The organism is Micromonospora sp. MP36, from assembly GCF_008119785.1.
Lineage (GTDB): Bacteria > Actinomycetota > Actinomycetes > Mycobacteriales > Micromonosporaceae > Micromonospora.
The window spans coordinates 1-53,961 of the sequence record NZ_VSFA01000044.1; the positions used below are offsets into that span (position 1 = coordinate 1).

A 53,961-nucleotide genomic window follows, 5' to 3' on the forward strand; every position below is an offset into this window, starting at 1 on the left:
GCCGGGGCGGAACTGGCCCGGGGGGGGGGGCCGGCCGGGCCCCTCCGCCCGGCCCGGGGGGCGCCGGTGTGGGGGGGGGGGGGGCCGGGCCCCCCCCCCCCCCCGGGGCCCCCCCCCCCCCGCCGCGACGCCTCGGCACGGGCGGCGTCGAGGAACCTGCGCCACGCGACCGCGACGAGCCATGCCTTCGGGTCGCGCGGCGGATCGTCCGGCCAGGTTTCCAGGGCCCGGATCAGGGCCTCCTGCACGGCATCCTCGGCCGACGCGAAGTCGGCTCCGCGCCGGACGAGGACACCGATCACCGCGGGCACAAGCTCCCGTAGCAGTGACTCGTTCACTCGGTCACCGTGGGCAGCTCGGTGAGAAACGGTCGCACCTCCAGCCACTCGTGGATCGGCTTGCCGCCGGCCCCGGGAGCGGCGGACAGCTCCCCAGCCAGCTGGACCGCGCGATCCCAAGACTCCACGTCGATGACCATCCAGCCGGCGATGAGGTCCTTGGTCTCGGCGAACGGACCGTCGGTCACCGGTGGGCGCCCCTCGCCGTCATACCGCACGAACGCGCCCTCGGGCGCCAGCGCTTGGCCGTCGACGAACTCACCCGTCTCCTCCAAGCGGGCGGCGAAATCCTGCATGAACTGTACGTGCGCGTCGACCTCCTCCGGCGTCCACCGGTCCATCGGCACGTCGTTGACCGAAGCCGGCGCGCCCCGGTAGTGCTTCAGCAGCAGGTACTTCATGCTGGTTCTCCCTCTTCGTCACGCGGCTCGTCGTGGCCACTCCTGTCCCTGGGACGGAGCCGGTGCCACATTCTCGACACCCGGCACGACATCCGCGAGTGAACTCACCAAACCTGAACGCGACCGCACCTGCTTGCGGTGATCGGGCCGGCCATCGGCTGCATCACCGTCGGTCGGGATTTCGCGGGGCTCCGCGTCTCCAGCGGCGACCCGCCGCGACCAGCAGCGCGTACAGCGCCCAGGATGCGATGGCCCAGCTCGTCACCGGCACCCAGGCGGCCAGCCAGCCCGCCAGGCCCGCCTCGTGCAGTGGGGCGCTCGGCCGGTTCGCCCCGGCCAGCACCGCGTAGGCGACGGCCGCCAGCCCGCACAGCAGGGGCACCGCCACGCGGCGGAACAGCGCCGCCGAGAGCACCGCCGCCGCGAGCCACAACGACGCCCCGGACAGGACGGCGGCGGTGCTCGTGGCCAGGTCTCCCGGGGTGGGCGGTTCGCCGAACAGGGCCGCGGCGGCGATGCCGGCCACGAACATCGACCAGGCGGCACCGGGCAGGGCGAGGAGCAGCACCAGCCACGGCCAGGCCCAGTGGCTCCGGTCGCGGGGCCGGACGTCATCCGGCTGGAGGTCGGGGGAGCCGGTCACGCCCCGATCCTGGTCGGGGTCGGGTCACCCCGCCTGAGCCGTCGTACTCAGGTGGTCACCGGGGCCAGCAGCAGCGCTTCCGCCGTGCCCCGGACCTTCGGCCCGTCGCCACTGCTGTGGTCCAGGTCGGTGGCCGCGAACCGGCGCCGCTGCGGGCCGAAGGCCACCGACCGGCGGCTGACCAGGAAGTCGCGAGGCTCGGGCGTGGTCTGGGGCGAGCTGGTGTGGCAGGCCGAGCGGGCGGCGGCAACTGGTCGCGGCCCTCACGTCACGTCCACACGGGACGCGCGAGGGTGGCCTCGCCGCAGCGAGGCCACCCTCGACGCACCCTCACCGTTCGGTGCGGTCCTCGATTTCGGCGCCGGACTCCTCGGGAAGGGCGCCGATCGCCTGCTCGGCGGCCCGGCCGCCGGTGCTCTCGTCGCCCAGGGTGAGGTCGCTGCGGGGCATGCCCTCCACCCCGGTGGCGACGCCGGTGCCGTCGGGTGGGCCGGCGGTGCGGGAATCCCCGGTACGGCCCCGGGTCACACCGCGTTCGTCCAGGCGCTGGTGCGCGGTTTCGCCCCCCAGGTGATCGGCTCGGGACTTCGCCACGCGCTTGATGTCGTCGCTCATGTCGCCTCCCGTGTGCTGGCTGTCGAACTGGCCGGCGGTGCCGGTCAGCGGCCGATGCCCGGCCGGCCGGGCCTCGGCGTGCCCGGTCGTGGCGCCGCCGTCTGGGCAGCCGGACCACCCGAGGACTCGCGTCGGCCCACGCCCTGGCCGTGGTATATGCCCTCGTCCGTCCCCGGATCGCCGGGATCGGCCAGGCTGGTGTCGATGGGCCCGCCGCTCGGTTCGGACAGGCCGGCCCGGCGCAGCGCGGTGACGAGCTGGTCGTGCGACATCCGCTCGCAACCCGGGATTCCGGCGGCGTACGCGATGGCGCGCAGCGTCGCCAGGTCCTCATCCACGAAAGATTCGGCCATGCCGGTGCCTTCCCGGGGCTCGGGCCGGGAAACCCGGCGGCGGCGGTTTCTCGCCGTGTCCGCCGGTCGGGTCAGCGGGCCGGCGCGGGGCCGGTCGAGTCGCGGACGACCAGGGTGTGGCCGGTGGGCCGGCGGCGGGGTCGGGTCGACCGGGGTTTCAGGGCGAGGGTGAGGGCCATCCGTCCCATTTCGGGCATCGGCAGGCGTACCGTGGTGAGGCTCGGGGCGAGGTCGGCGGCGACCGACACGTCGTCGAAGCCGACCACCGACATCCGTTCGGGCACCGGGATGCCCCGGGCTCGCAGAATGGACAGCACGCCGATCGCCATCGCGTCGTTGAGCGCGATGATCGCGGTGCTGTCCGGGTGGTGGTGCAGGATCCGCTCGGCCGCCACCCGGCCGCCGTCGCGGGTGAAGTCGGAGTGCACGACGGGCAGCCCGTCGAGGGAGAGCCCGTGCCCGGACAGCGCGGCGGCGACGCCGGCGAGCCGGTCGGCCACGGTGGTCAGTCCGGGCGTGCCGGCGGCGACGGCGATCCGCCGGTGGCCGAGGCCCAGCAGGTGCGCGCCGATCGCCCGGCCGCCCGCCTCGTTGTCGGGCACGACGGCGTCGACGCCCAGCGCGTGCCGGCCGATGACGGCGACGCGGCCGCCGGCGCGCTGGAATGCGGCGAGTTCGCTGCGGGCCTCGCCCTCCACACGCTGGTCGTCGTAGCCGGACCCGGCGATCAGGATGATGCCCACCTGCTGGGCGATGAGGTGCCGCAGCTGGCGCAGCTCGTTCTCCGGGTCGCGGCCGGAGTGGGCGATCTGGACCAGCAGCCCCTCCTCGGCGGCGACCTCGATGACACCGCTGGCGATCTCGGAGAAGTAGGGGTCGTCGATCTGGTGGACGATCAGGCCGACGGTGGAGCTGGCGCCGCCGGCGAGGGTGCGGGCGTACGGGTTGGCGACGTAGCCCAGCTCGCGCGAGACCTGCCGGACCCGGTCGGCCACCTCCTCGCTGACGCCCTCGCGGCCGGCCAGGGCGCGGGAGGCGGTCGCCAGCGAGACGCCGGCGCGTTCCGCCACGTCGACGAGGCGCAGCCGGGCACCGGGTCTGGGCATCCACAAACTCCTGACGTCACATTGATCCGCGCCGCGCTCTTGCCTGTGGCGTAAGGCACAGCATAGAGTACGAAAGCGCTTTCGTAAGCGCTTTCGTACGCGCGGCACCGCCGCTGTCCGACCGCCGTCCGGCGTGCCTCGCCTGGGGCCGGCCGGCGACCGGACAGCCATCAGTCCTGTCCAGACGTACCTTCGACGCCCGGCGACCAGAACACGGTCCCGCACATCACGTAAGCGCTTTCGTCCGCGACTACCACCGCATCGACGAATGGAGCACCGTCACATGAGAAGAACCAGACGCGCGGCGGTTGCGGTCACCGCCCTGCTGGGGCTGGCCCTGACCGCCAGCGCGAGCCCCGCCCAGGCCGACCGGCCCGGCCCGCACGACGTCCACCCCGCACTGTGGTCGCACCTGGTCGCCTTCTACGACTTCGACCACCCGGTGCCTGGCGACGTCGCGCTCGAACGGGACCTGGGCCGCTCGGGCACCGAGATCGAGCTGGTCAACGGCGGCGCGGACATGCGGGTGCCCGACCAGGCGTACAAGGGCAGCGGCAACGCGTTGCAGACCCGGCAGGTCAACCCGGAGATCGCCGGCAACGACGACTGGAAGGCCGGGATCTGGTCGTCCAGCGGCGTGCGGACGCTGCGCGCGTTCAGCGGCGCCGAGGGTACGACGGTGATGGGCTGGTTCAAGCGGGACATGGACGGCCCGGCGCTGAACTCCACCACCGCCAACCCGACCGACCGGTTCAACGCCATCGGCCTGGCCGGCGTACTGACCGGCGACTCCGACGGCCACGGCGTGCGGGCCCTGCTCGAGCTCATCGACGTGAGCGGCGAGCTGCGCCTGGTCGCGCTCGGCCGGCGCCTCGACGGCGGCAGCTCGCAGACGTTCGCCGCGAGTGAGGACTGGCGCACCCTGCTGCCGAAGGGGGAGTGGGTGCACCTCGCCGCCACCTTCGACTTCACCACCGGAACCATGGCGCTCTACCGCAACGGCGAGCCGATCGACGGCTTCTACACCGTCGCCGGTGACCCGTGGAAGGTGTCCGGGCCCGGCCCGCACGTCACCAGCGCCACCGACTCGCGCGGCATCAAGATCGGCGGGAGCTTCCCGCAGAACACGCTGGAGCGCAACCCCTGCGACTGCCGCATGGACGGCCTCATGTTCCTCGACAGCGTGATCCCGGCGAGCGACATCGCCAAGCAGTACCGCTACATGGCCCGCTGACCGTTCCTCGGTCCGTCCCACCGAGAAGGAGAACCCGCGTGTTCATTCGCGCTGGCAGCACCGGCAGACTCCGCAGAGCCACCCTCACCGCCGGGGTCACTGCCGCCACCCTCGTCCTGTCCACCCTGGTCGCGGGGCCCGCCCGGGCCGCCGGGGCCGTCTACGACCCAATCCCCGAGACGCCGATCCAGTCCGAGCTGGGACTGGTCCTGCAGGAGTACGCCAACTTCCCGCAGTCGACCCCGAACCCGGCCCCGGTCGACCAGCGCCTGGTCCGCAAGGCCCGGATCAACACCATCAACGAGCTGCCCGACGGCTCCGGCCGCCGCGCCGTGCCGGACCTCAACGGCAACCTCTACTTCGTCGAGAACGGCGTGCCGCACGTCTACCTGGACGTCGCCGCCACGTTCGCGCCGCAGTTCTTCTCGGGCCGCGGCCTCGGCCAGGGCTTCGGGTACGTCGCGTTCCACCCGGACTTCGCGCACAACGGCCGCTTCTACACCATCCACACCGAACAGGCCTCGCTCGCCACCCGGACGCCGGACTACGCCCAGCCGAACACCATCTACCAGGGCGTCATCACCGAGTGGACGGCCACCGACCCGGCCGCCGACACGTTCTCCGGCACCCACCGCGAGCTGCTGCGCATCGGCTTCGGCGGCCAGATCCACGGCATCCAGGAGATCAACTTCAACCCGACCGCGAAGCCGGACGACGCGGACTACGGCATGCTCTACCTGGCCGTCGGTGACGGCGGGCAGGGCTACCGCAACGGCGACCCGCAGAACATGGGCATGCCGCACGGCAAGCTGCTGCGGATCGACCCGCGCGGCACCAACGCGCCCAACGGCCGGTACGGGATCCCGGCCGACAACCCGTTCGTCGGCAAGGACGGCGCGCTCGGCGAGATCTACGCGGTGGGCTTCCGTGACCCGCACCGGTTCAGCTGGGACCGGGCCACCGGCCGGATGTTCCTCGGCCACATCGGCGAGCACGCCATCGAGTCGATCTACGAGGTACGGGCCGGGGACAACTTCGGCTGGAGCGAGCGCGAGGGCTCCTGGGTCTTCGACAAGACGTCGACCAAGCCCTGCGACAAGCTCTACCCGCTGCCGGCCGACGACGCGAAGTACGGCTACACCTACCCGGTCGCCGCGTACGACCACGACCCGGCCCCGGGCTGGAACTGCACCTCCGACGTCGGCGTCGCGGTGGCCGGCGGGTTCGTCTACCGCGGCCACACCCTGCCGGCCCTGATCGGCAAGTACGTCTTCGGTGACCTCGTCGCCGGCACCGTCCTCTACACCGAGGCCAACGAGATGCGCCGCGGCGAGGGCCTCGCCCCGATCCACCGGCTCGCCCTCTACACCACCGCCGGCGACCTGGTACGCATGCAGGACCTGTCCGGCCCGGGCGCGCCCGGCGACCCGAACCGCGTCGACCTGCGCTTCGGCACCGACGCGGCCGGTGAGATCTACATCGTGGCCAAGGCCAACGGGAAGATCTGGAAGGTGGTCGGCACCAAGAAGGTGGCGGAGGGCGACGTGGGCCACACCAAGGTGGTAGACACCGGCGGCGCGCCGAACTGGACGCCGGTGACCCCGTCCAAGTGGCAGTTCGACGGCGACCAGGTGATCCTCGCCGAGGCCGGCGTCAGCCGCCCCGGCCCGCGCCGGCCGTTCGAGTACGCCCTGCTCAACAAGGGCCCGGCGGCGTGGTCGTCGGTGCAGATCGACGCCCGGGTACGCCTCGACACGCCGGTGGAGGTCACCAACCGGGATGTGATCATCGTCTTCGGCTGGCAGTCGGACACGCAGTACTACTACGCGCACCTGTCGACCGACAACACCATCTACCCGCACAACGGCATCTTCAAGGTCAACAACGCCGACCGGGAGCGCATCGACCACCAGTGGAACGGTCGGTCCCGCGGCGCGAACCCGGCGATCACCGACGCCGACTGGCACAAGGTGCGGGTCGTGCACCTGCCCGCCACCGGTGAGATCGCCGTCTATGTCGACAACGACAAGGCCCCGCTGCTGACCGCGAAGGACACCACCTTCGGCTCCGGTCGGGTGGGCTTCGGCTCGTTCGACAACATCGGCCGTACCCGCCTCTTCACGGTCACCGGTACGCCGGCGGCCTGACGAGCGGATGCGGTGGGGACGGTGGCCGGGTGCCGCCGTCCCCACCGGCGCTGCCAGGATTGAAGCTGACGTCCGCCGGGCCGGTGGGACGCGTGGATGCTCCGCTGTCAGCCGTGGTGAACCTGCGGCTCGGCGGTGCCGAACGGGTTGTCGATGACGTATCGCCAGAGACCGTCGGGACCGCGGCGGGCGACATCGGTGGCGGTGCCCTCGATGTGCACGGCCCGGCCGTCACGGTCGGTGCCCTCGATGACCCAGTCCACGATGAGCAGGGCGATGTCGTCGGCCACGTAGACGTGACGCGGCCGCACCTCGATGGGGAGCCCGAGATCGAGGAACCGCCGATTGGCCGCGATCCGGGCGGCGCCGGTGAGGGGCTGACCCGGGACGGTGACGAGCACACCTGCGGGTTCGTAGACCTGCTCGACCGCCGTCATATCGCCGGTGTTGAAGGCCCGGGCGAAGACCGACGGATGGTGGGCCGGGCTGTCGCTCAGGGGGATACTGTCGGAGTGGGTGTTGCGGTCGGGAGACATGCCGACAGTCAAGGCGCTGCCGGCGAAGGTAACCAAACGGTGAGCAGCGGCTGGGACCCTGACCTGGTGCCGGACCAGCGCGGCGCGACCCGTCGGCCGGAGTCGAGTTGCCCCGTCGAGGTCGCGCTGGCCGCCGTGAGCGGCCGGTGGACCACCCTGGTGCTGCGGGAACTGATACATGGGCCCAGATCCTTCGGCCAGCTGCAGTCCGCGCTGCCGGGCCTGAGTGCCAAGGTGCTCAGCGAACGGCTCGCGGCGTTGACGCGGCAGCGCCTGATCGTGTGCGAACGCTCCGCTACCTTTCCGCCGCGTACCTGCTACCAGCTCACCCACGCGGGCACGCAGCTGCGCCCGCTGCTGGTCGAGCTCTATCGGGCCGGGGACGCGCTGCTGCGCGAGCAGGCGTGAGGCCCGCGGCGGGTAGCGCTCCTGCGGATCATCCTCGGCATCCGGCGGGCTCAGCCAGTGGTCAGCCGGTCGGCCAGCACGTCACCGGCCTTGACCAGCCACCGCTTCGGATCGTGCAGCGCCGCGTCGACCGAGCCGGCGAGTTCCACCAGGGACACCGCCGCCGACACCGTGCCGGGCAGCTGCCCGGTGACCTGCCCGGCCGCCACCCCCACGGGCACGGCGGCGGACGCGGCCTGATCCAGCAGCGAGCCGACCACCTTGCCGGTCAGCGAGGTCTCGTCGAACCGCCCCTCACCGGTGAGCAGCAGGTCCGCGCCGGCGAGCGCGTCCGCCAGCCCGACCAGTGCGGCGATGGTCGTCGCGCCCGGCACGATCGTTGCCCCCCACAACGCGGCCAGACCGTAGGCGGTGCCGCCCGCCGCGCCGGCCCCCGGCTCGTCGGGTTGACCGCCGGCCAGCTCGGCGAGCCGGTGCAGCGCCGCGTCCAGCAGCGCCACGTCCGCCGGCTCCGCGCCTTTCTGCGGTCCGTACACGGCGGCGGCGCCGGCCGGGCCGGTCAGCGGGGCGGTCACGTCGACCAGCAGCTGCACGCCACCGGGCGGCGGGGGAAGCAGGTCGCTGGTGTCGACGTGGGCCAGATCGGCCAGCGCGGCGCCGCCCAGCGGCAGGTCCCGGCCCTGGGCGTCGCGCAGCCGCAGGCCGAGGGCGCGCAGCGCGCCGGTGCCGCCGTCGGTCGACGCCGACCCGCCGAGGCCGATGACCAGGCGGGTGGCGCCGGCATCGAGGGCGGCCCGGGCGACCGCGCCGAGCCCGTACGTGTGCGCGCCGAGCGGATCCGGGGCGCGCATCAGCGGCAGCCCGCTGGACTGGGCGAGTTCCAGCACGGCCGCCCCGTCGGGCAGCAGCAGCCAGGCGGCGGTCACCGCGCGGCCGTCGGGCCCGGGCACGGTCACTGTGCGGCGTTGCGCGTCCGGCAGGGCGGCGGCGAAGGCGTCGATCGTGCCTTCGCCGCCGTCGGCCAGGGGGAGCAGCCGTACGTCGTCATCCGGCCGGTGGGCGAGCCAGCCGCGGGCCAGCGCGCGGGCGGCGTCGTCGGCGGTGATGCTGCCCTTGAACGAGTCCGGCGCGACGACGACCCGCATCAGTCGGCCAGGACGAGGTGGAGGTAGCGGTCCTTCATGGTCGCGAGGACCTCGTCCGGGTCGGTCGCCCACACCTCGGCGTTGAAGATCTCCACCTCGGTGTCGCCGGTGTAGCCGGCCTGCTCGACGGCCCGCCGGAACGGCGGGAAGTCGATGTGGCCGTCGCCCATCATGCCCCGGCCGAGCAGCACGTCGGCCGGCAGCGGGGTGAGGAAGTCGCAGACCTGGAAGCTGGCGATCCGGTCGCCGGCCCGGGCGATCTGCCGCCACACGTCCGGGTCCCACCAGATGTGGAAGGTGTCGACCACGACGCCGACCTGCTCGACCGGGAACGGTTCGGCGAGGTCGAGCGCCTGCCCGAGGGTGGACAGGACGGCCCGGTCGGCGCAGTACATCGGGTGCAGCGGTTCCAGCGCGAGCCGTACGCCGCGTTCGCCCGCGTACGGGGCCAACTCGGCGAGCGCGTCGGCCACCCGCTGCCGGGCGCCGCGCAGGTCGCGGGAGCCGGGCGGTAGGCCGCCGACCACCATGACCAGGCAGTCGGTGCCCAGGCCGGCCGCCTCGTCGATGGCGCGCCGGTTGTCCTCCACCGCCGCCCGGCCGGCCTCGCCGGTGGCGGTGAGGAAGCCGCCGCGACACAGCGACGACACCCGCAGCCCGGCGTCGGCGACGAGCTTCGCGGCGGCGGCCACGCCGATCTCGGCCACCGGCTCGCGCCACAGACCGATGGCCGGGATGCCGGCGCGGACGCAGCCCTCGACGGCCTCGCGGACCGACCACCGTTCAATGGTGCGTTGGTTGAGCGACAACCGCGCCAGCCGCGGGTCCACGGCGTTCATACGCTCACCCCGGCGACCGAGAGGTAGCGGCGCATCCGCTCGACCGCCAGGTCGGGGTCGAGCAGCAGGCCGGCGGTGTCGGCGAGGCGGAACGCCCGCACCAGGTGCGGCACGCTGCGCCCGCTGTGCAGCCCGCCGACCATGGTGAAGCCGGGCTGGAAGCCGTTGAGCCAGGACAGGAACGCGATGCCGGTCTTGTAGTACTGGGTGGGCGGGGCGAAGACGTGCCGGGACAGCGGCACGGTCGGGTCGAGGATCTCCCGGAAGCCCGCGGTGTCGCCGGCGTCGAGGCGTTGCAGCGCCGCGGACGCGGCGGGGGCGATGGCCGCGAACGCGCCGAGCAGGGCGTGACTGAACTGTCGGCCGTCGCCGGCGATCAGCTCGGGGTAGTGGTAGTCGTCGCCGGTGTAGACCCGGACGGTCGGCGGCAGCAGTTCGCGCAGCCGGACCTCCCGCTCGGCATCGAGCAGGGACACCTTCACCCCGTCGATGACGTCGGCGTGGGCCTGCACCAGCGACACGAACGTCTTGGTCGCCTCGTCGAGGTCGGTCGAGCCCCAGTAGCCGGCGAGGGCCGGGTCGAACATGTCGCCGAGCCAGTGCAGCACGACCGGCGCCGTCGTGGCGGACAGCACCTGGTCGTAGACGCGCAGGTAGTCGTCGGGGCCGGTGGCCAGCGCGGCGAGCTGCCGGCTGGCCATCACCACGGCGGTGGCGCCGCACTCCTGGACGAAGGCGACCTGCTCGATGTACGCGGTGACGACCTCGTCGAGGGTCTCGGGGACGCCGGTGAGCTGGTCGGTGGCGGCCCCGGCGACGATGCGCCCACGGCAGGCGGCGGCCTCGGCGGCGCTGCGCCGGATCAGCTCGCGGGTGGCGGCCCAGTCCAGCCCCATGCCGCGCTGGGCGGTGTCCATCGCCTCGGCGACGCCGAGCCCCCAGGACCACAGGTTGCGCCGCACGCCCAGGGTGGCGTCCCAGTCCAGCCGGGCGGGCTGGCCGGGGGCGTTGTCGGCGTACGGGTCGGCGACCACGTGCGCCGCGGCGTACGCGATCCGGCTGGCCGGCGGGCCGGCCGGCCGCTGCCAGCCGGCCGGCTCGCGCAGGGTCAGCACCTCGGTCCCGCCCGCCGGGATGGGCAGGGTGATCCGGGCGGTCACAGGGTGATCTCCTCGATCTCGATCCGCCGCCCCTCCCGGGCCGAGCGCAGCCCGGCCTCGGCGAGCTGCACGCCGCGGGCGCCGGCCAGGAAGTCCCACGGGAACGGCTCGTTGTCGACGACGTGGCGCAGGAACGCCTCCCACTGGACCTTGAACCCGTTGTCGAAGTCCTCGTTGTCGGGGACGGTCTGCCACTGGCCGCGGAAGTTCTCGGTGACCGGCAGGTCCGGGTTCCACACCGGCATCGGGGTGGCGCCGCGGTGCTGGATGCGGCACTCGCGCAGCCCGGCCACGGCGCTGCCGTGGGTGCCGTCGACCTGGAACTCGACCAGCTCGTCGCGGTAGACCCGCACCGCCCAGGAGGAGTTGATCTGGGCGGTGATGCCGCCGGCCAGCTCGAAGATGCCGTACGCGGCGTCGTCGGCGGTGGCCCGGTAGGTCTGGCCGGTCTCATCGACCCGCTCGGGGAGGTGGGTGGCGATGTGCGCGGTCCCCGCGGTGACCGGGGCGAAGATCTGCTCCAGCACGTAGTGCCAGTGCGGGACCATGTCGACGACGATGCCGCCGCCGTCCTCGGCGCGGTAGTTCCAGCTCGGCCGCTGGGCGTCCTGCCAGTCGCCTTCGAACACCCAGTAGCCGAACTCGCCGCGTACCGACAGGATGCGGCCGAAGAACCCGCCGTCGACCAGCCGCTTGAGCTTGCGCAGGCCGGGCAGGAACAGTTTGTCCTGCACGACGCCGTTCTTGATGCCCTTGGCGGCGGCGAGACGGGCCAGTTCCAGGGAGCCGGTCAGGCCCTCGGCGAGCGGCTTCTCGGTGTAGACGTGCTTGCCCGCGTCGATCGCCGCCCGGATGGCCTTCTCCCGCTGGGCGGTGACCTGCGCGTCGAAGTAGATCTGGTGGGAGTCGTCGGCGAGCGCGGCGTCCAGGTCCGTCGTGTACGACGTCAGCCCGTGCCGGGCGGCGATCTCGGCGAGCTTGGCCTCGTTGCGGCCCACCAGGGTCAGCTCCGGCCAGATGCGGCTGCCGTCGCGGGCGGGCAGTCCGCCCTGCTCGCGGATGGCGAGCAGGGACCGAACGAGGTGCTGGCGATAGCCCATCCGTCCGGTCACGCCGTTGAGGATGATCCCGATAGACGTGCGCTCCACGTGTGTTTCCTTCCCAGGTCCGGTGGTTATTCGGCGGTCGTCGTCGCACCCAGGAGGTCCCGGATGCGTCCCGTGGCGCGCGCGAATTCGGGCTCCGACATCGTCTTGCCGTAGTCACGCTCGACGGGGAGGTCGACGTCGATGACCTCGGCGACGGTGCCGGGTCGAGGGGTCATGACGATCACCCGGTTGGCCAGGTAGACCGCCTCGGCGATGGAGTGGGTGACGAGCAGGACGGTGGTGCCGGTCTCCCGCCAGATCCGCCGCAGCTCGACGTTCATCTGCTCGCGGGTGAGGGCGTCCAGCGCCCCGAACGGCTCGTCCATGAGCAGGACCGGGGGGCGGTGCAGCAGCGCGCGGCACAGGGCCACCCGCTGCTGCATCCCGCCGGACAGTTCGTTCGGGTACGCGTCCTCGAAGCCGGTCAGGCCGGTCATCTCGATCAGCTCGTCGACGCGCTGGCGTACCTGCGCCTTGGGCAGGCGGCGCATCTCGGCCTGGAGCAGGATGTTCTTGCGGGCCGTGCGCCACTCGAGCAGGGCGGCGCGTTGGAAGACGTACCCGATGTCGCGCCGCGGCCCCCGCACGTCCTCGCCGTGCAGGCGGACCTGGCCGGACGAGGGCCGCAGCAGGCCGGACACCAGCTTCAGCAGCGTCGACTTGCCGCAGCCGGAGGCGCCGACGATCGAGACGAACTCGCCGGGCTCGATCCGCAGCGAGACGTCGCGCAGCGCGGTGACGTCCTTCTTCTTGGTACGGAAGCGGACCGCGACCTGGTCGATCTCGACCGCGGCGCCGGTCGCCGTGGCGTCGGCGGGCCGCTGCGTGGTGGTGTTGCCGACCGTCATCGGTTCATCCCTTCGGCGCGAAGCTCGCGTCCCAGTAGGTCGACGGGGACTCGGCCTTGGTGATCACGCCGGCCTCGGCGAACACGTTGATCGTCTTCGTCCAGTCGGCTTCGTCGTTGACGCCGGGGGCCTGGCCCTTGGTGGCGTCGGTGTGCAGCAACTGCAGGGTGGCGTTGAACTGGTCGGTGAGCACCTTCTCCGACGGCAGCTGCTGGGAGGCGCCCGCCATCGCCGCGACGGCGCCGGCCGCGTCCTTCTCGGCGGCGGACCAGGCCTCGCTGCTGGCCGCGACCATCCGCTTGACCAGGTCCTGCTTGTTCTTGATGGTGTCGGTGGAGGCGAGCAGGCCGTTGCTGTAGAAGGTCAGGCCGTGCTCGGCGAACTTGAGGTAGGAGACCGGCTTGCCGGCCTTCTCCTGCATGGTCGGGCCCTGGTCGGTGGCGAAGCCGAGCAGCGCGTCGGTCTTGCCCGACATGACGGCGGCCATCTTGCCGGCCGGGTCGGTGTTCTGCAGGGTCACGTCCGAGGCGGCGAGGCCGTTGGCCTTGAGGAAGGCCGGGAAGGTCTTGCTCAGCGCGTCGCCGGCCGTGGAGGCGATGGTCTTGCCCTTGAGGTCGGCGGGGGAGTTGATGTTCTTGTCGGCGAAGAACTGCACCGACGACGGGGTGGTCTGCAGGAAGACGCCGACGCTCTTGACCTCCATGCCCTGGCCGACGGCGGAGAGCAGGGCGGGGGTGTCCGCCCAGCCGAAGTCGGTTTGCCCGGCGGCGGTGGCCTGGACGGTCTTCTGCGAGCCCTGGCCGGCCTGGATGGTCAGGTCGATGCCGTGCTTGGCGAAGATGCCCTGCTTCTTGCCGAAGTAGAACGGCGCGTGCTCACCGTACGGGTACCAGTTGAGGGTCAGGGTGACCTTGTCGAGGCCCTGGGCGGTCTTGGCCTGCTCGTCGGAGGACGAGCCGCAGGCGGTGGTGGCGGTCAGTATCAGCGCCGGCACGAGCGCGGCGGCGAGGGTGCGCAACTTCATGGGGACGGGTCTCCTATTCAGAGCGACGTCGTAGCGGCGTCGGTACGGCGGCTGGCGTGCCATGGAAGGACGAAGTACTCGAGCAGTTCCACGACCACGAACAGGACCACGCCGAGCAGCGACATGATGAGCAGCCCGGCGAACAGCGTCGGGGTGTCGAGGTTGCCGTTGGCCTGCAGGATCACGTAGCCGAGGCCCTCGTTGGCGCCGACGAACTCGCCCACCACGGCGCCGGTGACGGCCATCGTGGCGGCGACCTTGAGGCCGGCGAACAGGTGCGGCAGGGCGGCCGGGAACCGGATCTTCCGGAAGGTCTGGCCGGGGCCCGCGCCCATGGTCGCCGACAGTTGCAGCATCTCCGGGTCGATGGACTTGAGGCCGGTGACCGTGGAGATGACGATCGGGAAGAAGGCCATCAGGACCGCGACGACGACCTTCGGGGTGAGCCCGAAGCCGAGCCACACGATGAACAGCGGCGCGATGGCGATCTTCGGGATGACCTGGGCGAACAGCAGCAGCGGGTAGAGGCTCTTCTCGACCGTCGGGGAGTACACCATCACGACGGCGGAGAGCACGCCGACCACGATGGCGATGGCGAAACCGAAGATCGTCTCGTAGGTGGTGATCCAGGTGTGGTGGGCGAAGTAGCCGATCTGGGCGAGGACGACGTCCAGCGTGGTGCCCGGCGAGGGCACCAGGTACGGCTTGACCAGGCCCGCCGCGGTGACCGCCCACCAGACGACGAAGATCGCCGCGAGGACCGCGGCGGGACGCCAGGTGTGCTGGACGAACCGGAGCAGGCCGCCGCCGGTCCGGCCCGGGCGGCGGGCGGCCGGCGCGGGGGTGCGGGCGGGAGCGGTCGGCTCCCGTTGCTCGATGGCGCTCTGCGCGGCCATGACCCTCCGTTCTCCCTGGCTGGCCGGCGGTTCCGGGTTCTCAGCCGCTGGGTAGGCGCGTGCCGTCGGCAGGGCCGTAGACGTCCGGAAACTCCAGGTCTCGGCCCTGAATGCGCTTTCAGTAAGCGCTTTCAGGGTGCTACGGTAACCACGCCGAAATAACCCGGTCAAGAACTTCCGCAGGGGGAAAAGTCCATGCAGCCACGGACGCACGTGACCCTGGAAGACGTGGCCAGAGCCGCCGATGTCTCGCTGGCCACGGCCTCCCGGGCACTCAACGGCATGCGGGTCACCCCGCAGCTGCGGGACCGGGTGCTGGCGGCGGCCGAACAACTGGCGTACACGCCGAACGCGCACGCCCGCGCCCTGGCCGGCGCCTCCCACCGCACGGTCGGCGTGATCTGCCACGACGTCAGCGACCCCTACTTCGCCGCGGTCGCCGGCGGCGTCATGCGCATCGCCGGCGACAACGACCTGCTGGTGATGCTGGCCAGCACGTTCCGGGACCCGGAACGGGAGATCGCGTACGTGTCGATGCTGCGCGCCGAGCGGGCCCCGGCCATCCTGCTCATCGGTTCCGGGTTCGAGGACGCCCGCTGGGAACGTGCCCTGGACGCCGAGCTGAAGCCCTACCTGGACGGCGGCGGCCGGGTCGCCGTGGTCAGCCGGCACCGCAGCCTGAAGGTCGACAGTGTGCTGCCGGAGAACCGGGCCGGGGCGGCCGCCATGGCCCGCGCCCTGCTCGACCTGGGCCACCGCCGGTTCGCCGTGCTCGCCGGACCGCCGGCGCTGACCACCGTCGCCGACCGGCTCGGCGGCTTCCGCGACGAGCTGACGAAGGCAGGCGTGTCGCTGGACCCGGCCGACATCATGGAGGGCCCGTTCACCCGCGACGGCGGCTACCGCGCGATGACCGAACTGCTGGCCCGCGGTCTGACCGCCACCTGCGTGTTCGCGCTGACCGACGTGATGGCCATCGGCGCCTGCGCGGCGCTGCGCGACCACGGCCTGTCCGTGCCGGACGACGTCTCCGTCGCCGGCTTCGACGACATACCGATCGTCCGCGACCTCACCCCGCCGCTGACCACCGTCGCGCTGCCGTTGCAGCAGCTCGGCGAGAAGGCGATGGAACTGGCGCTGACCGAGAACACCGGGCGACGCCGCCGGATCCTGCGGATGGGCGGCGAGGTCGTCGTCCGGGCCAGCACCGCCAAGCTGAACTGACCGAAAGGGACACCGTGACCCCGCTCGCCACCGCCCTGGCCGGACTGACCATCGACTCGGTCGAGACGTACGCCGTCGCGTTGCCCACCGTGCGCTCGTTCGGGGTGTCCGGCGGGTCGGTCGCCGTCGCCGGCAAGCCCAGCATCCGCGTCCTGGTCAAGGTCAGCGCCGACGGTGTCACCGGCTGGGGCGAGGCCACCCCGATCCCGGCCTGGACCTACGAGACGGCGGAATCCATCGTCACCACCGTCGACCGGTACCTCGCCCCGGCGATCCTCGGCCGCCCCGCCTGGGACCTCGACGGGGTGACCGCCGCGTTCGACCGGGCCGTCAACCGGGGCTTCACCATCGGCGCGCCGCTGGCCAAGTGCGCCGTCGACGTGGCGCTGCACGACCTGCTCGGCCGGGCGCTCGGCGTCTCCGTCGGGGTGCTGTGGGGGCAACGCCGCCGGGAGAGCATCGAGCTGGGCTGGATCGTCTCCGGGCAGACCGCCGGCGAGGTGGCCGACGCGGTGGCGGAGGGACACGCCCTCGGCTACCGGGCGTTCAAGGTGAAGGTCGGCCTGCACCGCGAGGCCGAGGACGCCGCCGTGGTGCGGGCGGTACGCGAGGCCGCGCCCGACGCCGCGCTGTGGGTGGACGCCAACCAGGCGTACACGGTGGACGCCGCGCTGCGGATGGCCCGCCGGCTGGCCGACCTCGACGTCACCGCGTTCGAGCAGCCGCTGCCCGCCAACGACGTCGCCGGGCTGCGCCGGCTGCGGGAGGCGTCGCCGGTGCCGGTCGCCCTCGACGAGAGCCTGCGCCACCCCAGCGACCTGGCCACCTTCGTCAAGCTCGACGCGGTGGACGTGGCCATCGCCAAGGTGCAGCGCAGCGGCGGGTTGACCCTGTCGCGGCGGCTGTGCGCCCTGGCCGAGGACGCCGGCGTGCGGCTGATGGGCTCCGGGCTCACCGACTCCGACCTGGGCCTGGCCGCCTCGGTGCACCTGTTCGCCGCGTACGGCATCGACACGCCGGTCGACCTCAACGGGCGGCAGTTCCTGGAGTCGTCGTACGCCACCGGGGCGACCGTGCAGGTGCGCGACGGCGTCGCGCAGGTGCCGACCGGGCCGGGCCTCGGCGTGGACGTCGACGAGTCGGTGGTGAAGGAACTCGCCGTGGACGTGCTCGCCGAGTAGCCACCCGGCGCCGGTCAGCCGCGGGCGGCCCCGAGACCGAGCAGGACGGCCAGGCCGAGCGCGCTGCGCGGGGCGTACGGCACCCGCCAGAGCCCGCCGTGCGCCGCCCCGTACGCCTCGTCCCGCCACGGGTGGTCCTGGGCCGGGCCACCGCCGGTGCGCAGGTCGTGCACGAGCAGCGCGGCCATCAGGGTGTTGCTGGTGGCCGGGTCGAACACCTCGATGCCGAACCGGTGCGCGCCCGCGTACGCGGCGGCGAGCGCCCGGTTGCGCAGCACCGAACGGGTGCGCGTCGGCGGGGCCACCGTGAACGAGACGGTCGTCCCGGCGTCGCGCACCACCGCCGCCCGCCACCGTTGCAGCCGCTTCGCGAGGGCGTAGTTCGGGCCCTGCTGCGGCACGAGGCTGTCGTTGACGCCCGGGTCGGCGTCGGGCGGGTAGTTGCGGTGCAGCAGCCGTCCGCCGGAGAGCACCCGCAGCGACCGGCGGGCCAGTCCGCGTGCGGCGTATCCCCGCTCGGCGTGCGCGACCGCCTCGGCGGGGACGGCGTACACGTCGGTGGGGGTGGCGAGGAAGGCCAGCGCCACGTCGTCGCGGCGCTGCTGCAGGTGGCGGGTGAGCGCGTCGACGGCCATGGCGACCCGGACGTTGGTGGCGCCGTCGGCGTAGACGTAGTTGCCGAGCACGAGCCGGCCGTCGACGCCGAGCAGCCACTGCGCGGCCTGCGGCAGCCGGTGCAGCAGGTCCGCCCCGGCGCCGGCGGCGAGGGCCTGGTCGTCGTCGCCGGTGCCGGGGCGCACCGGCAGGTGCAGCCGCCCGCCGTACCGGTGGGCGGTGTGCAGCAGCCGCCGCCAGATGTCCGGCCGCGGCAGGTCGACCGCGACGACGTCGCCGCCCCAGCGCAGCACCGACGGCAGCGGGCCCATCTCGGCGCCGGCGCCGAGCACCACCACGCGCTGGTCGCGCAGGTCGAGCCAGTCCGGGTTGGCCATGACCGCGCGGACCGCCTCGGCGCAGGACGGCTCGATCACCCCGGCGGTGACCCAGGCGTCGAGCCGACGGTGCAGCTCGTCGCCGCGCAGCCGCTGCCCGCGGTACGGCAGCGACAGCTCCCGTTCGGGCTCGCCGCTGCCGGTGACGGTGGCCGTGTCCAGCGGCGGCTGCCCGGCGGCGGTGGTGAACACCTCGTCCAGCGGAAGCTCCGCGCCGCCGTCGGCGACCACCCGCATTCGGGCGTGCAGGGCGGTGAGGCCGTCGCGGGCGATGGTGACCGCGGCGTCGCGGGAGAGCAGCCCCGCCTCGACCAGCCGGCGGAAGTGGACCAGGTAGCCGTGCCGCCAGTTGGTCTCGTGCTCGGCCGAGCGCGCACCGACCGGGTCGACCGCGCGCAGCGCGTCGGCGACGACGGCCCGACCGAGGGCGCTGGTGCTGCGCGTGCCGTCGGTCAGGGGGAACACCACCCCGGTCGGACCCTCCACCGGCCACCGCCCTTCTCGTACCGGCCGCACGCCGGCCGCTGGTGCCACTGTGCCGCATGCGCCAGCGGGCCGCAGCGGCGCGGCACCCGGGTGGACCGCCGCCGTGGAGCCCGGGCGGCGCCCTCAGCGGGACAGGATGGCCACCATCTCCTGGTATCCGCGGTCGCGTGCGTGTCGCAGCGCGTCGACGCCGTCCTTGTCGGGCAGGTGCACGTCCGCGCCGGCGGCCACCAGGATCTCCGCGATCTGCTGGTACGGCCTCGTGCCGTCGCCGAGGATGACGCACTCCAGCAGGGCGGTCCAGCCGAGGTTGTTGACGTGGTTGACGTTGATGCCGGTACGGACGACGCGGCGCACGTAGTCGACGTGGCCACGCTCGCTGGCCGGGATGACCGAGATGCCGCCGTACCGGTTCACGATCGTCATGTCCGGCCCCGCGGGCAGCAGCACCTCGAGCATCGCGACGCTGCCGGTCACGCCCGTCACCAGCCACGGGGTGTCGTGCTGGTCGTCGAGCGCGTTCGGGTCCGCGCCGGCGTCGACGAGCACGCGGGCGGCCTCGACATGGTCGTTCGCGGCGGCCAGCAGCAGCGGCGTGCGCCGCCGCGCGTCGCGGGTTTCCCGGTCGGCGCCGGCCGCCAGCGCGGCGCGTACGCCGGCCGGGTCGCCGGCGCTGGCCGCGGCGAGCAGAGCCTGGTCTGCGGGGGTGGTCATGCGGTCCTCCGAGGGTCGGGTCGTGCCGGGCGACGTGCAGCCGCCGGCGGCCACGGCGAGGGTGAGGGTGAGCAGGGCACGGCGTTTCACAGCCGGATCAGCTTCCGTTCGACGGCGGCGTGCACCGCCGCGGTACGGGAGTCGACGCCGAGCTTGGCGTAGATGTGCACCAGGTGGGTCTTGACGGTGGCCTCGCTGATGAACAGCCGCTGGCTGATCTCCTTGTTGGCGTGGCCCCGGGCGAGCAGCGTGAGGATCTCCACCTCGCGGGTGCTGAGCGTGGTGCGTGGCGCGCGCATCCGGTCCATCAGCCGGGCGGCGACCGGCGGGGAGAGGACGGTCTGTCCGGCCGCGGCGGCGTGCACGGCGCGGAAGAGTTCCTCGGGCGGGCAGTCCTTGAGCAGGTATCCGGTCGCGCCGGCCTCGATCGCGCGGATGATGTCGTCCTCGGTGTCGTAGGTGGTCAACACCAGGACGCGCGGCGGGTCCGGCAGGGCGAGGAGGCGCTCGGTGGCCGCGACCCCGTCGGCTCCGGTGCCGAGTTGCAGGTCCATCAGCACCACGTTGGGACGCAGGGCGGCGGCCTGCCGGACGGCGTCGTCGGCGGTGGCGGCGTCGGCCACCACCGCCATGTCCGGCCGGCCGCCGAGCAGTGCGCGGAGGCCGGCGCGGACCACCGGATGGTCGTCGACCAGGATCAGTCGCAGCGGGGTCGTCATCGCGCCTCCCGCAGCGGCAGGCTCACGGCGAGCGCCGTGCCTTCACCGGGGGCGCTCTCGATGGTGACCGTGCCGCCGAGGTGCGCTATCCGTTCCCGAATCCCGGTCAGCCCGAACCCGCTGGCGACCGCGGGGTCGAAGCCTGTTCCGTCGTCGTACACGTCGAGCATCACCTCCTCGTCGCCGTAGGTCAGCGTCACCGCGCTCCGGTGTGCGCGTGCGTGGCGGCGGACGTTGGCCAGGGCGCCCTGCGCGACCCGCAGCAGCGCGATCTCGTTGTCGACGCCGAGCGGCACGACCCTGCCCGCCACGGTGAATCGGACCGGGAGGCCGGTGTCGCGCTCGGCCGCGGCGCACAACCGGCGCAGGGCGTCGGTCAGCGAGGCGTTGTCTAGGGCCGGCGAGGCCAGCCCGCGGACGAAACGGCGCGCCTCGGCCAGGTTCTCCCGGGCGGTCGCCGCCGCCTGCCGCACGTGCCCGCGTGCCTGGGTGGGCGTGCTGTCCCATTCCTGGTCGGCCGCCTGCAGCAGTAGGTTCATGCTCGACAGGCCCTGGGCGAGGGTGTCGTGGATCTCCCGGGATAGCCGGGCCCGTTCCGCCAGCGCCCCGGCCTCGTGTTGGCTGCGGTTCAGCTCGTCACGGGTGGCCAGCAGGTCGTCGAGCGCGCGTTGCCGGGCCCGGTTCTGCCGGTCCAGTTCGAGGAAGACGGTGGTGGTGATGGCCGCGATGCCCACCGGCCCGAGCAGGAGGCTGGGGTCGAACCGGTCGGCCAGCCGGATCTGCGCGAGCACGACCGCGGCGGTCAGCAGCCCGACCAGTGGCCAGACCGCGCGTTGCGGCAGTTGGCGCAGGCCCAGGAAGAACAGCGGGATCGCGCACCAGGCGAAGCTGGGCGCGACGAGCACCAGCGCGAGGAACGCGATGATCACCGCCGCGAAGCGGACTCCCGGCGCGAACCGCCCCAGCTCGTTCACCGCGTACGCGGTCAGTAGCACCCCGGCCAGCGCCAGCACGCCGACGGTGGCGGCTCCGCCGCCGTGGTACGCCACATAGCGGGACGCGGAGGCGGCCAGCAGGAGCAGAAACCCCCACCGCATCACCGAACGCAGCCGGTCCTCCCGCATCGCGCACCTCCCTCACGCATCCCGCCTGATCTTGACAAAAACCCAGCGTACGGCAGGTCTGCGGAAGGCGAATCAACCATCTGATGTATCGCGGTTGGATCCGGCGGGCCATGCCCGTACCGCCGGGCGCGACCAGGCTGGGTGCGTCACCTCGACTCTCACCCGAACAAGAGGAGCACTGCGATGATCAACGTCCGCCGCCGGGCCACGCTCGGTCTGATCGCCGGCGCCGTAGGTGTGGCCGCCGTCACCGGCGTCACCGTCAACGCCAACGCCGCCGAGTCCGCGGCGCCCCGCGCCGCGGTCGCCAGCAAGGGCGACGTGGTCGCCAATCCGTCGCTCGACATCGACGCGGCACTGAGCGCGGCTGAGGCGACGCTCAAGGCGGCCGAGAAGGGCGGTCACCGCGTCACCGTCGTGGTCCTCGACCGATCGGGCGACGTCCAGGTGCAGCTCAAGGGCGACGGCGCCGGCCCGCAGACGGCCGAGTCCGCCACGCGCAAGGCGTTCACGGCCGTCTCCTTCGGCCAGCCGACCTCGGCGCTCTCCGCCCGGGTCACCGGCCCGGGGGCCACGCTGCGGGACATCCCGGGGACGCTGTTCCTGGCCGGTGGCGTGCCGGTGAGCGTCGACGGTCAGGTCGTCGGGGCCATCGGGGTCGGCGGCGCACCCTCGGGCGACCTCGACGAGCAGTACGCCAACGCCGGGGCGAACACCCTGCGCTGACGCCCCACCGGCCGGCGCAGGGTTGGGTTCCGGACCAGCCAGGCCCTGCGCCGGTCCGCCCGTCGGCATCGGGCGCGGCTGGCCGGGCAGGTCACGCCTTGCATACGGGACGGTCACGACGTTCACGCTTGCGTATCGGCTCGGCTACGACGGGATCCGCCGGACTGTCCAGCTGCGTCAATGACCGGGACGGATCCGACGCGCTGCGCCGGATCGCCCGCCCCAGCCTGCCCGGGAGGAACCGATGGTCCACATGCGACGATGGCTGCCGCTGGCGGCGCTCGCCCTCACGATGACGGTCACCGCCTGCTCCGCCGGAGGCGGGCAGCGCAGCGACTCCGCGCACGGGCCGGTCCGCCAGCACGACGGCACGCCCCGGTCGGGTGGGAACGAAACGGCGACGGAGGACGACCCGCGCTCCACCTTCGGCGTCGACGTCGACACCGCCTCCTACGGCTACGCCCGCCGGCTCATCATGGACGGGCAACTTCCCGAGCGCACCGCGGTGCGGCCCGAGGAGTTCGTGAACTCCTTCCGGCAGGACTACGTCGAGCCCGCGGGCGACGGCTTCGCCGTACACGTCGACGGCGCCCGACTGCCCGACACCCACGAGACGGCCGGGGAGGTCCGGTTGATGCGGGTCGGACTGCAGACCCGCGTGGAGGACGAGGAGAGCCGCCCGGACGCCGCCCTCACCTTCGTCGTCGACGTCTCCGGATCGATGGGCGAACCCGGCCGGCTCGATCTGGTGAAGGACGCGCTGCACACCCTCGTGGACCAGTTGCGTCGCACCGACTCCATCGCGATCGTCGAGTTCAGCGACGAGGCCCGGGTGATCCGGGAGATGACCCGGGTCTCCGACGCCGACGAGCTGCACGACGCCGTCGACTCGCTCCGTACGCGGGACAGCACGAACCTGGAGGCCGGCCTGGTGCTCGGTTACCGGGTGGCCCGCGACGGGTTCCGGTCCGGCGCGACGAACCGGGTGATCGTGCTCTCCGACGGGCTCGCCAACGCCGGCCGGACCGAAGCGGAGCCGATCCTGCGTCGGGTGCGCGACGAGGCGGCGAAGCAGATCGCCCTGCTCGGCGTGGGCGTCGGCAGCGAGTACGGCGACGAGTTGATGGAGCAGTTGGCCGACAAGGGCGACGGCTTCGTGGTGTACGCCAGCGAGCGCGCCCAGGCGCGGAAGGTGTTCGTCCGGCAGCTGCCGGCGACGTTGAGCGTCCGGGCCTTGGACGCGAAGGTGCAGGTGAGCTTCGAACCGAGCGTGGTGCGGTCCTACCGTCTCATCGGGTACGACAACCGGGCGATCGACGACGAGGACTTCCGCGACGACCGGGTCGACGGCGGCGAGGTCGGCCCCGGGCACAGCGTCACGGCGCTGTATGCGGTGCGGCTGGCCGACGAGGCGTCCCCGTCGGCGCGGGTCGCCCGGGTGCAGGTGCGCTGGACCGATCCGCACGACCGCAAGGCCGCCGAGACGTACGGGTCGGTGACCGTCGGCGACCTGAACCGGGCGTTCGGCGCGGCGTCGCCGCGGTTGCGGACCTGCTACGCGGCGGCCTACTTCGCCCAGGCGCTGCAGGGCGGCCCGTACGGCCGGGAGGTGCGCCTGGGTGACCTGGCGACGATCGCCGAGGAGGCGGCCGCCGCCAGCGAGGACGCGGAGGTGAAGGAGCTGGCGCGGGTGATCCGGCTCGCCGAGGAACTGCGCTGATGGGTGGCGAGGCACGCGGCAGCGCGGCCGGTGCCCGCCAGGGACGGGCCGGTCAGGCGTCGTGGACGGGGATCTGATGGACCAGTTCGGCAGCGATGACCGCCGGAACCAGGTGCGGCTCGCACGTGAGGTAGTAGGCGTCGTGCTTCAGTGCCGCCCACACGGCGTGGGCGCGGGCGAGGTCGCCCTTGGTCAGGCGCACCGTGGTGGCGGCCTGGGCCGCATCGGGGGCGGACAGCGGCAGCACCGTCACGCCGGGCAGGGTGGCCAGGACGCCGAGCCGGGCGGCGGCGGGCCGATCACTGGTCTGCGCGTACGCCTCGAGCAGCGCGACGGTGGGCAGGCCGACGTAGGCGCCCTCGTCCGCGATGTCGACCAGCAGCTCACCGACGTGCACGTGGCCGCGGGAGTAGGACAGCATGGCGGAGGTGTCCAGGATCGCCCGGATCTCGATGTCGCCGGCGGGCATCAGGCAGCGGTGGTGGAATCGGCGTCGGGCCAGGTGCCGTCCCGGAGCATGGCGCGACGCCGGGCGTTCTCCGCCCGCTGCTCAGCGGTGAGGGGAGAAAGCTTGCCGCGTACGCCTGCTACGCCGTCGTCCGTCACGTCGATGCCGACCGCCCGCAGCATCGCGGCGGTCGCGGCGGCCCGGTCCATGCGAGCGCGCAGCGCGTCGGTGACCGCTGCCGAGGCGTTCTCTTCCCGCTCCAGGTAGGCCGCGACGTCGTCCGGCAGGCTGACCGTCACCCGCTTCGTCATACTCAGATCATACTGCCGGGCGGGCGAGCCGGAAGACGTGCCGCGCGGTCCGGCCGTGGCGAGGGTCAGCGTGCGGTCTTCGCGTATTCCCGGGGTCGGGTGCGCTCGGGGTCGACCCCGACCAGCTCGGCGAAGCGGGGGTCGACGGCGAGCAGCGGGCGGGGCCCGAACACCGCCATCGCGGTCAGCAGGTCCTCGGTGCCCCGCTCGCTCCACGCGGGCCGCCGCTGCGGCGCCAGCTCGGCGTACGTGCGGCGGTGCCGGCGCAGCAGCCGGCGGGCGGCCGCCCCGGTCTCCGGCACCTCGCACAGCCACCAGCCGCCGAGCACGGTGGCCAGGCAGCACAGCAGCAGGCCCACCACGGAGGCCGGCCCGCCGGCCGTGCGCCCCTCGACCGCGCTGTCCACCAGCCGGGTCACCCCGACCGCGGCGACCGCGAACAGCGGCAGGGTGCCCAGCGCCAGGCGCCGCCGCTGCCCCGGGGTGAGTAGCCACCCGTCGCGGACCAGCCGGCCCACCAGCCGGCGCAGCGCGCGGGCCACGCCGGGGTCGGCGAGCACGGCGGCCCAGGTCTGCGGCCGGCGCAGCGCGGCGTGCAGGGCGCGCACCAGCGGGGCGGATCCGGACGGTGGCGGCCCGTCCACCGACAGGGTGGCCAGCTCGCCGAGGTGCACCACTCCGGCTCGGCGCAGCGCCGCCACGCCCACCTGGCAGGCCAGTCCCGCCCGGTCGGTGAGATAGGCCAGGTCGACGGCCGACAGCGGCTCGCCCCGGGTCCGCCACCCGACGAGCGCCCGCACGGACAGGGCGATCGCGAGGGCTCCAGCCACCCCCGCCACATAGTCGAGGAGGAAGATCGGACCGCTGACACCCCAGAGCATGCCGACAAGTATTCACCGCCGTCCCGGTCCGGCCTCGATCCCCCGGGCGGGCGGCGTCAGTCGGCCCGGAAGCTGTTCACCCTCGCCTCGGCGGCGAGGATGGCGGCGGCGAGCGGCCCGGTGCGGGGTCGCCGGAAGTGCAGGCTGCGCAGCAGATTCTTCGTGTTGGTCCGGGCCACCATTTGGGCGCGGCTGCTCGGCTGGTCGGCGCGGTCGGCCAGGCCGCCGAGCCACTCGGCGATCTCCTGCGCGGGCAGCAAGGACTGCTCGATGAGCGCGTCCACGACCGTGGCGATCCGCTCGTCCTCCTCGTCGGCGAAGATCGTCGCGCCGTTGTGCAGCAGGCCGCGCAGCGCGTCCAGCACGGCGCGGCAGGTGGCCGGGTCGGCCTCCGGGCAGCGGACCAGTTCGTCGAGGGCGTCCGCGCCGTGCGCGGCGGCGTGCGCCCAACCGCCCTCGTCGACGAGCCCGCGCAGGTCCTGTTCCTGGCCGTGGTAGCGCAGCAGGGCGTCGCGTACCCGGGCGAACTGGTCGGCGGCGAGGAATGGGCGACGGCGGTGCCGCTCCAGCACCAGCGCGACCACCAGCATGCTGAAGGTGCGGGTGAACACGCTCGGGTCACCCAAGCCGCCGATGCCGTGGAAGAGGTGCCGGTCGTCGATCAGCGTGTCGAGCAGGGTACGCAGCTCCTGCTCGGTGAGCCGGCCATCCGTGATGAAGGCGCGGAAGGTCGGGTACACGAGCTCGTCGCGCAGCTCCGGTGCGGGATCGCCGAGGTGGGCCAGCAGCGCCGGGACGAGGTCCGCCTCCTGCTCACCGGGGCGCAGCCGGTAGTCGTCGTCCTCGATCCGCCGCAGGTCCGTCAGCAGCCTGGTCCTGGTGTCGGTCAATCCCGGATCCCTCTCAGCATCGCCGGCCACGAGGTCGGGTTCGTCGTGGTGGATGTCGTGGCCGCTGCGTCGCCGGGATCGCCGAGCCCGGCGACGAACACCACGGTCGGGGAGCCGGCCCGGGTGAACCGGTGGGAGACGGGGGCGGCGGTCACGGGGCGCAACTGTAGCGATCATGCTCGGCGAGCGTGTCGGAATATGATCAGCCCGCGTGGCGTACCTCGGTGTCCCAGATCTGCGACCACGGCCGCCGCAGCCCCCGGCAGACATAGACGGGTAGGCCGTTCTCGTCGTTGTCGACGTCGACCCGCTGGTCGATCCGGCCGGTCTCGGTGACCTCGGTGAACCAGCGCCGGAGTTGGTCGGGGCGGGCCCAGCCGACCGCGATCACCACGTCGGCGTCCTCCGGTGGGCGGCCGAATCCGGCCATGCTGTTGTGCCCCGAGTAGGCCCGCGGCAGGCCGCGCTGCGGCCCGTACCGGGCCACCGCGCCCGCCTCGCCGTAGTTGGCGGTCAGGATCACCACCCGCGTCCGCTGCTCGGGTGGCAGGCCGCGGTGGACCGCGGCGAGCGAGTCGGCGAACGCCGGCCAGCCGATGGTCTCGCCGGCGTCGTAGTTGACGTCGACCACGAAGCCGGGCAGCCGGTCGGCCGGCAGGGTGGGCAGCAGCAGGACGGCGCTGCCGGTCACCGCCACGGCGGCGCCGGAGGCGAGCAGCGTCCGCCGGGCGGGCACGGCGCCGCGGCCGGCCCACTCGGCGGTGACGACCGCGCCGGCGGCGGTGACCACCAGCAGCAGCGGGGCGTCGTAGTAGCCCTTGCCGCCGGCGAGCAGCACGACGGCGAACACCACCAGCCAGGCCCAGCCGATCGCCCGGTACGCCCGCCAGGCCGGGCGGTGCAGCAGCGCCACCAGGCCGGCGATCCAGACCGGCACCGCGACCGGGCTGATGATGACCAGTTGCAACTGCAGCGCGTCGAGGCGGCCGCTGTAGGAACTGTCGCCGCCGGCGATCGAGGACGCCACGGACAGCTGGGGGAAACCGTGCGTGGCCTGCCAGAGCAGGTACGGCGCGGCGAGCACGACGACGATGCCGGCGGCGGCGTACACCCACCGGTCGCGCAGCAGCCGGCGCGGCCCGCCGACGGCCACCCCGGCCAGCAGACCCACGGCGAGCAGGGCGGGCAGCAGCTTGTTCAGCATGCCGACGCCGAGCGCCAGGCCGACGCCGAGCGCCCAACGGGTGTCGCCGGTGCGCAGCATGCGCACCGCACACCAGGCCGCGACGAGCCAGACCAGCAGGTCGACGGTGGTGGTGCTGAGCAGGTGCCCGGGGGCGAGCACGATGCCCGCCACCGCGGCGAGGAAGGCGGCGAACAGCTGCCCGGCCCGACCGCCGCCGAACTCCCGGGCGATCGCCGCGACCACCACGACCGCCGCGCCGGCGATCAGCGCCGACGGCGTACGCAGCAGCACCAGGTTGCCCGGCGCGACGGTGTCCATCAGCCGGGCCAGGGCCGGCACCAGCGGGCCCTGGTCGACGTATCCCCAGTCGAGGTGCCGGCCGCAGAGCAGGAAGTACAGCTCGTCGCGGTGGTAGCCGTAGCGGCCGGCGAGCAGCAGCAGCACGGCGCTGACGGCGCCGCCGACCAGCCACGGCCCGACGGTGCGGGGCCCGCGCGGCGGCGCGGGCGACACCAGGGGCGCGTCGCGGGAATCCAGGTCGGTGGCGGAATCGACCATGCGTCCATGATGGGCGCGGCCGGCGCCGCGCGGGGTCCCGCCCGGCTGGCCGGCGGGTCACAGTTCGGGTACGGGTGATGCCGGAAACCGGGTCGCCGCGGGGCGGACCGGCCGGTTAGCGTGCGCGGCATGCGGATCCGCGAGTTCACCGAGGCCGACTGGGCGCAGGTGTGGCCGATCGTCGAGGACGTCATCACCGCCGGGGAGACCTTCCCGTACGACCCGGCGTGGCCCGCGGAGGTCGCGTACGACGTGTGGGTGGAGCGGCCGCCCGGCCACACCGTCGTCGCCGAGGCGGACGGCGTGGTGCTCGGCACCGCGAAGATGGGCACCAACCGACCCGGGCCCGGCGCGCACGTGGCCACCGCCAGCTTCATGGTCGCCGCCCACGCGCGGGGCCGCGGCGTCGGCCGGGCCCTGGCCGAGTACGCCCTGGACTGGGCCCGCCACCAGGGCTACGCCGCGATGCAGTTCAACGCCGTGGTGGAGAGCAACGAGGCGGCCGTGCAGCTGTACCGGCGGCTCGGGTTCGCGGTGATCGGCACGGTGCCGGAGGCGTTCGCGCACCCGAGCCTGGGCCGGGTGGGACTGCACGTCATGCACCGTTCCCTGTGATCGGTGCGCGACGATGGACTGGGCGCCCCGCCAGTAGTAGCGGCGGATGCCGGGGAAGTCGCGGCGGAGGTAGTTGGAGGACACGCCCTCGATGGAGTTAACCAGTTTCGACAGTGCCACCTTGGGTGGGAAGTACACCAGGAGGTGGGCGTAGTTGTCTGCGCCGTTGAACTCGACCAGCACTCACACCTGCCGCATCACCTGTTCGAGGTAGTGCAGGCTATTCGTCGGTGAAGACCTTCGCCTGGTACTTCGTGACGAAACCAAACGGGCGTGAAGCAGGAAACCATTGTCTACCAGTGCGAAGCGGGTCATCGGTGGCCATGAAGCCATGCCTAGAATGAGGGGTGTGAAAGCGGACAGTGGCCGGCGATACCGGCTGTACCCCACCGAGGAACAGGCGCAGCGCCTGACCTCGTGGGGGCACACGTGCCGCTGGCTGTACAACACCGCTTTGGAGCAGCGCCAGTTCGCGTGGCACCAGCGCAAGATCACCCTCGGGGTAACCGCGCAGTGCGCCTCCTTGACGCAGGCGCGTAAGGACTTCGACTGGGTCGCGGACCTGCCGGCGCAGTCCGGTCAGCAGGTGTTGCGCCAACTGGATCAGGCGTACCGCAACTGGTGGGATCCGCAGCACCCCGCCGGGGCGCCGACACGCAAGCGTAGGTCGGCGCGGTTGTCGGTGCCGTTTCCGGGTCAGGCGATTGCGGTGCGGCGGGTCAACCGCCGGTGGGGCGTGGTCAGCCTGCCGAAGATCGGCGATGTCAAGTTCCGCTGGTCCCGCCCGTTGGGCGGCGCGGTCCGTAACGCGGTGGTGTCCTTCGACGGTGTTGCCTGGCACGTCAATTTCGGCGTCCATGCCGGCGTCACCACGCCCGAGGCGCACGCCCGGCCCGGCACAGTTGTGGGTGTCGACCGTGGCGTGAAGGTCGCCTTGGCTATGTCCGACGGGCGCATGTGGAACCGCACGTTCACCTCACCTGGTCAAGGGCGGGAGTTGGCCAGGCTGAAGTCGAAGGCTGGCCGGCAGGAGACGGCTCGCCGCCAGTGCGGCGCGAAGACCTCGAACCGTGCCCGTAAGGTCCGTGCGGAGATCGCCCGAGCCTCGGCGAAGGCCCGTAACCGGCGTCGAGACTTTGTGATGTGGGCGGCGAACCGGCTCTGCACCCAGCACGCGGTCGTCAAGCTTGAACGTCTCGGCATCAAGGCTATGACCGCCACCGCGAAGGGCACCATCGTCGAACCCGGCGTCAACGTGGCCGCGAAGGCCGGGCTGAACCGGGCGATCCTCGACAAGGGCTGGGGTCTGTTCGAGGTGGCCTTGGCCAATCGTGCACGTACCACTGGCACCCGGATCGTGAAGGTGCCAGCCGCGTTCACCTCCCAGCGGTGCAGCCGCTGCGGGAACACGCACCGGAACAATCGTGAAAGCCAAGCGATGTTCCGGTGCGGGTCCTGCGGACACCAGGCCAACGCCGACGTGAACGCCGCGATCAACGTCAGGGACGCCGCCGAGGCGGCGCCCCCACACACCGGGCGGGCAGTCCGGGACAGGGATCGAAAGGTGCCCTGTCGACCACCCACCCAGCGCCGCCGACGCACAGCGCTGGAAACGGGAATCTCCCGGCCCTAGGCGGGAGAGGATGTCAAGACGTCCGGATCGCGAAGATGGCCGGCGAGCACGTCTGGCACTCCCACGACCACGCCGACGAGTTCTTCCTGGTGCTGGACGGGGAGTTGCGCATCGCCCTGCGCGACGGCGCGGACGGTGCCGAGCGGGAGGTGGTGCTGCCGCGCGGCGCGGTGTTCGTGGTGCCGCGCGGGGTGGCGCACCGGCCGTCAGCGCCGGACGGCGCCTCGATCCTCATGTTCGAGCCGTCCGGCACGTCCAGTGTGGGGGACCGGCACGACGAGGTGCCCGGTCACGTGGACGCCACGACCGGGCACCGGCTCTGACCGCTCGGGTCAGCGCCCCGCCGGCACCTGCTCGACGGGCTCCGGCGGGGCGTCGACCGGCCAGCGCAGCCGGCGTACGCCGGGCACGGCGGCGGTGCCGGCGCAGGCGAGCAGCACCAGCACGCCGGCCACGGCGAGCGGTGTCGACGGGCCCCAGGCGCGGGCGGCGAGCGGGGCGAGGGCGTACCCGAGTGGCATGGCGCCCAGCGACATCAGCCAGTCGTACGAGGTGACCCGGGCGAGCACGTCGGGCCGGAACTGGCCCTGCACCACGGTCTCCCAGACCGGGTTGAGGAAGCCCAGCGCCACCAGCGCGAGGCAGTACGCGGCGATGCTCACCGGGGCGGGTGCGGCGACGGCGAGCAGGAGCAGCGGTGCCGCGTACGTGGCCAGGGCCAGGTTGCCCAGCAGCACCGGCCGGGCGGGGCGTACCCGGGCGGCGAGCAGCGACCCGAGCAGCAGGCCGACCGCGCCGCCCTGCTGCAGCAGCACCCAGACGCCCTCCCCGCCGAGGCGGTCCACGGCGACCACCGGGCCGACGGTGAGCAGCACGGCGGCGGCGCCGTTCCACACGCCGTGTGCGAGCAGGCTGCTCCAGTACCAGTCGCGGGAGCGGACCTCCTGCCAGCCGAGCAGCAGGTCGGCGCGGAGCGACCGGTGCGGGACGGCCACGTGCCGGACCCGGATGACCGACAGCACGGCGGCGCTGACCGCGAACGAGGCGGCGTCGAGGACGAAGGCCCAGCCCGGGCCCGCGGTCCAGATCAGCAGGCCGGCCAGGGCGGGCCCGGCGAGCCGGCTGGCGTTGGCGGTGACGCCCATCAGGGCGTTGGCCCGCTGCCGCCCCTCGGCGTCGACGGTGCCGGCGACGAGCGGGGACGCGGTGGGTATGGCGAAGGCCGAGGCCGCGCCGCCGACGGCGGAGGCGACCGCGAGGTGGGCCAGCGCGGGGGCGTCGCCGAGCAGTTCGACGCCGACGACCAGTTGGGCGGCGCAGCGCACCAGGTCGGTCACGATGGCCACCCGGCGGGCGTCGAACCGGTCGGCGACCACGCCGCCGAGGGGGAGCAGCAGCAGCCGGGGCACCATGGCGCAGCCGAGGACGACGGCGAGGGCGGCGGTTGAGCCGGTGGCGCGGAGCACGGCCAGGGCCAGGGCGGTGGGGACGACGGCGTCGCCGAGGGCCGAGACGGTACGGCCGAGGAAGAGCAGGCGGAAGGCGCGGAGCCGGAGGGGATGTGTCACTCCGGCAGGATACTTCGACGTCGAATCTTTCGACAACGAATATTTTGTTGACGGCGTACCGTGGACGGGTGATCGACCGCGACCGCACCGATGAGCACGTGGCGCGCTGGCTGCCCGTCCTGCCCGACCTGGATCCCGACGTGGAGGGCGCGGTCACCCGGATGTCGGTCCTCACCCGGCACCTGCGCGAGGTGAAGGACCGGGCCCTGGCCGAGATGGACCTGCAGGAGAAGGAGTACGGCACCCTGCACGCCCTGGCCGGGCGCGGCGGCCGGGCCACCCCCTCCGAGATCGCCAGCGACCTGCGCATGGCGCCCGCCTCGATCACCGCCCGGGTGGACGCGCTGGTCCGCCGCGACTTCGTCCGGCGGATCCCCTCCCCGGTGGACCGGCGGCGGGTCGACGTCGAGCTGACCGACGCCGGCCGGGCGGCCTGGCGGCGCGCCCTGGGGGTGGTCGGCGACGAGGAACACCGGGTGCTCGGCGCGCTGACGCCGCAGGAACGGCGGTTGCTGTCGGATCTGCTGCGCCGCGTCGCCCTCGCCGCCGAGGGCCCGCCGGCCCGGCCCTGATCCACGCCCCCTGTCGGTGGGGCTGTCTAGGGTGGCCCGCAGATCAGCACGCGCAGGCCCTGCGCATGTCCGGGAGGCCCCATGACCACGCTCAACGACCGACCGCACACCGCCCTGCTCGTCGTCGACGTGCAGAACGGCGTCGTGCGGCACGCGTACGACCGGAACCGGGTCGTCGCGAACATCGCCACGCTGGTCGACAAGGCGCGCGCCGCCGACGTCGACGTCGTCTGGGTGCAGCACAACAGCGAGCAGTTACCCACCGGCAGCAAGACGTGGCAGTACGTGCCGGAGCTCGTGCGGCGCGACTCCGAGCCGCTGGTGCAGAAGACGTACGGCGACTCCTTCGAAGACACCGACCTGGAGGCGGTGCTCGCCGAGCGCGGCATCGGCCGGCTCTTCGTGGCCGGGGCGCAGACCGACGCGTGCATCCGCTCGACGCTGCACGGCGGGCTCACCCGCGGCTACGACGTGACCCTGGTCGGCGACGCCCACACGACCGAGGACCTCTCGCCGTACGGCGCGCCCACGCCCGACAAGGTCATCGCCCACACGAACCTGTACTGGCAGTACCAGACGGCGCCCGGCCGGACCGCGGGCATCGTCGACACCGCCGACGTCGACTTCGCCGCCGCCGTGCCCGCCTGAGGCCGGCGCAAACTGCCGTCGTCGCGGGAGCTGGCGACGCCGCCCCAGCAGCGCAGGCAGACCAGCCCGACGACCCGACAAGCCTCGACCCGGGGCGGCGCTTCGACGTCCCGACCCGCTCCCCGCCGGTGCGCCGGCTCCGGCCCCGAAAAGCCGGTTGACGGCGCGGTGAGGATCGAGCGGTGACGACCTGGACGACCTGCCCCACCCCACCCGACATCCCCGAAGCCGCGACCGTGCTGCGCGAGTACATGGCGGAGATGGTGCGCCGCTGGCACGGCCGCCCGGAACGGCCGGCGGAGGTGACCGAGGCGCTGGCCGAGATGCCCAGCGACGACCTGGCCCCGCCCACCGGGCTGCTCCTGCTGGCCCGCCACGACGGGCAGCTCGCCGGGTGCGCCGGCCTGCGCTGGCGCCCCCGCTGGGCGGAACTCACCCGGGTCTACGTCCGCCCCGCGTACCGCGGCACCGGCGGCGGGGCCGCGCTGCTGGCCGCCGTGGAGGCGCACGCCCGGGCGGCCGGGGCGGACCGCATCCGGCTGGACACCCGCGCCGACCTGGTCGAGGCTCGCGCCCTCTATGCCCGGCACGGCTACGTCGAGATTCCCGCCTTCACCGGGGGCCCGTACGCCCAGCACTGGTTCGAGAAGCTCCTGCCGGCCCGGGTTGACGAGGCCGTCGCCCCGCGCTAAAACAAGAAATCGAGGACTTGAGTCAGCTCGACTCAACTTGAACATCTTCGGCTAGGAGAACCGAGGAGGCACGGCCATGTTGATGCGTACCGACCCGTTCCGTGAGATCGACCGGCTCGCCGAGCAGTTCTTCGGCACCACCGCCCGGCCGGCGGTCATGCACCTCGACGCGTACCGCGACGGCGATTACTTCTACGCCGCATTCGACCTGCCCGGCGTCGACCCGGACAGCATCGACTGCACGGTCGAGCGCAACGTGCTGACGGTCCGCGCCGAGCGACGCCGGCCTACCGGGGACAAGGTCGAGCTGATCGCCGCCGAGCGGCCGATGGGCACGTTCACCCGGCAGCTCTTCCTCAGCGACACTCTCGACACCGACAAGCTGGAGGCCGGCTACGACAACGGGGTGCTGACTCTGCGCATCCCGATCGCCGATCGGGCCAAGCCGCGTCGGATCAGCGTCACCACGACCGCCAACGGCAACGGCCGCAAGCAGATCAGCGCCTGACCAGGCCCCAGCAGAGGTCAGTGCTGGTCGTCGGCTCCGGTGGCTCTATCCGGGGCGGACACCCCCACCGGCGTCCGCCCCGGATAGAGCCGGGCCAGGGCGTGGGCGGTGGCGGTGAGCCGCTCCCGCAGCTCGGCCGGCGCCAACACCTCCACCTCCGCGCCGAGCTTGAGCATCTCGGTGTGGGCGTGCTTCACCGACTCGATCGGCACGGTGGTCTCCAGCCAGCCGTGCTCGTCCGGCTCGCCGGCCGCCGCCCGGGCCGCCCGGCTCATCTCGGGCGGGAAGACGTGCTGCGTGAACTCCAGCGCGGCCACCGTCATCCGCACCCGGGCCTGCCCGCGGTAGACGTCCCGCTCATAACGCGCGGTCCACTCCCGCCAGTAGTCGGCCAGGTCGAAGCCGGCCGGCCGCGCGTACCGCTCGTCCCGCACCACCACGTCGAGCACCGCGCCGACCCGGTAGGTGCGCAACTGCTCGCCGCACCGGGCCACCAGATACCAGCGGCCCGCCTTGAGCACCACCCCCAGCGGGGCCACCACCCGGGTCACCTCGCGCGGGGCCCGCCAGCGCCGGTAGCGGATCTCCACCAGCCGGTCCTCCCACACCGCCCCGGCCAGCGCGGCCAGGTGCGGGGTGGGTTCGGGCTGGCGGAACCACCCGGGCGCGTCCAGGTGGAACCGCTGCCGTACCCGACCGCTGCGGTCGGCCAGCTCGTCGGGGAGAGCGGCGAGCAGTTTCAGCTCGGCCGCGGCCATCACCGGCCCGAGGCCCAGCTCGGCGGCCGGGCCGGGCATCCCGGCCAGGAACAGCGCCTCCGCCTCCGGCGCGGTCAGCCCGGTCAGCCGGGTCCGGTAGCCCTCCAGCAGCCGGTACCCGCCGGCCGGGCCCCGGTCGGCGTACACCGGGACGCCGGCGGCGCCGAGCGACTCCACGTCCCGGTAGACGGTCCGGACGGAGACCTCCAGGGCGTCGGCGAGCTCCTGGGCGGTCATCCGCCCCCGGGTCTGCAGGAGCAGCAGCAGGGACACCAGGCGGCTGGCACGCACCCGCCGACGGTATCCCGGCCCGGAAAACCGCTGGTGGCCGGCCGGTGGGCGGGCACAGTCGGCCCGGTCGGCGACGCCGACCCGCAGGAGCCGGTGTGACGTTCGTCGGATCCTCGTCGGGCGCGCCTCGTCGCGATTCACCCCGTCGGCTGAGAGCCTTTCTCACATGTTGCGTCCCGAGGTGCTGCCCCGCGGGTCGGTGCTTTCCGCCCTGGACGGCGGGCCGGCCGACTTCACCGAGGCGTGGCTGCGCAACCGCCGGCTGTCGGAGCACACCCGCGACGCGTACCGGCGGGACGTGGCCGGCTGGCTGAGCTGGTGCGCCGGCCGTGGCCTCGACCCGCTGCGGGCCACCTTCCTCGACGTCAACGCCTACGGTCGCGAGCTGGAGGCGACGCTGGCCGTGCGCAGCGGCCGGCCGCTCACCCCGGCCACCGTCGCGCGCCGGCTGTCGGCCCTGTCCAGCTGGTACGACTTCCTGGTCAAGCTGCGCGCGGTCGACGCCAACCCGGTCGCCGCCGCCGACCGGCCCCGGGTCGACCGGGACCACTCCGCCACCGTCGGCCTGACCCCGGAGGAGGTCGACGCGCTGCTCGCGGCCGCCGAGGCGGACAGCGGTCCGACCGCCGCCCGCAGCCGGGCGGCCATCGCCCTGCTGGCCGACCTGGGCCTGCGGGTCGGCGAGCTGATCTCGCTGGACCTGACCGACCTGGGCGCGGAACGCGGGCACCGCAGCGTCCGGTTCGTCGGCAAGGGCGGCAAGGTCCGTCGCCGCGCGCTCACCCCCGGCACGGCGTACGCCCTGGACGCCTACCTGGCCGCCCGGGCCGCCGCGCAGGGGGTGACCGTGCCCGAGCTGACCGGCCCGCTGCTGGTCACCGCCACCGGCGCCCGGCTCGACCGGCACGCGGTGTTCCGCCTGGTGCGCCGGCTCGCCCGGGCCGCCGGGATCCCGGCCTGGGCGAAACTGTCCCCGCACTCGCTGCGGCACGCGTTCGCCACCACCGCCCGCGCGGAGGGGGTGCCGCTGGAGGACGTGCAGGACGCGATGGGGCACGCCGATCCGCGCACCACCCGCCGCTACGACCGGGACCGGCACAACCTCGACCGTGACCCGGCGTACGTCATCTGGGCCGCCCGGGCCCGCCGCCGCAGCTGACCCGCCACGGAGTCCTCGAAGTTCGCGCCGGCGCCGCTCTTGACGGAGTGAGTACTCACTCCGCAGACTGGGTGGCATGACCGATCCCGCCCCCCACCGGCGCCGCGCGCCCGGCATGAGCCCCGACCAGCGCCGGGCCATGATCGTGCGGGCCGCGTTGCCGCTGCTCGCCACCCACGGCGCGGCGGTCACCACCGCCCAGGTCGCCCGCGCCGCCGGCATCGGCGAGGCGACCGTCTTCCGCGCCTTCCCCGACAAGGACGCCCTGCTCGACGCCTGCGTCGCCGAGGCACTGCACCCCGGGGCCGCGCTCGCCGACCTGGCCGCGATCCCCCTGACGCAGCCCCTCGGCGACCGACTCACCGCCGCCGCCACGGCCCTGCGCGCGCACCTCGACCGGATCGGCGCGGTGCTCGCCGCCGCCCACGCCGCCGGCCGCCCCGGCCGCGGGCAGCGCGACGTCCCGCCGGTCCGCGACCGCGCTTCGGGCCGGGAGGAATCGGTCGACGCGGTCCGGGCCGCCGTCGCCGCGCTGTTCGCGCCCGAGGGGGACCGGCTGCGGCTGCCCGCCGACCAACTCGCCGTCCTGTTCCTGGCCGTCCTGGTGCCCAGCCGCACCCCACTGGCCGGCGCCGCGCCGACCCCGGCCGAACTGGTCGACCTGTTCCTGCACGGCGCGCTCGCGCCGGCCGGCCCGGAGGAAAACCGATGAGCGTCACCCTCAACCACACGATCGTCCCGGCTCGGGACCACCGGGCGGCGGCCCGGTTCTTCGCCGACGTCATGGGGCTGCCGGTGCTGCCGCCGGCCGGGCGCACCGGCCACTTCGCCCCGGTACGGGTCAACGACCAGCTCACCCTGGATTTCATGAGCGTGCCCGCGCCCGAGGGCCACCACCTGGCCTTCGACGTGGACCCGGACACCTTCGACGCGATCCTGGCCCGGCTGCGTCAGGGCGGGGTGCCGTACGGCAGCGAGCCCGGCGCACCGGACAACGGGCGAACCGACCATCCACTGTGCGCCCGGGGGCTGTTCTTCCGGGACGACTCCGGCAACCTCTACGAGGTGATGTCCCCGGCGTGACCGACGCCGGCGAAGGTCAGCGCCGGCCGGTGCCCCGCTGCCGGGCGTCGTAGTCGCGCCGGGCCCGGTCGACCAGGTCGAGGTTGGTGGCCGACCACTCGGCGAGGGTGGCGAACAGCGGCGCGAGGCTGCGGCCCAGCTCGCTGATCTCGTACTCGACGCGGGGCGGGACCTCCGCGTGGTAGGTGCGCACCACCAGGCCGTCGCGTTCCAGCTGCCGCAACCGTTGGGTGAGCACCTTGGGGGTGATGGTGGCCAGCCGGCGTTCCAGCTCGACGAACCGTTGCCGCCCGTACTCGTGCAGTGCCCAGAGGATCGGAGTGGTCCAGCGACTGAACACGATGTCGACCACGGGCGCGATCGGGCAGGCCAGCTCCGGGTCGAGCTCCGCCGGGGACATCGGCGCGGTGGTGCTGGTCACCTTCGCCTCCCAGGCCATTACTTTCCTCTAGGTACCTACTATACGCAGGCGATTAGCGTCTTCGGTGTCCAGACAAGACATCGAGAGGAACAGATCATGATCGTGGTGACGGGGGCGACGGGCAATGTCGGACGGCCGCTGGTGCGGGCGCTCGCGGCGGCCGGCGAGCAGGTGACCGCCGTGTCGCGGCAGGTCGCGCCGGCCGAGCAGCCGCCCGGCGTACGAGTCGTCCCGGCCGACCTGACCGACCCGGCCGGCCTGAAGCCGGCGTTCGACGGCGCCGACGCGCTGTTCCTGCTGCTCACCGGCGAGTTGCTGACGACCGACCCGGGTGACCTCCTCGCCGCCGCACGCGACGCCGGCGTGCGGCGGGTGGTTCTGCTGTCCTCCCAGGGCGTGGGCACCCGGCGCTACCCCCCGCACGTGGAGGAGGCGGTCCGGGCATCCGGGCTGGAGTGGACGGTGCTGCGGCCGAGCGGATTCCACACCAACACCCTCGCCTGGGCGGAGGCGGTACGCGGGGCCCGGATGGTGGCCGCGCCGTTCGGGGACGTCGGGCTGCCGTTCGTCGACCCGGCCGACGTCGCCGAGGTCGCCGCCGTCGCACTACGTGGGGACGGCCACGGCGCCGCCACGTACGAGTTGACCGGTCCGGCGCCGGTCACGCCCCGCCAGCAGGCGGCGGCGATCGGCGAGGCCCTCGGTGAACCGGTTCGGTTCGTGGAACTGAGCCACGCCGAGGCGCGTGAGCGGATGCTGCCGTTCATGCCCGAGCCCGTCGTGGCGACCACCCTCAGCATCCTGGGTACGCCGTCACCGGCCGAGCAGCGGGTCAGCCCGGACGTCGAGCGGTTGCTCGGCCGGGCGCCAGGTACCTTCGCCGACTGGGCGGCGCGGAACGTGGCCGCCTTCCGCTGACCGAGCGGCTCGCCGGGCGGTCCGCCGCCCGGCGAGCCGGCCCGTGGTCAGCCCTGCGGACGGGGGCAGACGCAGAACGGCTGGCCGATCGGGTCGAGCAGCACGGTCCACCGCTCACCGCCCGGCTGGAACTCCGGCTTCGTCGCCCCGGCCGCCACGAATTCCTTCTCGGCGACGGTCACGTCGTCGACGTACACGTCCAGGTGGTAGCGCTTGCCGGCGGTGGCGTCCGGCCAGGCCGGCGGCGCGTACCCGTCGACCAGGCCGAAGCCGATGGAGGTCCCGTCCTTGCTGATCATCGCGTATTCGGCCTGGCTGTGGGTGACCTCCCAGCCCAGGACACGGGAGTAGAACCCGGCGTGGGCGACCGGGTCGGAGCTGTCGAGGTTGACCATCGCGAGGTCGGCGTGCACTGTCATGCCAGCCATCCTGCCGACAGATCCTGACATCCTCTGGCAGGTACCGGACCGATCTTTCAACCCACCAGGTCGAGGCGCGCGTGTGCCACGAGCGGTGACCGACGCGATGTGCCTGCGCGGGGACGTACCGGGCGCATACGGTCGATCCCGATGGGCAAGGAGCAGCCATGGAGCCGACCGGCCCGGCCCCGCCGGCCGGTCCGCAACGGCCTGATACTGGGTGGGCTCGGGCTGGGCCTGTGCCTGATCGGCGTGGCCGGCCTAGGCGTCTGGAACGTGCAGATGATGATGCAGGCCAACGGCCCGGTGCGGGACACCGCCGACGCGTTCCTGCGGGAGGTGGCGAGCGGCGACACCGACAAGGCGTACGAGAAGCTGTGCCGCAACGCGCGCAGCCGGTGGAGCGCGGTCGGCTTCGGCAGCTGGGTACGCACCCCGCCGCAGGTCAGGGGCTACCAGATCACTGACGTGTCGGTGGCCACCCAGCGCGGCATCCCGCGCGCCACAGTGAAGGCGCGGCTGACCCGAGAGGGGGGCGCCAGTGAGGAGCGCACCCTGTCGGTGGTGCAGGAGGACGGCAAGTGGCGGGTGTGCGGGGACCCGTTCTGAGCTCAGCCGGGCGGGGACGACACGGTGGGCGGCGGTGTCCTATGGTGTCGACACCACGACTGGCGAGGGTGGGTCACCACCGGGGAGTGCGGGTCGGGGGCGTCGACCGCCTGGGTGCCCCTCATCGACGAGATGAGGAACCACATGTCCATCGCCCCGGCCGGTCGTCATCGGATCCTGCACCTGTCTGACACCCACGTCACCGCCAGCGGGGTGGACGAGGACGGCGTGGATGCCGTGGCGGCACTCGACCGCATCCTGCACGACGTGCGGTTCGTGCCGGGCATCGACCTGGTGGTCGTCAGCGGGGACATCGCCGACGACGGGTCAGTCGCCGGCTGCGCCGCCGTGCGGGCCAGGGTCGGCCGGTTCGCCCGGGACCGGGGGATCCCGCACGTCTACTGCCCCGGCAACCACGACACCCGCGAGTCGTTCGCCGCGGTGCTGGGCACCGGTCACCTGGCCGCTGACGGCGCCGACGTGGGCCAGCCGGCCGACCTCGGGTCCGGCCAGCGGGCGGCCGTGAGCGTGATCCGCGGGCTGCGGGTGGTGACGCTCGACAGCCTGGTGCCCGGGGCGGTGCACGGCGTGGTCGGTGACGAGCAGCTGCGGTGGCTGCGGTTGGTGCTGGCCCGGCCCGCCGAGGCCGGCACCGTCGTGGTGCTGCACCACCCGCCGATCGCGCTGCCCTTCTCGCCGCTGATGGGCTCGGTCAACCTGCGCGACGCCGAGCAGCTCGCCGCGGCCGTTGCCGGCGGCGACGTGCGGGCGGTCCTCTGCGGGCACTACCACCTGCAGCTGTCCGGGTCGCTGGCCGGCGTTCCGGTGTGGGTCACACCCGGCGTGGTCACCCGCATCGACCTCACCGCGCCACCGCGGCTGGAGCGGGCCGTCACGGGCGCCGGCGCGTCCGTCGTCGACCTCGGGGGTCCCGGGTCGCCGATGTTCCACACCCTGCACGCTCGCGACCCGCAGGCCGGCCGGCAGGTCTACCTGGTCGACGCGGTGTCGGGCGTGGACGTGCCGGGGGAGTGACGGCCGCGGGCGGTCAGCCGCGCGGGCCGAGGTCGCCGGAGCGGTAGTGCCGGCGGCAGAGGACCTGGTAGCGCACGTCGGCGTCGTCCACGGTGTCGCCGATGACGACCTGCTCGCCCTCGCGGACCACCCGCCCGTGGACGACCCGGGCGTTGAGCAGCCCCTCCCGGCCGCACCAGCAGAGCACCTCGACCTGGATGCGGGCCACCTCGTCGGCCAGCTCGAACAGCCGCTGGGCGGCCGGGAACAGGCAGGAGCGGAAGTCGGTGGCCAGGCCGAACGCGTACACGTCGACGTCGTAGTCGTCGACCAGCTCGGCCATCTGCTCCACGTGCTCGAGGTTGTAGAAGGACGCCTCGTCGCAGATCAGGTAGTCGACGCGTATCCCGTCGGCGAGCGCGTCGCGGACCAGGTCGCGCAGGTCGAGTGAGTCGGTGACCTCGATGGCGGCGTGCGCCAGGCCGATGCGGGTGGTGACCTGCGGGCCGAGCGACCGGTCGATGCGCGTGGTGACCAGGCCGCGGCGGCCCTGCCGGGCGTGGTTGTAGTTCATCTGCAGGGCCATCGTGGACTTGCCGCAGTCCATCGGCCCCCAGAAGAACTTCAGCGCGGCGGCGTGCAGCGGCCGCCCGTCGACGCCGCGCGCGGCGGCGCAGCCGCCGGCACGGTCGTCGCCGGAGCCGGAGAGGGGCCGGGCCAGGCAGATCGGGGCGGCGGCGTCGTCGGTCACGTCGGGGCAGCCTAGTCGATCGACCGTCCCCGATCAGGCCGGTGCGCCGCCGGCTTACAGCACCCGGGGCGGGGTGTTGCCGGCGGCGACGATGGCCCGGCGGATCGGCACCGCGGCGAGCAGCGCGAACCCGAGGACGAAGAAGATCAGCAGGGAGACCAGGCCCACCCGGTACGAGGCGGTGAGCTGGAACACCAGCCCGAAGGCGAGCGGCCCGAGCCAGCTGGTGCCCTTGTCGCTGATCTCGTAGAAGCCGTAGTACTCGCCTTCCTTTCCGGTGGGGATGAGCTGGCTGAACAGTGACCGGCTCAGCGCCTGGCTGCCGCCGAGCACCAGCCCGATGCAGCCGCCGAGCACCATGAACGGCAGTGGCGCCTCGGCGGGCAGCCGGAACGCGGCGATGATCACCGCGGTCCACAGCACCAGGGACAGCAGCACGGTCTTCCAGGCGCCGATGCGCCGGGCGAGGGCGCCGAGGGCGAGCGCCCCGCCGAAGGCGAGGAACTGCACCAGCAGGATCGTCACGATCAGGGTGCTCTGCTCGAGCTTCAGCTCCTCGGTGCCGTACTGGCTGGCCAGGGTGATGACGGTCTGGATGCCGTCGTTGTAGACCAGGAAGGCGAGCAGGAAGAACAGCGTCAGCGGGTACGCCTTGATCTCCCGCAGGGTGCGGCCGAGCTGCTTGAATCCGTCGGTGAGCACGTTGCCGCCGCCGTGCAGCGCCGCGGCGGTGGGGTGTTCGCGCAGCCAGCGCAGCGGCAGCAGGGTGAACGCGGCCCACCACACGCCGGCCGAGACGATGGACCAGCGGGCCAGGTCCAGGGTGCGCTGCGGGTTGCCCTCCTCGCTGAGCATGCTGACCGCGACCAGGTTCAGCGCGAGCAGCAGCCCGCCGCCGAGGTAGCCGATGGCCCAGCCGCGGCTGGAGATGGCGTCGCGGTCGTCGGGGCCGCCGAGTTGCGGCAGGAACGAGTTGTAGACCACGACGGCCGCGCCGAAGGAGATGTTGGCGATCAGGAACAGCGCCCCGCCGAGCAGGTACCGCTCGCCGGTGACGAAGGCGAACGCGATGGTCGCCCCGGCGCCGGTGAACGCCGCGGCGGCCAGCAGCCGCTTTTTGTGCGTCGACCGGTCGGCGATCGCGCCGATCACGGGCAGCACGAACACGGTGAGGAACACCGACAGCGAGATCAGGTATGGGTAGTAGGAGCCGGCGGCGACCCGGATGCCCAGCGGGTGCACGTACCCGTGGCAGCTGTCGGCGCCCAACTCGCAGCCGGCGGCCAGCTCGGTGACGGTGGTGAGGAACGGCCCGAGGAACACCGTGATCACGGTGGTCTGGAAGGCGGAGTTCGCCCAGTCGTAGAAGTACCAGCCGGTGCGTTCGCGGCGGGTGCTGCCCGGGCGGGCGGGCTCGGCGACGGCGGGGGCGACCGTTTCGGCCATCGGGGTCCTTCGACTCAGGCGGCCCAGTGGCCGCGGCTGCGGTAGACGTCGCGCAGCACGCCGACGTGATCGGTCATGATGCCATCCACACCAAGATCAAGTAAGTCGTGCATGTCGGCAGGTTCGTCGATCGTCCAGACGTGCACCTGCAACCCGAGCCGGTGGCAGTACGCGAGGAACCGCCGGTCGACCACGGGGATGCGGCCGTACCGGACGGGGACCTGGGCGGCGACCACGGACGGGGGCAGCCGCAGCGGCCGCCCGTGCAGGGAGGCCATCCGCAGCCGGGCCACGCCGCGCATGCCGAGGCTGGTGGCGACCTTCGGCCCGGCCAGGGCGCGCAGCCGGGCCAGCCGGGCGTCGCTGAACGAGGCGAGCAGCACCCGGTCGGCGGCGCCGGCCCGGGTGACCGTGTCGACGGTCGGTTCGACGCCGCCGTCGGCCTTGACGTCGACGTTGAACCGGACCTCCGGCCAGGCGGCGAGCACCTCGTCGAGGCGGGGCACGACGGCGGCGCCGCCGACGCGTACCGAGGCGAGGTCGGCCCAGCGCAGGTCGGCGATGCGGCCCCGTTCGCCGGTGACCCGGCGCAGGGTGGCGTCGTGGAAGATCACCGGCACACCGTCGGCGGTGGCGTGCACGTCGGTCTCCACGTACCGGTAGCCGAGGGCGATGGCGCGGGCGAACGCGGCGGCGGTGTTCTCGTCACCGTCGGCCGCGCCGCCGCGGTGGGCGAAGGCCAGCGGCGCGGGGGCGTCCAGGTAGCCGTGACGGGGCTGCACGCCGGAAGTATGCCGCGCCTCGGTGGCGTCCCGGTGACCGGCCGACGTCACCCCAACGAACTTCCCTAACCTTCCCTATCCTGCGTAGGATGGGGAACGATGAGTAATGAAATGTACTCGGTGGAGCAGGTGGCCGAGCTGCTCGGGCTGCACGTCCGCACCGTGCGCGGCTACATCCGCGCCGGCCGGCTGCGCGCGACGCGGATCGGCAAGCAGTACCGGATCTCCCGTGCCGACCTCGACGCGCTGACCGGACGGCCCGCGCCCGCGCCACCCACCGGCGCACCGGCGCTGGAGGTGTCGAGCATCGTGCAGGTCGACGGTGTCGACCGGGCCGCCGCCGACCGGCTCGCCACGCTCGTGCTCGCCGGTGTCAACACCAACCACGACCCCACACGCCCGCTGCGCGTGCAGACCGTCCACGACGAGGAGCGCCACCGTATGAAGATCATTGTGCTGGGCGACGCCGCCGCGACCGCCGACCTGCTGGGTCTGCTCGACGCGGTCCTGCACGGCGACAACGGCCTGCTCACGGGGGAGGCCGGCGATGCCTGACGTGCTCCAGGAGCGGGCCGGGGTGGCGGTGCTGGTGTGCGACCCGGCAGGGCCGCCGGTGACCACCACCGATCAGGCCCTCGACCTGATCGGCGGCGCGGCCTTCGGCGGCGCCGAGGTGGTGGCCGTGCCGGCGGACCGGCTCGACCCGCGCTTCTTCTCCCTCGGCACCCGCTTCGCCGGTGAGATCATGCAGAAGTTCGTCAACTACCGGCTGCGGCTGGTGATCGTCGGGGACATCACCCGGCACCTCGCGGCCAGCGCGGCGCTGCGCGCCCTGGTGGCCGAGTCCAACCGCCACGACCACGTCTGGTTCGTACCCGACCTGGCCGCGCTCGACGCCCGGCTGACCGCCACCACCTGACCACTTCGCCCCGCGCCCCGCACCGCAATACGCGGAGCGGGGCGGCGGCGGTTCCGGGCATCAGCTCCGGTCGGTGCGGTAGCCGGGGCAGTGCAGCAGGGCCACCGGCCCCGCGTCGGTCAACGACCCGGCCTGCGGCGGCGGTGGGCGCGGGCCGTGTCGGCCGGGCGGCCGGGGTCGACGTGGCGGGGCCAGTACGGCTCGTCGGGGCGCAGCGGCGCCAGGTTGTCGGTGATCGCGTCGATGATCCGATCGGTGGCCCGCCGGGCGGCACCGGGCGTGCCGGGATCGAGGTGGCTCAGGACCACCGGGGTGCCGAAGTGCACCCGGATCACCGGTCGCCGCACGACCGCCCGGGCGACGGCCCGCAGCAGGCCCTTGGGCGCCCGGTACGGCAGCACCTCGTGGGAGCCCCACTGGGCGACCGGCAGGACCGGGGCGCCGCTGGCGAAGGCGAGCCGGGCGGCGCCGGTCTTGCCGCGTTCGGGCCACATTCCCGGGTCCAGCCCGATACGCCCCTCCGGATACAGCAGCACCACCGAGCCGCCGGCCACGGCCGCGGCGGCGGCGTCCAGGGACTGGTGCACCGCGCTGGTGCCCCGGTCGACGCGGATGTGCCCAGCGCGGCGCATCAGCGGGCCGATGACGGGGGCGCGGAACAGCCCGCCGGTGGCCATGATCCGCGGGGCGACGCCCCGGGTCCGGCAGGCGGCGGTGAGGACCACGGGGTCGAAGGGGTTGATGTGGTTGGCGGCCAGGATCAGCGGCCCGTGGCGCAGGTCGGCCGGCACCTCGCCGGTGACCTCGAGGCGGCCGAGCAGGCCGACGACGCCGCGGGCGAGCAGTTGCGCGGCGCGCCACAGCAGCGGCGCCCGCCAAAGGGTGGTCGGGGTGTCCTTGACTTCCTTCCCACGCGTGGGGGCGGGGGATTCCCGAGGCCGCTGAGTGTTCATGCCGCAAGCCTTCGGGTTGGTTGGCGCTTCACAGACTGCCCTTCGGCGAGGTCTCCGCGCCCTGTTACCGCCAGCCCGGCGGCGAGTATGTTCTTGGCCGCGTTCACGTCGGCGTGGTCCTGGTGCCCGCAGGCGACACACCGGAAGACCGCTTGGCTCTCGCGGGACTCCGCGGCGACATGCTTGCAGGCGTTGCAGGTCTGCGACGTGTACGCGGGGTTGACCTTCTCGATCTTTGCTCCGTGATAGCGGGCGGCATGCTCCAACTTCAGCAGGAACCCGCCCCAACCCTTGGCGAGGATGGCCCGGTTCAGGCCAGCCTTGGCCTTCACGTTACGGCCGGGCTGCTCAACGGTGCCTTTGGCGCTGACCGTCATGTTCTTGATCCGCAGGCCCTCGACAGCGACCATGCCGTGCTCGCGGACCAGGCGCACGGCGGTCTGCGCGGCGAAGTCAGCCCTGCGGGCCCGGATACGGGCGTTAAGCCGGCCGAGTTGCGCGCGGGTAGCATCCCGGCGCTTCGACCCACGGTTGCGGCCGTGAACCCGCAGCGACCGCGACAGGCGCTGCTGCAACCGCTTGAGCCTTGCTGCCTCCCCGGGCGTGACGAAGGCCCGGTCATCCAGATCCCCATCAGAAGTGGCCACGGCAACGGCTACACCCCGGTCGACGCCGACCGGCGGTTTGCCGTTCGGAGCCGCCTCGGCAACGCCGTCCTCGACACAGAACGAGATGTACCAGCGCCCGCCGTCACGCGAGACGGTGGCGTTACGGATCGTGCCACCCAGCGGGCGGGTCCACCGAAACCTGACCGAACCGAACCTCGGCAGCCGCACCTCACCCCACCGACGATTCAACCGCCGCACGCCAATCTGCTTCGGGTCGGGGAACCGGAACGACGGGGCGGTGCGGGTCTTGGACCGCCAGCGCACCTTCCACGTGCCATGCGTCTTACACGCCCGCTCCATGTCCCGCAGGGTCTGCTGCAACGTGTGCGACGGCACGTCGGCCAACCACGCACAGTCCGGGTCCTTCTTCGCCTCAGCCATCTGCCGGGCCTGCTCGTCGTAGCCGATGAACCCGCCACGGCGGCGGTAAGCACGACGCTGCTCCAACGCCGTGTTCCACACCGCCCGACACACCGCACCCACCTGCTCGGCGTAGACGGCCTGCTCCCCGGTCAACGCGAGCAGATACCGACGCCCGGTCAGCACTCAACGGCCCTTCTGCTGCGCGACATACTCCTCAACCTCCGCCAGTGGGGCACCGCCGGTAGTCGCTACGAAGTACGAGTTCGTCCACAAGGTGGGCAGCCGGGAACGCAGCGATGGAAACTCCTCCCGCAGCACCCGCGACGTACGCCCCTTGACAGCCTTGACCAGCCGGTGAACGCCGAGCTGCGGATCCACCTCGACCAGCAGGTGCACCTGGTCGGGCATGACCTCCAAGGCCGTCAGCCACGCCCCTTTCTCCTCGATCACCTCGCGGATGAGCTGCTTGAGCCGTTCCGCGACCCGCCCGCCAAGCACGCGCCGCCGGTACTTCGGGCACCACACCACGTGAAAGGCGCACTGAAAGACGATGTTGCTGTTCGAGCGCACCGTGACGGACACGCAGGCACTATACAGCTCAGCGCTGTCTACTGCTTGCCCCCAGCTGATGCCCTCAACCCAAGACTGAAGCCGGTGGTTTGTGCGCTACACGTTTCGATCGGTGGTAGATCGTCGCACTCGTGCGGCTAGCAGAGATCCGACCCCGGGCCCTAGGGCAGAGGTGATCAGGGTCATTGGTCCTGACCCGGGTCGGGACCGCCGGCCCTGCCCATCCTTCTACGACGCCGAGTAGTATTTACTACGTCTCGTAGTATGCATAGCTGGGGGTTTCAGGTGGACGCGTTGGACGTCGCCCGCTGGCAGTTCGGTGTCACCACCGTCTACCACTTTCTCTTCGTGCCGTTGACCATCGGCCTGTCCGTGCTGGTGGCCATCCTGCAGACCATGTGGCACCGCACCGGCAACCCGCGCTACCTCAAGCTCACCAAGTTCTACGGCAAGCTCTTCCTCATCAACTTCGCGATGGGCGTGGTCACCGGCATCGTGCAGGAATTCCAGTTCGGGATGAACTGGAGCGACTACTCCCGATTCGTCGGGGACATCTTCGGCGCGCCCCTCGCCATCGAGGCGCTGGTCGCGTTCTTCCTCGAGTCGACCTTCATCGGGCTGTGGATCTTCGGCTGGGACCGGCTGCCCAAGCGGCTGCACCTGGCCGCCATCTGGGCCGCCGCGATCGGCACCAACCTGTCCGCGTACTTCATCCTGGCCGCGAACTCGTTCATGCAGAACCCCGTCGGGTACCGGATCAACCCGGCCACCGGCCGGGCCGAGCTGACCGACTTCTTCGCCGTGCTCACCAACAAGGTCGCCCTGATCACCTTCCCGCACACCCTGTCCGGGGCGTTCCTGGTCGCCGGGTCGCTGATCGTCGCCGTCGGCCTGTGGCACCTCATCCGCAACCGCGGCAGCGCCGACACCGACGCCTACCGCTTCGCCAGCAAGTTCGGCTCCTGGGTGGTGCTCATCTCCTCGGCCATGGTGCTGCTCACCGGCGACATCCAAGGCAAGATCATGACCGAGGTGCAGCCGATGAAGATGGCCGCCGCCGAGGGCCTCTACACCACCGAGAGCCCCGCCTCGTTCTCCGTGCTCACCGTCGGCAGCCTCGACGGCAGCCGCGAGGTCTTCGCCCTCAAGATCCCGTACCTGCTGTCGTTCCTCGGCACCGGCGACCCCCACGGCACCGTGCAGGGCATCAACGACCTGCAGGCCAAGTACGCCGCCCAGTACGGCGCCGGCAGCTACACCCCGATCATCCCGGTCACCTACTGGAGCTTCCGTTTCATGATCGCCCTCGGGCTGGCCGCCGCCGCGATCGCCCTGCTCGTGCTCTGGACCCAGCGCAAGGGCCGCACCCCACGCAGCAGGTGGCTGCTGCGCGCCGGCCTGGTCATGCCGCTGCTGCCGCTGCTGGCGAACTCGTTCGGGTGGATCTTCACCGAGATGGGCCGCCAGCCGTGGATCGTCTTCGGCGAGATGCTCACCCGCAACGGCGTGTCCCGCAGCGTCTCGCTGACCGAGGTGCTCACCTCGTTCACCGCGTTCACCCTCATCTACGCCACCCTCGCCGTGGTCGAGTTCAAGCTGCTGGTCCGCTACGCCAAGGCCGGGGTGCCCGACGTCACCCCGCAGCCCGTGGCCGACGACACCGACGACGCCGAGCGCCCGCTGGCGTTCGCCTACTGACCCCGGAGCCCATCGTGGAACTGACCACCGTCTGGTTTCTCCTCGTCGCCGTGCTGTTCACCGGCTACTTCATCCTCGAAGGCTTCGACTTCGGCGTGGGCATGCTGCTGCCCGTCCTCGGCCGCGACGACCGGGAACGCCGCGTCCTGATCAACACCATCGGCCCGGTCTGGGACGGCAACGAGGTGTGGCTGATCACCGCCGGCGGCGCCATGTTCGCCGCCTTCCCCGAGTGGTACGCCACCCTCTTCTCCGGCTTCTACCTGCCGCTGCTGCTGATCCTGCTCGCCCTGATCGCCCGTGGCGTCGCCTTCGAGTACCGGCACAAGCGCCCCGAGGCGTCCTGGAAGCGCCGCTGGGACCGGGCCATCTTCTTCGGCTCGCTGCTGCCGGCGATCCTGTGGGGTGTGGCCTTCGCCAACATCCTGCGCGGGGTGCCGCTGTCGGCCGACCACGAGTACGTCGGCGGCCTGCTCGACCTGCTCAACCCGTACGCCCTGCTCGGCGGGGTGACCACCCTGGGCCTGTTCCTCACCCACGGCGCGGTGTTCCTCGCCCTGAAGACCACCGGCGACATCCGCGAACGCGCGGGCGCCCTGGCCGTCAAGCTCGGCGCCGGCACCGCCGTGGTGGCGGTGGCCTTCCTGGCCTGGACGCTGAGCATCCGCTCCAGCGCGGCCGCCGTCGTGCTCGCCGTCGGCGCCGCCCTCGCCCTGCTCGGTGCTCTCGCCGCCGCCCGGGTACGCCGGGAGGGCTGGGCGTTCACAGGCACCGCCGTGGCGATCGGCCTGGCCGTGGCCACCCTGTTCGCCGCGCTGTTCCCGAACGTGCTGCCGTCCACCCTGGACGCCGCCGGCACCCTGACCGCCAGCAACGCCGCGTCCACCCCGTACACCTTGAAGATCATGACCTGGGTGGCCGTGGTGTTCACCCCGATCGTGCTGGCCTATCAGGGCTGGACGTACTGGGTGTTCCGCAAGCGGATCGGGGTGGCCAACATCCCGCAGCACTGAGCGCCGACGCGGGGCCCGGGGCGACCCGTCGCCCCGGCCCCCGCGCACTACAGTGACCCGGTGACCGGTGAACCGTGGACCCACCTGTTCGGCAGCGCGACCCCGATCGTCGGCGCCCCGCTGGGCGGCGGCGCCACCACCGGCGCCCTGGTGCGGGCCGTCACCGCGGCCGGCGGCTTCGGCTTCCTCCCCGCCGGCTACAAGACCCCCGACGCGCTCGCCGCCGACCTGGCCGACCTACACGCCGCCGGCACCCCCTACGGGGTGAACCTGTTCGTCCCCGGCCCCCGCGAGATCGACGAGACCACCTTCCGCCGGTACGCCCGGCAGATCGCCGCCGAGGGCGAACCGTACGGCCTCGACCTGGCCGACGCGCCGCTGGTCCACGACGACGACCACTGGGCCGACAAGGTCGACCTGCTGGTGCGGCACCCGGTGCCGGTGGTCAGCTTCACCTTCGGGCTGCCCGACCCGGCGGCGCTGGCCGCGCTGCGCCGCGCCGGCTCCCGGCTGCTGGTCACCGTCACCTCCGTCGCCGAGGCGCTCGCCGCCCGCGACCTCGGCGTCGACGGGCTGGTCGCCCAGGGCACCGAGGCGGGCGGGCACAGCGGCACCCACACCCCGCGCCGGCCCGCCCCGCCCACCTCCACCCGGCCCCTCGTCCGCGACGTCGCCGCGGCCACCGGGCTACCCGTGGTGGCCGCCGGCGGCGTCGCCGGCCCCGCCGACGTCCGTGACCTGCTCGCCGCCGGCGCGAGCGCGGTCGCGGTCGGCACGCTGCTGCTGCGCACCGACGAGAGCGGCGCCAGCCGCACCCACCGCGACGCCCTGGCCGACCCGGCCCGCACCAGCACCGTGCTCACCCGCGCCCTCACCGGCCGGCCCGCGCGGGGTCTGCGCAACACCTTCATCGACCGGTACGAGCCGGTCGCGCCGCTCGGCTACCCGGAGCTACACCACCTGACCCGGGGCATGCGCGCGGCGGCCGCCGCGGCCGGGCACCCGGACCGGGTGCACCTGTGGGCCGGCACCGGCTACCGGCACGCCGGCACCGGCCCGGCCGCGGCCGTGGTCGAGCGGCTGACCGCCGCGCTCTGACCGCCGGCCCCGTCGGCTCAGTGCGCCTCGCGCAGCTCCGCCAGCCGGGCCTCGATCTCCGCCAGCTCGGCGCGCAGCTTCTCCGCCTGCTGCTCCGCCTCCGCCCGCTCCGCGGCCAGGATCTGCTCCACCGCCTCCTGCACCCCCGGCACGTCCACCAGCGCCACCATCCGCAGCGCCTCCGCCGGCTTCACCACGTACGGCTTCGCCAGGGCCTTCGCGCCCTGCTGCGCCGCCACCGTCCACTCACCCTCGGCGTAGGCGAGGGTGACGGTCAGCCCGGCCGGGCTCTTCGGCTTCGCCGCCTTCACCGCCCGGCGCGCCGGCTTGCTCTCCACCTGCTGCTCCACCTTCGGCTCCTCCCGACGCGGCGCCGGCACCGGCGGCGTGTCCAGCACGAACTCCGGCTCCGCCGGCGCGGGCGCCTCCTCGACCTCCGGCTTCGGCTCGGCCGGCTTGCGACCCGCGCCGCGCGGCGCGATCGCCACGTCGGTGGGGGAGAAGGGCAGCTCGTCGCGGCCGAACCGCACCACCACGAACTCCTCGGAGACCTCCGGATCGGTCAGCTCGATCACCTGGCCGACCTGGCCGGCCATCTGACCCGCCGCCGCGGTGAACACCACCTTCGGTTTCCGGCCCGCGGCCAACGCCTCCCGGATCCCGTGCACCTCGTCAGTGGACAAACCCTGGCCCGCCATCACAGCCCTCTTCCGTACACACGTTTGATTGCAGCCTTGATACCAGCCGCCTGCGACACGACGAAGATCAGCCCCCCGGTCTCGGCGCCCACCGCGCCGGCCACCACCGCGCGCGCCGCGTCACGTGATCTTCCCCTCGCGGCGGGCACGCGCCGGCCACGGTAACGTCGGCCCAGCAGCCACAGCAGGGGAGAGGCACACATTGGATCCCGTCACCATCGTCACCGGCGGTAGCCGCGGGATCGGCGCCGCCACCGCCCGCCGCCTCGCCGCCGCCGGGCATCACGTCGCCATCGCATACCGCCGCGACCACGACGCCGCCGCGGCCGTCGTCGCCGACGTCGAGGCCGCCGGCCGCCGCGGCGTCGCCGTGGCCGCCGACACCACCGACCCCGACCAGGTCGCCGCCCTGTTCGACGCCGCCGCCGACCTCGGCCCCCTCACCGGCCTGGTCAACAACGCCGGCGTCACCAGCCCGATCGGGCCGTTCACCGAGCTGCGCTTCGACGACCTGCGCCGGGTCGTCGACGTCAACCTCATCGGCTACGTCCTGTGCGCGCAACAGGCGGCCCGCCGGATGACCCGCGGCGGCGCCATCGTCAACGTCTCCTCCGCCGCCGCCACCCTCGGCAGCCCCGGCGAATACATCCACTACGCAGCCGTCAAGGCCGCCACCGACACCCTCACCGTCGGCCTGGCCAAGGAACTCGCCCCGCACGGCATCCGGGTCAACGCCGTCGCCCCCGGCATCATCCGCACCGACATCCACGCCGTCTCCGGCGTGCCGGACCGCCCGGACAGCGCCGCCGGACGCATCCCGCTGGGCCGCGCCGGCGAGCCCGACGAGATCGCCGGCGCCATCGCCTTCCTCCTCGGCCCGGACGCCTCCTACACCACCGGCGCCGTCCTGCGCATCGCCGGCGGCCTCTAACCCCACGGGCGGCCCGGGCCGCCCGTGCTCACCTCAGCTGGTGAACAGCTTCGCCGCGGTGATCACCGTCTGCGCCACCCCGTACCCCAGCAGCACCGACACCACCAGCCAGGAGACCACCAGCCGGACCTGCTGCCCACGCGGGTTGCCGTTCATCGCGTACCGCTCCTCTCCGCCGTCGCCGGCTCGTCCTCGACCACGTCCCGGCCCGCCGCCGGCTCGTGGAACCGCTGCGGCACCGGCCGGATCAACAGGTTCGCGACGAACCCGACCGCCAGCACCCCGACCATCGTGAACAGCGCCGGCCGGTACGCCGCCGCCGTCAGCGTCCCCGGCTTGCCCTGGGCGTCGAGGAACCCGTTCACGATCAGCGGCCCGGCCACCCCCGCCGCCGACCACGCCGTCAACAGCCGACCGTGGATCGCCCCCACCTGGAACGTGCCGAACAGGTCCCGCAGGTACGCCGGCACCGTCGCGAACCCGCCGCCGTAGAACGACAGGATCACGCACGCCAGCAGCACGAACAGCGCCGTGGCCGCGTGCCCGACCAGGGCCAGCAGCACGTACAGCACCATGCCGACACCCAGGTACACCAGGTAGATCGGCCTGCGGCCGATCAGGTCCGACGTCGACGACCACACGAACCGGCCCGCCATGTTGAACAGCGACAGCAGCCCCACGAACCCGCCGGCCGCCGCCACCGACACCGACGACGTCCCGCCGTCGCGGAAGAAGTCCTGGATCATCGGGCTCGCCTGCTCCAGGATCCCGATGCCGGCGGTCACGTTGCAGAACAGCACCACCCACAGCAACCAGAACGCGCGGGTCTTCACCGCGTTCGCCGCCGACACGCTGGCCGTGGTCACCAGCGGTCGCCGCGCCACCCGCGCCGGGTCGAACCCCGCCGGCCGCCAGTCCGCCGCCGGCACCCGCACGTTGAACACCCCGAACATCATGATCACGAAGTAGCCGACGCCCAACGTCACGAACAACCACACCAGCGCCGACCCCGACGCCGTCGAGGCCGCGTTCGCCGGGTCGTACCCGGAGTCGTAGAACGACAGCAACTGCCGGGACAGGGGAGAGGCCACCATCGCCCCACCACCGAACCCCATGATCGCCAGTCCCGTGGCCAGGCCCGGCCGGTCCGGGAACCACTTGA

62 protein-coding genes, 2 pseudogenes and 1 riboswitch (1 of these 65 only partly in view) are annotated in these 53,961 nt (G+C 73.0%); of the genes and pseudogenes, 26 read left to right on the forward strand and 38 right to left on the reverse strand.

Going from position 1 to position 53,961, the window contains the following annotated elements; genetic code table 11:
* Window positions 1-119 precede the first annotated feature (119 nt).
* From FXF52_RS24590 to FXF52_RS24615, 6 genes and pseudogenes are all read right to left on the reverse strand, one after another.
* A pseudogene (locus FXF52_RS24590) lies at window positions 120-338 on the reverse strand (sigma factor); the annotation flags it as partial.
* The gene (locus tag FXF52_RS24595) at window positions 335-739 is read right to left on the reverse strand and encodes a YciI family protein (protein WP_148800555.1); all 405 of its coding nucleotides are present in this window, start codon (window positions 737-739) and stop codon (window positions 335-337) included. The pseudogene FXF52_RS24590 and the gene FXF52_RS24595, both read right to left, overlap by 4 nt.
* Window positions 740-902: 163 nt before the next feature.
* Window positions 903-1,382, reverse strand: coding sequence for a hypothetical protein (locus FXF52_RS24600; protein ID WP_148800557.1), 480 nt, complete (start codon window positions 1,380-1,382; stop codon window positions 903-905).
* A 330-nt stretch (window positions 1,383-1,712) separates the two neighbouring features.
* A complete protein-coding gene (locus FXF52_RS24605; RefSeq protein WP_148800559.1) occupies window positions 1,713-1,997 on the reverse strand; it encodes a hypothetical protein in 285 nt (94 codons plus the stop codon).
* A 44-nt stretch (window positions 1,998-2,041) separates the two neighbouring features.
* Complete coding sequence (locus tag FXF52_RS24610) at window positions 2,042-2,350, reverse strand: hypothetical protein (protein ID WP_148800561.1); 309 nt, start codon at window positions 2,348-2,350, stop codon at window positions 2,042-2,044.
* 71 nt (window positions 2,351-2,421) lie between these two features.
* Entirely contained in the window at window positions 2,422-3,456 is a 1,035-nt protein-coding gene (locus FXF52_RS24615; RefSeq protein ID WP_148800563.1) for a LacI family DNA-binding transcriptional regulator, read from the reverse strand.
* A 283-nt stretch (window positions 3,457-3,739) separates the two neighbouring features.
* On the opposite strand from FXF52_RS24615, the gene FXF52_RS24620 reads away from it, so the two are divergent.
* Complete coding sequence (locus FXF52_RS24620; protein ID WP_148800564.1) at window positions 3,740-4,690, forward strand: LamG-like jellyroll fold domain-containing protein; 951 nt, start codon at window positions 3,740-3,742, stop codon at window positions 4,688-4,690.
* A 38-nt stretch (window positions 4,691-4,728) separates the two neighbouring features.
* Window positions 4,729-6,837, forward strand: a complete 2,109-nt coding sequence (locus FXF52_RS24625; RefSeq protein ID WP_148800566.1) for a sorbosone dehydrogenase family protein — start codon at window positions 4,729-4,731, stop codon at window positions 6,835-6,837.
* Window positions 6,838-6,944: 107 nt separating this feature from the next.
* Here FXF52_RS24625 and FXF52_RS24630 read toward each other — a convergent pair whose 3' ends face one another.
* Window positions 6,945-7,373, reverse strand: coding sequence for a DUF4440 domain-containing protein (locus FXF52_RS24630; protein WP_148800568.1), 429 nt, complete (start codon window positions 7,371-7,373; stop codon window positions 6,945-6,947).
* A 66-nt stretch (window positions 7,374-7,439) separates the two neighbouring features.
* Here FXF52_RS24630 and FXF52_RS24635 point away from each other — a divergent pair, with 66 nt between their 5' ends.
* Window positions 7,440-7,781 carry a helix-turn-helix domain-containing protein gene (locus FXF52_RS24635; RefSeq protein WP_255472310.1) on the forward strand — a complete coding sequence of 114 codons (342 nt, stop codon included), beginning with the start codon at window positions 7,440-7,442 and terminating at the stop codon, window positions 7,779-7,781.
* Window positions 7,782-7,831: 50 nt separating this feature from the next.
* Here the strand turns inward: FXF52_RS24635 and FXF52_RS24640 are convergent, their stop codons facing one another.
* From FXF52_RS24640 to FXF52_RS24670, 7 genes are read right to left on the reverse strand one after another with little or no spacing between them, the layout of a single operon-like run.
* Window positions 7,832-8,926 (reverse strand): glycerate kinase, encoded by a 1,095-nt coding sequence (locus FXF52_RS24640; protein WP_148800572.1) that lies wholly within the window; start codon window positions 8,924-8,926, stop codon window positions 7,832-7,834.
* The gene (locus FXF52_RS24645) at window positions 8,926-9,765 is read right to left on the reverse strand and encodes a sugar phosphate isomerase/epimerase (protein WP_148800574.1); all 840 of its coding nucleotides are present in this window, start codon (window positions 9,763-9,765) and stop codon (window positions 8,926-8,928) included. The genes FXF52_RS24640 and FXF52_RS24645 overlap by 1 nt, the downstream gene beginning before the upstream one ends.
* Window positions 9,762-10,925 carry a dihydrodipicolinate synthase family protein gene (locus tag FXF52_RS24650; RefSeq protein WP_148800576.1) on the reverse strand — a complete coding sequence of 388 codons (1,164 nt, stop codon included), beginning with the start codon at window positions 10,923-10,925 and terminating at the stop codon, window positions 9,762-9,764. The genes FXF52_RS24645 and FXF52_RS24650 overlap by 4 nt, the downstream gene beginning before the upstream one ends.
* On the reverse strand, window positions 10,922-12,073 hold the full coding sequence (locus tag FXF52_RS24655) for a Gfo/Idh/MocA family protein (RefSeq protein ID WP_148800578.1): 1,152 nt from the start codon (window positions 12,071-12,073) through the stop codon (window positions 10,922-10,924). The genes FXF52_RS24650 and FXF52_RS24655 overlap by 4 nt, the downstream gene beginning before the upstream one ends.
* A 26-nt stretch (window positions 12,074-12,099) precedes the next feature.
* Window positions 12,100-12,921, reverse strand: a complete 822-nt coding sequence (locus FXF52_RS24660; RefSeq protein WP_148800580.1) for an ABC transporter ATP-binding protein — start codon at window positions 12,919-12,921, stop codon at window positions 12,100-12,102.
* Window positions 12,922-12,925: 4 nt separating this feature from the next.
* On the reverse strand, window positions 12,926-13,945 hold the full coding sequence (locus tag FXF52_RS24665) for an ABC transporter substrate-binding protein (RefSeq protein ID WP_148800582.1): 1,020 nt from the start codon (window positions 13,943-13,945) through the stop codon (window positions 12,926-12,928).
* A 17-nt stretch (window positions 13,946-13,962) separates the two neighbouring features.
* Entirely contained in the window at window positions 13,963-14,841 is an 879-nt protein-coding gene (locus FXF52_RS24670) for an ABC transporter permease (RefSeq protein WP_148800584.1), read from the reverse strand.
* Window positions 14,842-15,036: 195 nt separating this feature from the next.
* Here FXF52_RS24670 and FXF52_RS24675 point away from each other — a divergent pair, with 195 nt between their 5' ends.
* Window positions 15,037-16,065 (forward strand): LacI family DNA-binding transcriptional regulator, encoded by a 1,029-nt coding sequence (locus FXF52_RS24675; protein ID WP_148800587.1) that lies wholly within the window; start codon window positions 15,037-15,039, stop codon window positions 16,063-16,065.
* 14 nt (window positions 16,066-16,079) lie between these two features.
* Window positions 16,080-17,246, forward strand: a complete 1,167-nt coding sequence (locus FXF52_RS24680) for a mandelate racemase/muconate lactonizing enzyme family protein (RefSeq protein ID WP_148800589.1) — start codon at window positions 16,080-16,082, stop codon at window positions 17,244-17,246.
* A gap of 14 nt (window positions 17,247-17,260) precedes the next feature.
* On the opposite strand, the gene FXF52_RS24685 is transcribed toward FXF52_RS24680, so the two are convergent.
* The 4 genes from FXF52_RS24685 to FXF52_RS24700 form a co-directional block, all read right to left on the reverse strand.
* Complete coding sequence (locus FXF52_RS24685) at window positions 17,261-18,724, reverse strand: hypothetical protein (protein WP_148800591.1); 1,464 nt, start codon at window positions 18,722-18,724, stop codon at window positions 17,261-17,263.
* A gap of 123 nt (window positions 18,725-18,847) precedes the next feature.
* Window positions 18,848-19,528 (reverse strand): ankyrin repeat domain-containing protein, encoded by a 681-nt coding sequence (locus FXF52_RS24690; RefSeq protein ID WP_255472302.1) that lies wholly within the window; start codon window positions 19,526-19,528, stop codon window positions 18,848-18,850.
* Entirely contained in the window at window positions 19,525-20,157 is a 633-nt protein-coding gene (locus FXF52_RS24695) for a response regulator transcription factor (protein WP_148800592.1), read from the reverse strand. Before FXF52_RS24695 ends, FXF52_RS24690 begins: the two co-directional genes overlap by 4 nt.
* Window positions 20,154-21,281, reverse strand: a complete 1,128-nt coding sequence (locus tag FXF52_RS24700) for a sensor histidine kinase (protein WP_148800594.1) — start codon at window positions 21,279-21,281, stop codon at window positions 20,154-20,156. The genes FXF52_RS24695 and FXF52_RS24700 overlap by 4 nt, the downstream gene beginning before the upstream one ends.
* A gap of 183 nt (window positions 21,282-21,464) precedes the next feature.
* Here FXF52_RS24700 and FXF52_RS24705 point away from each other — a divergent pair, with 183 nt between their 5' ends.
* Both FXF52_RS24705 and FXF52_RS24710 read left to right on the forward strand, forming a co-directional pair.
* Window positions 21,465-22,007: a heme-binding protein gene (locus tag FXF52_RS24705; protein WP_148800596.1), complete on the forward strand. Its 543-nt coding sequence runs from the start codon at window positions 21,465-21,467 to the stop codon at window positions 22,005-22,007.
* Between the two features lie 244 nt (window positions 22,008-22,251).
* The gene (locus FXF52_RS24710) at window positions 22,252-23,727 is read left to right on the forward strand and encodes a von Willebrand factor type A domain-containing protein (protein ID WP_187413673.1); all 1,476 of its coding nucleotides are present in this window, start codon (window positions 22,252-22,254) and stop codon (window positions 23,725-23,727) included.
* Window positions 23,728-23,779: 52 nt separating this feature from the next.
* Here FXF52_RS24710 and FXF52_RS24715 read toward each other — a convergent pair whose 3' ends face one another.
* The 6 genes from FXF52_RS24715 to FXF52_RS24735 form a co-directional block, all read right to left on the reverse strand.
* Window positions 23,780-24,196 carry a type II toxin-antitoxin system VapC family toxin gene (locus FXF52_RS24715; protein ID WP_148800598.1) on the reverse strand — a complete coding sequence of 139 codons (417 nt, stop codon included), beginning with the start codon at window positions 24,194-24,196 and terminating at the stop codon, window positions 23,780-23,782.
* A complete protein-coding gene (locus tag FXF52_RS24720) occupies window positions 24,196-24,486 on the reverse strand; it encodes a hypothetical protein (RefSeq protein WP_148800600.1) in 291 nt (96 codons plus the stop codon). Before FXF52_RS24720 ends, FXF52_RS24715 begins: the two co-directional genes overlap by 1 nt.
* Window positions 24,487-24,551: 65 nt before the next feature.
* Complete coding sequence (locus FXF52_RS24725) at window positions 24,552-25,367, reverse strand: TIGR04222 domain-containing membrane protein (RefSeq protein WP_148800602.1); 816 nt, start codon at window positions 25,365-25,367, stop codon at window positions 24,552-24,554.
* A 56-nt stretch (window positions 25,368-25,423) separates the two neighbouring features.
* Window positions 25,424-26,257, reverse strand: a complete 834-nt coding sequence (locus tag FXF52_RS24730) for a DUF2785 domain-containing protein (RefSeq protein ID WP_255472304.1) — start codon at window positions 26,255-26,257, stop codon at window positions 25,424-25,426.
* Window positions 26,254-26,412: a hypothetical protein gene (locus FXF52_RS43270; protein WP_255472305.1), complete on the reverse strand. Its 159-nt coding sequence runs from the start codon at window positions 26,410-26,412 to the stop codon at window positions 26,254-26,256. The genes FXF52_RS24730 and FXF52_RS43270 overlap by 4 nt, the downstream gene beginning before the upstream one ends.
* A 47-nt stretch (window positions 26,413-26,459) precedes the next feature.
* On the reverse strand, window positions 26,460-28,001 hold the full coding sequence (locus tag FXF52_RS24735) for a glycosyltransferase family 39 protein (RefSeq protein WP_148800605.1): 1,542 nt from the start codon (window positions 27,999-28,001) through the stop codon (window positions 26,460-26,462).
* Between the two features lie 129 nt (window positions 28,002-28,130).
* Between FXF52_RS24735 and FXF52_RS24740 the strand changes: the two genes are divergently transcribed.
* Window positions 28,131-28,616 (forward strand): GNAT family N-acetyltransferase, encoded by a 486-nt coding sequence (locus FXF52_RS24740; RefSeq protein WP_148800608.1) that lies wholly within the window; start codon window positions 28,131-28,133, stop codon window positions 28,614-28,616.
* Between the two features lie 36 nt (window positions 28,617-28,652).
* Here FXF52_RS24740 and FXF52_RS24745 read toward each other — a convergent pair.
* Window positions 28,653-28,799, reverse strand: a pseudogene (locus FXF52_RS24745) (transposase); the annotation flags it as partial.
* Window positions 28,800-28,956: 157 nt separating this feature from the next.
* On the opposite strand from FXF52_RS24745, the gene FXF52_RS24750 reads away from it, so the two are divergent.
* The gene (locus FXF52_RS24750; RefSeq protein ID WP_255472312.1) at window positions 28,957-30,249 is read left to right on the forward strand and encodes a transposase; all 1,293 of its coding nucleotides are present in this window, start codon (window positions 28,957-28,959) and stop codon (window positions 30,247-30,249) included.
* A 35-nt stretch (window positions 30,250-30,284) separates the two neighbouring features.
* Window positions 30,285-30,572: a cupin domain-containing protein gene (locus tag FXF52_RS24755; protein ID WP_148800611.1), complete on the forward strand. Its 288-nt coding sequence runs from the start codon at window positions 30,285-30,287 to the stop codon at window positions 30,570-30,572.
* Window positions 30,573-30,581: 9 nt separating this feature from the next.
* Here FXF52_RS24755 and FXF52_RS24760 read toward each other — a convergent pair whose 3' ends face one another.
* Window positions 30,582-31,817, reverse strand: coding sequence for an MFS transporter (locus FXF52_RS24760; RefSeq protein WP_222870645.1), 1,236 nt, complete (start codon window positions 31,815-31,817; stop codon window positions 30,582-30,584).
* Window positions 31,818-31,885: 68 nt separating this feature from the next.
* Between FXF52_RS24760 and FXF52_RS24765 the strand changes: the two genes are divergently transcribed.
* The 4 genes from FXF52_RS24765 to FXF52_RS24780 all read left to right on the forward strand — a co-directional run bounded on the left by FXF52_RS24765 (window position 31,886) and on the right by FXF52_RS24780 (window position 34,237).
* Window positions 31,886-32,389 (forward strand): MarR family winged helix-turn-helix transcriptional regulator, encoded by a 504-nt coding sequence (locus tag FXF52_RS24765; RefSeq protein WP_148800615.1) that lies wholly within the window; start codon window positions 31,886-31,888, stop codon window positions 32,387-32,389.
* Window positions 32,390-32,470: 81 nt separating this feature from the next.
* Window positions 32,471-33,037 carry an isochorismatase family protein gene (locus FXF52_RS24770; protein WP_148800617.1) on the forward strand — a complete coding sequence of 189 codons (567 nt, stop codon included), beginning with the start codon at window positions 32,471-32,473 and terminating at the stop codon, window positions 33,035-33,037.
* A gap of 182 nt (window positions 33,038-33,219) precedes the next feature.
* Entirely contained in the window at window positions 33,220-33,729 is a 510-nt protein-coding gene (locus FXF52_RS24775) for a GNAT family N-acetyltransferase (RefSeq protein ID WP_148800619.1), read from the forward strand.
* A 76-nt stretch (window positions 33,730-33,805) separates the two neighbouring features.
* A complete protein-coding gene (locus FXF52_RS24780; RefSeq protein WP_148800621.1) occupies window positions 33,806-34,237 on the forward strand; it encodes an Hsp20/alpha crystallin family protein in 432 nt (143 codons plus the stop codon).
* Between the two features lie 17 nt (window positions 34,238-34,254).
* On the opposite strand, the gene FXF52_RS24785 is transcribed toward FXF52_RS24780, so the two are convergent.
* A complete protein-coding gene (locus tag FXF52_RS24785) occupies window positions 34,255-35,286 on the reverse strand; it encodes a YafY family protein (RefSeq protein ID WP_148800623.1) in 1,032 nt (343 codons plus the stop codon).
* Window positions 35,287-35,452: 166 nt separating this feature from the next.
* Here FXF52_RS24785 and FXF52_RS24790 point away from each other — a divergent pair, with 166 nt between their 5' ends.
* The 3 genes from FXF52_RS24790 to FXF52_RS24800 all read left to right on the forward strand — a co-directional run bounded on the left by FXF52_RS24790 (window position 35,453) and on the right by FXF52_RS24800 (window position 37,528).
* Window positions 35,453-36,445 (forward strand): tyrosine-type recombinase/integrase, encoded by a 993-nt coding sequence (locus tag FXF52_RS24790; protein ID WP_148800625.1) that lies wholly within the window; start codon window positions 35,453-35,455, stop codon window positions 36,443-36,445.
* 76 nt (window positions 36,446-36,521) lie between these two features.
* Window positions 36,522-37,157 carry a TetR/AcrR family transcriptional regulator gene (locus tag FXF52_RS24795; RefSeq protein ID WP_222870646.1) on the forward strand — a complete coding sequence of 212 codons (636 nt, stop codon included), beginning with the start codon at window positions 36,522-36,524 and terminating at the stop codon, window positions 37,155-37,157.
* Entirely contained in the window at window positions 37,154-37,528 is a 375-nt protein-coding gene (locus tag FXF52_RS24800; RefSeq protein ID WP_148800627.1) for a VOC family protein, read from the forward strand. The genes FXF52_RS24795 and FXF52_RS24800 overlap by 4 nt, the downstream gene beginning before the upstream one ends.
* Window positions 37,529-37,544: 16 nt before the next feature.
* Here the strand turns inward: FXF52_RS24800 and FXF52_RS24805 are convergent, their stop codons facing one another.
* Window positions 37,545-37,949, reverse strand: a complete 405-nt coding sequence (locus FXF52_RS24805) for a helix-turn-helix domain-containing protein (protein ID WP_255472307.1) — start codon at window positions 37,947-37,949, stop codon at window positions 37,545-37,547.
* A gap of 96 nt (window positions 37,950-38,045) precedes the next feature.
* Between FXF52_RS24805 and FXF52_RS24810 the strand changes: the two genes are divergently transcribed.
* Entirely contained in the window at window positions 38,046-38,867 is an 822-nt protein-coding gene (locus tag FXF52_RS24810) for an SDR family oxidoreductase (RefSeq protein WP_148800629.1), read from the forward strand.
* A gap of 47 nt (window positions 38,868-38,914) precedes the next feature.
* Here the strand turns inward: FXF52_RS24810 and FXF52_RS24815 are convergent, their stop codons facing one another.
* Complete coding sequence (locus FXF52_RS24815) at window positions 38,915-39,286, reverse strand: VOC family protein (RefSeq protein ID WP_148800631.1); 372 nt, start codon at window positions 39,284-39,286, stop codon at window positions 38,915-38,917.
* A 150-nt stretch (window positions 39,287-39,436) separates the two neighbouring features.
* On the opposite strand from FXF52_RS24815, the gene FXF52_RS24820 reads away from it, so the two are divergent.
* Both FXF52_RS24820 and FXF52_RS24825 read left to right on the forward strand, forming a co-directional pair.
* Entirely contained in the window at window positions 39,437-39,895 is a 459-nt protein-coding gene (locus FXF52_RS24820; RefSeq protein WP_148800633.1) for a hypothetical protein, read from the forward strand.
* A gap of 46 nt (window positions 39,896-39,941) precedes the next feature.
* Window positions 39,942-40,018: riboswitch (ZMP/ZTP riboswitch) on the forward strand.
* Window positions 40,019-40,027: 9 nt separating this feature from the next.
* Window positions 40,028-40,930 (forward strand): metallophosphoesterase, encoded by a 903-nt coding sequence (locus tag FXF52_RS24825; protein ID WP_222870647.1) that lies wholly within the window; start codon window positions 40,028-40,030, stop codon window positions 40,928-40,930.
* 13 nt (window positions 40,931-40,943) lie between these two features.
* Here FXF52_RS24825 and FXF52_RS24830 read toward each other — a convergent pair whose 3' ends face one another.
* From FXF52_RS24830 to FXF52_RS24840, 3 genes are read right to left on the reverse strand one after another with little or no spacing between them, the layout of a single operon-like run.
* On the reverse strand, window positions 40,944-41,660 hold the full coding sequence (locus tag FXF52_RS24830) for a thymidine kinase (RefSeq protein WP_148800635.1): 717 nt from the start codon (window positions 41,658-41,660) through the stop codon (window positions 40,944-40,946).
* 54 nt (window positions 41,661-41,714) lie between these two features.
* Window positions 41,715-43,106 carry an MFS transporter gene (locus tag FXF52_RS24835; RefSeq protein ID WP_148800637.1) on the reverse strand — a complete coding sequence of 464 codons (1,392 nt, stop codon included), beginning with the start codon at window positions 43,104-43,106 and terminating at the stop codon, window positions 41,715-41,717.
* A gap of 14 nt (window positions 43,107-43,120) precedes the next feature.
* Window positions 43,121-43,888, reverse strand: a complete 768-nt coding sequence (locus FXF52_RS24840) for a glycerophosphodiester phosphodiesterase family protein (protein WP_148800639.1) — start codon at window positions 43,886-43,888, stop codon at window positions 43,121-43,123.
* 99 nt (window positions 43,889-43,987) lie between these two features.
* Here FXF52_RS24840 and FXF52_RS24845 point away from each other — a divergent pair, with 99 nt between their 5' ends.
* Both FXF52_RS24845 and FXF52_RS24850 read left to right on the forward strand, forming a co-directional pair.
* Window positions 43,988-44,443, forward strand: coding sequence for a helix-turn-helix domain-containing protein (locus FXF52_RS24845; protein ID WP_255472308.1), 456 nt, complete (start codon window positions 43,988-43,990; stop codon window positions 44,441-44,443).
* Window positions 44,436-44,807 (forward strand): DUF4180 domain-containing protein, encoded by a 372-nt coding sequence (locus FXF52_RS24850; protein ID WP_148800641.1) that lies wholly within the window; start codon window positions 44,436-44,438, stop codon window positions 44,805-44,807. Before FXF52_RS24845 ends, FXF52_RS24850 begins: the two co-directional genes overlap by 8 nt.
* 119 nt (window positions 44,808-44,926) lie before the next feature.
* On the opposite strand, the gene FXF52_RS24855 is transcribed toward FXF52_RS24850, so the two are convergent.
* The 3 genes from FXF52_RS24855 to tnpA are packed head-to-tail and all read right to left on the reverse strand — an operon-like array spanning window position 44,927 to window position 47,373.
* Entirely contained in the window at window positions 44,927-45,760 is an 834-nt protein-coding gene (locus tag FXF52_RS24855; protein ID WP_148800643.1) for a 1-acyl-sn-glycerol-3-phosphate acyltransferase, read from the reverse strand.
* On the reverse strand, window positions 45,757-46,974 hold the full coding sequence (locus FXF52_RS24860; protein ID WP_148800645.1) for an RNA-guided endonuclease TnpB family protein: 1,218 nt from the start codon (window positions 46,972-46,974) through the stop codon (window positions 45,757-45,759). Before FXF52_RS24860 ends, FXF52_RS24855 begins: the two co-directional genes overlap by 4 nt.
* Window positions 46,975-47,373 carry an IS200/IS605 family transposase gene (gene tnpA / locus FXF52_RS24865; protein WP_148800647.1) on the reverse strand — a complete coding sequence of 133 codons (399 nt, stop codon included), beginning with the start codon at window positions 47,371-47,373 and terminating at the stop codon, window positions 46,975-46,977.
* A 273-nt stretch (window positions 47,374-47,646) separates the two neighbouring features.
* On the opposite strand from tnpA, the gene FXF52_RS24870 reads away from it, so the two are divergent.
* From FXF52_RS24870 to FXF52_RS24880, 3 genes are read left to right on the forward strand one after another with little or no spacing between them, the layout of a single operon-like run.
* Window positions 47,647-49,059 (forward strand): cytochrome ubiquinol oxidase subunit I, encoded by a 1,413-nt coding sequence (locus FXF52_RS24870; protein WP_187413675.1) that lies wholly within the window; start codon window positions 47,647-47,649, stop codon window positions 49,057-49,059.
* 14 nt (window positions 49,060-49,073) lie between these two features.
* Window positions 49,074-50,072 carry a cytochrome d ubiquinol oxidase subunit II gene (gene cydB, locus FXF52_RS24875; RefSeq protein WP_148800651.1) on the forward strand — a complete coding sequence of 333 codons (999 nt, stop codon included), beginning with the start codon at window positions 49,074-49,076 and terminating at the stop codon, window positions 50,070-50,072.
* Window positions 50,073-50,132: 60 nt separating this feature from the next.
* Window positions 50,133-51,170, forward strand: a complete 1,038-nt coding sequence (locus FXF52_RS24880; RefSeq protein WP_148800653.1) for a nitronate monooxygenase family protein — start codon at window positions 50,133-50,135, stop codon at window positions 51,168-51,170.
* Window positions 51,171-51,187: 17 nt separating this feature from the next.
* Here FXF52_RS24880 and FXF52_RS24885 read toward each other — a convergent pair whose 3' ends face one another.
* Window positions 51,188-51,868 (reverse strand): hypothetical protein, encoded by a 681-nt coding sequence (locus FXF52_RS24885; RefSeq protein WP_148800655.1) that lies wholly within the window; start codon window positions 51,866-51,868, stop codon window positions 51,188-51,190.
* A 202-nt stretch (window positions 51,869-52,070) separates the two neighbouring features.
* Here FXF52_RS24885 and FXF52_RS24890 point away from each other — a divergent pair, with 202 nt between their 5' ends.
* Window positions 52,071-52,799 carry an SDR family oxidoreductase gene (locus FXF52_RS24890; RefSeq protein ID WP_148800657.1) on the forward strand — a complete coding sequence of 243 codons (729 nt, stop codon included), beginning with the start codon at window positions 52,071-52,073 and terminating at the stop codon, window positions 52,797-52,799.
* Between the two features lie 33 nt (window positions 52,800-52,832).
* Here the strand turns inward: FXF52_RS24890 and FXF52_RS43275 are convergent, their stop codons facing one another.
* Window positions 52,833-52,955, reverse strand: a complete 123-nt coding sequence (locus FXF52_RS43275) for a hypothetical protein (protein WP_255472309.1) — start codon at window positions 52,953-52,955, stop codon at window positions 52,833-52,835.
* Window positions 52,952-53,961, reverse strand: partial view of an OFA family MFS transporter gene (locus FXF52_RS24895; RefSeq protein WP_148800658.1) — the 3' portion only. The gene runs 409 nt beyond the window's last position; the window shows 1,010 of its 1,419 coding nt (coding positions 410-1,419); its start codon lies off the right edge, out of view; its stop codon occupies window positions 52,952-52,954. The genes FXF52_RS43275 and FXF52_RS24895 overlap by 4 nt, the downstream gene beginning before the upstream one ends.

Bases quoted from the DNA above. Each gene is read 5' to 3' on its own strand.
- FXF52_RS24595 (WP_148800555.1), bottom strand. From the start codon at position 739: ATGAAGTACCTGCTGCTGAAGCACTACCGGGGCGCGCCGGCTTCGGTC.
- FXF52_RS24605 (WP_148800559.1), bottom strand. From the start codon at position 1,997: ATGAGCGACGACATCAAGCGCGTGGCGAAGTCCCGAGCCGATCACCTG.
- FXF52_RS24610 (WP_148800561.1), bottom strand. From the start codon at position 2,350: ATGGCCGAATCTTTCGTGGATGAGGACCTGGCGACGCTGCGCGCCATC.
- FXF52_RS24615 (WP_148800563.1), bottom strand. From the start codon at position 3,456: ATGCCCAGACCCGGTGCCCGGCTGCGCCTCGTCGACGTGGCGGAACGC.
- FXF52_RS24620 (WP_148800564.1), top strand. From the start codon at position 3,740: ATGAGAAGAACCAGACGCGCGGCGGTTGCGGTCACCGCCCTGCTGGGG.
- FXF52_RS24630 (WP_148800568.1), bottom strand. From the start codon at position 7,373: ATGTCTCCCGACCGCAACACCCACTCCGACAGTATCCCCCTGAGCGAC.
- FXF52_RS24640 (WP_148800572.1), bottom strand. From the start codon at position 8,926: ATGCGGGTCGTCGTCGCGCCGGACTCGTTCAAGGGCAGCATCACCGCC.
- FXF52_RS24645 (WP_148800574.1), bottom strand. From the start codon at position 9,765: ATGAACGCCGTGGACCCGCGGCTGGCGCGGTTGTCGCTCAACCAACGC.
- FXF52_RS24660 (WP_148800580.1), bottom strand. From the start codon at position 12,921: ATGACGGTCGGCAACACCACCACGCAGCGGCCCGCCGACGCCACGGCG.
- FXF52_RS24665 (WP_148800582.1), bottom strand. From the start codon at position 13,945: ATGAAGTTGCGCACCCTCGCCGCCGCGCTCGTGCCGGCGCTGATACTG.
- FXF52_RS24670 (WP_148800584.1), bottom strand. From the start codon at position 14,841: ATGGCCGCGCAGAGCGCCATCGAGCAACGGGAGCCGACCGCTCCCGCC.
- FXF52_RS24675 (WP_148800587.1), top strand. From the start codon at position 15,037: ATGCAGCCACGGACGCACGTGACCCTGGAAGACGTGGCCAGAGCCGCC.
- FXF52_RS24695 (WP_148800592.1), bottom strand. From the start codon at position 20,157: ATGACGACCCCGCTGCGACTGATCCTGGTCGACGACCATCCGGTGGTC.
- FXF52_RS24700 (WP_148800594.1), bottom strand. From the start codon at position 21,281: ATGCGGGAGGACCGGCTGCGTTCGGTGATGCGGTGGGGGTTTCTGCTC.
- FXF52_RS24705 (WP_148800596.1), top strand. From the start codon at position 21,465: ATGATCAACGTCCGCCGCCGGGCCACGCTCGGTCTGATCGCCGGCGCC.
- FXF52_RS24710 (WP_187413673.1), top strand. From the start codon at position 22,252: ATGGTCCACATGCGACGATGGCTGCCGCTGGCGGCGCTCGCCCTCACG.
- FXF52_RS24715 (WP_148800598.1), bottom strand. From the start codon at position 24,196: ATGCCCGCCGGCGACATCGAGATCCGGGCGATCCTGGACACCTCCGCC.
- FXF52_RS24720 (WP_148800600.1), bottom strand. From the start codon at position 24,486: ATGACGAAGCGGGTGACGGTCAGCCTGCCGGACGACGTCGCGGCCTAC.
- FXF52_RS24725 (WP_148800602.1), bottom strand. From the start codon at position 25,367: ATGCTCTGGGGTGTCAGCGGTCCGATCTTCCTCCTCGACTATGTGGCG.
- FXF52_RS24735 (WP_148800605.1), bottom strand. From the start codon at position 28,001: ATGGTCGATTCCGCCACCGACCTGGATTCCCGCGACGCGCCCCTGGTG.
- FXF52_RS24740 (WP_148800608.1), top strand. From the start codon at position 28,131: ATGCGGATCCGCGAGTTCACCGAGGCCGACTGGGCGCAGGTGTGGCCG.
- FXF52_RS24750 (WP_255472312.1), top strand. From the start codon at position 28,957: ATGAGGGGTGTGAAAGCGGACAGTGGCCGGCGATACCGGCTGTACCCC.
- FXF52_RS24755 (WP_148800611.1), top strand. From the start codon at position 30,285: ATGGCCGGCGAGCACGTCTGGCACTCCCACGACCACGCCGACGAGTTC.
- FXF52_RS24770 (WP_148800617.1), top strand. From the start codon at position 32,471: ATGACCACGCTCAACGACCGACCGCACACCGCCCTGCTCGTCGTCGAC.
- FXF52_RS24780 (WP_148800621.1), top strand. From the start codon at position 33,806: ATGTTGATGCGTACCGACCCGTTCCGTGAGATCGACCGGCTCGCCGAG.
- FXF52_RS24790 (WP_148800625.1), top strand. From the start codon at position 35,453: ATGTTGCGTCCCGAGGTGCTGCCCCGCGGGTCGGTGCTTTCCGCCCTG.
- FXF52_RS24795 (WP_222870646.1), top strand. From the start codon at position 36,522: ATGACCGATCCCGCCCCCCACCGGCGCCGCGCGCCCGGCATGAGCCCC.
- FXF52_RS24800 (WP_148800627.1), top strand. From the start codon at position 37,154: ATGAGCGTCACCCTCAACCACACGATCGTCCCGGCTCGGGACCACCGG.
- FXF52_RS24810 (WP_148800629.1), top strand. From the start codon at position 38,046: ATGATCGTGGTGACGGGGGCGACGGGCAATGTCGGACGGCCGCTGGTG.
- FXF52_RS24815 (WP_148800631.1), bottom strand. From the start codon at position 39,286: ATGACAGTGCACGCCGACCTCGCGATGGTCAACCTCGACAGCTCCGAC.
- FXF52_RS24820 (WP_148800633.1), top strand. From the start codon at position 39,437: ATGGGCAAGGAGCAGCCATGGAGCCGACCGGCCCGGCCCCGCCGGCCG.
- FXF52_RS24825 (WP_222870647.1), top strand. From the start codon at position 40,028: ATGAGGAACCACATGTCCATCGCCCCGGCCGGTCGTCATCGGATCCTG.
- FXF52_RS24835 (WP_148800637.1), bottom strand. From the start codon at position 43,106: ATGGCCGAAACGGTCGCCCCCGCCGTCGCCGAGCCCGCCCGCCCGGGC.
- FXF52_RS24845 (WP_255472308.1), top strand. From the start codon at position 43,988: ATGAGTAATGAAATGTACTCGGTGGAGCAGGTGGCCGAGCTGCTCGGG.
- FXF52_RS24850 (WP_148800641.1), top strand. From the start codon at position 44,436: ATGCCTGACGTGCTCCAGGAGCGGGCCGGGGTGGCGGTGCTGGTGTGC.
- FXF52_RS24855 (WP_148800643.1), bottom strand. From the start codon at position 45,760: ATGAACACTCAGCGGCCTCGGGAATCCCCCGCCCCCACGCGTGGGAAG.
- FXF52_RS24885 (WP_148800655.1), bottom strand. From the start codon at position 51,868: ATGGCGGGCCAGGGTTTGTCCACTGACGAGGTGCACGGGATCCGGGAG.
- FXF52_RS43275 (WP_255472309.1), bottom strand. From the start codon at position 52,955: ATGAACGGCAACCCGCGTGGGCAGCAGGTCCGGCTGGTGGTCTCCTGG.